The organism is Pseudomonas pudica, from assembly GCF_015680405.1.
In the GTDB taxonomy this organism is placed as follows: domain Bacteria; phylum Pseudomonadota; class Gammaproteobacteria; order Pseudomonadales; family Pseudomonadaceae; genus Aquipseudomonas; species Aquipseudomonas pudica.
Genome location: NZ_JADLJS010000008.1, coordinates 1 through 57,423 on the forward strand (window position 1 = coordinate 1; position 57,423 = coordinate 57,423).

49 protein-coding genes, 2 tRNA genes and 2 pseudogenes (1 of these 53 only partly in view) are annotated in these 57,423 nt (G+C 63.1%); 25 read left to right on the top strand and 28 right to left on the bottom strand.

Going from position 1 to position 57,423, the window contains the following annotated elements:
- Positions 1–215: 215 nt before the first annotated feature.
- From IRZ77_RS08340 to hemA, 6 genes are all read right to left on the bottom strand, one after another.
- Positions 216–734 carry an acyloxyacyl hydrolase gene (locus tag IRZ77_RS08340; protein ID WP_046616015.1) on the bottom strand — a complete coding sequence of 173 codons (519 nt, stop codon included), beginning with the start codon at positions 732–734 and terminating at the stop codon, positions 216–218.
- Positions 735–835: 101 nt separating this feature from the next.
- Entirely contained in the window at positions 836–1,633 is a 798-nt protein-coding gene (gene murI, locus IRZ77_RS08345; RefSeq protein WP_046616014.1) for a glutamate racemase, read from the bottom strand.
- Positions 1,626–2,381, bottom strand: coding sequence for a molybdopterin-synthase adenylyltransferase MoeB (locus IRZ77_RS08350; RefSeq protein ID WP_085601913.1), 756 nt, complete (start codon positions 2,379–2,381; stop codon positions 1,626–1,628). The genes murI and IRZ77_RS08350 overlap by 8 nt, the downstream gene beginning before the upstream one ends.
- Positions 2,375–3,205 carry a peptide chain release factor N(5)-glutamine methyltransferase gene (gene prmC / locus IRZ77_RS08355; RefSeq protein ID WP_108480143.1) on the bottom strand — a complete coding sequence of 277 codons (831 nt, stop codon included), beginning with the start codon at positions 3,203–3,205 and terminating at the stop codon, positions 2,375–2,377. The genes IRZ77_RS08350 and prmC overlap by 7 nt, the downstream gene beginning before the upstream one ends.
- Positions 3,205–4,287, bottom strand: a complete 1,083-nt coding sequence (gene prfA, locus IRZ77_RS08360) for a peptide chain release factor 1 (protein WP_013970909.1) — start codon at positions 4,285–4,287, stop codon at positions 3,205–3,207. Before prfA ends, prmC begins: the two co-directional genes overlap by 1 nt.
- Positions 4,284–5,561, bottom strand: a complete 1,278-nt coding sequence (gene hemA / locus IRZ77_RS08365; protein WP_085587332.1) for a glutamyl-tRNA reductase — start codon at positions 5,559–5,561, stop codon at positions 4,284–4,286. Before hemA ends, prfA begins: the two co-directional genes overlap by 4 nt.
- 376 nt (positions 5,562–5,937) lie before the next feature.
- Between hemA and IRZ77_RS08370 the strand changes: the two genes are divergently transcribed.
- The 12 genes and pseudogenes from IRZ77_RS08370 (at position 5,938) to IRZ77_RS08430 (ending at position 18,300) form a co-directional block, all read left to right on the top strand.
- Positions 5,938–7,659, top strand: a complete 1,722-nt coding sequence (locus IRZ77_RS08370) for a tetratricopeptide repeat protein (RefSeq protein ID WP_108480144.1) — start codon at positions 5,938–5,940, stop codon at positions 7,657–7,659.
- 4 nt (positions 7,660–7,663) lie between these two features.
- A complete protein-coding gene (gene lolB / locus IRZ77_RS08375; protein WP_046616010.1) occupies positions 7,664–8,281 on the top strand; it encodes a lipoprotein insertase outer membrane protein LolB in 618 nt (205 codons plus the stop codon).
- Positions 8,282–8,284: 3 nt separating this feature from the next.
- Positions 8,285–9,145, top strand: coding sequence for a 4-(cytidine 5'-diphospho)-2-C-methyl-D-erythritol kinase (gene ispE / locus IRZ77_RS08380; protein ID WP_085601909.1), 861 nt, complete (start codon positions 8,285–8,287; stop codon positions 9,143–9,145).
- Positions 9,146–9,165: 20 nt separating this feature from the next.
- Positions 9,166–9,240: transfer RNA gene (locus IRZ77_RS08385), tRNA-Gln, on the top strand.
- Positions 9,241–9,287: 47 nt separating this feature from the next.
- Positions 9,288–10,229, top strand: a complete 942-nt coding sequence (locus tag IRZ77_RS08390; RefSeq protein ID WP_003247410.1) for a ribose-phosphate pyrophosphokinase — start codon at positions 9,288–9,290, stop codon at positions 10,227–10,229.
- Between the two features lie 121 nt (positions 10,230–10,350).
- Complete coding sequence (locus IRZ77_RS08395) at positions 10,351–10,944, top strand: 50S ribosomal protein L25/general stress protein Ctc (RefSeq protein WP_013970896.1); 594 nt, start codon at positions 10,351–10,353, stop codon at positions 10,942–10,944.
- 79 nt (positions 10,945–11,023) lie between these two features.
- Positions 11,024–11,608: an aminoacyl-tRNA hydrolase gene (gene pth, locus IRZ77_RS08400; RefSeq protein WP_008099045.1), complete on the top strand. Its 585-nt coding sequence runs from the start codon at positions 11,024–11,026 to the stop codon at positions 11,606–11,608.
- Positions 11,609–11,632: 24 nt separating this feature from the next.
- Positions 11,633–12,733, top strand: a complete 1,101-nt coding sequence (ychF, locus tag IRZ77_RS08405; RefSeq protein WP_013970895.1) for a redox-regulated ATPase YchF — start codon at positions 11,633–11,635, stop codon at positions 12,731–12,733.
- 113 nt (positions 12,734–12,846) lie between these two features.
- Positions 12,847–14,478: an anti-phage dCTP deaminase gene (locus tag IRZ77_RS08410; RefSeq protein ID WP_196173237.1), complete on the top strand. Its 1,632-nt coding sequence runs from the start codon at positions 12,847–12,849 to the stop codon at positions 14,476–14,478.
- Complete coding sequence (locus IRZ77_RS08415) at positions 14,475–15,032, top strand: hypothetical protein (RefSeq protein WP_196173239.1); 558 nt, start codon at positions 14,475–14,477, stop codon at positions 15,030–15,032. Before IRZ77_RS08410 ends, IRZ77_RS08415 begins: the two co-directional genes overlap by 4 nt.
- Before the next feature lie 665 nt (positions 15,033–15,697).
- Positions 15,698–16,282: pseudogene (locus tag IRZ77_RS08425) on the top strand (DUF933 domain-containing protein); the annotation flags it as partial.
- A gap of 305 nt (positions 16,283–16,587) precedes the next feature.
- Complete coding sequence (locus tag IRZ77_RS08430; protein WP_046616008.1) at positions 16,588–18,300, top strand: SulP family inorganic anion transporter; 1,713 nt, start codon at positions 16,588–16,590, stop codon at positions 18,298–18,300.
- A gap of 118 nt (positions 18,301–18,418) precedes the next feature.
- Here the strand turns inward: IRZ77_RS08430 and IRZ77_RS08435 are convergent, their stop codons facing one another.
- The 14 genes from IRZ77_RS08435 to ehuR all read right to left on the bottom strand — a co-directional run bounded on the left by IRZ77_RS08435 (position 18,419) and on the right by ehuR (position 34,951).
- A complete protein-coding gene (locus IRZ77_RS08435) occupies positions 18,419–19,429 on the bottom strand; it encodes a DUF2955 domain-containing protein (RefSeq protein ID WP_108480145.1) in 1,011 nt (336 codons plus the stop codon).
- The gene (locus IRZ77_RS08440) at positions 19,419–20,516 is read right to left on the bottom strand and encodes an HlyD family secretion protein (protein ID WP_085601906.1); all 1,098 of its coding nucleotides are present in this window, start codon (positions 20,514–20,516) and stop codon (positions 19,419–19,421) included. Before IRZ77_RS08440 ends, IRZ77_RS08435 begins: the two co-directional genes overlap by 11 nt.
- Positions 20,513–22,033 (bottom strand): efflux transporter outer membrane subunit, encoded by a 1,521-nt coding sequence (locus tag IRZ77_RS08445; RefSeq protein ID WP_046616005.1) that lies wholly within the window; start codon positions 22,031–22,033, stop codon positions 20,513–20,515. The genes IRZ77_RS08440 and IRZ77_RS08445 overlap by 4 nt, the downstream gene beginning before the upstream one ends.
- A gap of 13 nt (positions 22,034–22,046) precedes the next feature.
- On the bottom strand, positions 22,047–23,144 hold the full coding sequence (locus IRZ77_RS08450; protein WP_046616004.1) for an AI-2E family transporter: 1,098 nt from the start codon (positions 23,142–23,144) through the stop codon (positions 22,047–22,049).
- A gap of 39 nt (positions 23,145–23,183) precedes the next feature.
- The gene (locus IRZ77_RS08455; RefSeq protein ID WP_108480146.1) at positions 23,184–24,380 is read right to left on the bottom strand and encodes a monovalent cation:proton antiporter-2 (CPA2) family protein; all 1,197 of its coding nucleotides are present in this window, start codon (positions 24,378–24,380) and stop codon (positions 23,184–23,186) included.
- A gap of 36 nt (positions 24,381–24,416) precedes the next feature.
- Positions 24,417–25,235: a polyphosphate kinase 2 gene (gene ppk2 / locus IRZ77_RS08460; RefSeq protein ID WP_046616002.1), complete on the bottom strand. Its 819-nt coding sequence runs from the start codon at positions 25,233–25,235 to the stop codon at positions 24,417–24,419.
- Between the two features lie 229 nt (positions 25,236–25,464).
- Positions 25,465–26,085: an isochorismate family cysteine hydrolase YcaC gene (ycaC, locus tag IRZ77_RS08465; RefSeq protein WP_010951959.1), complete on the bottom strand. Its 621-nt coding sequence runs from the start codon at positions 26,083–26,085 to the stop codon at positions 25,465–25,467.
- Positions 26,086–26,210: 125 nt separating this feature from the next.
- Complete coding sequence (locus tag IRZ77_RS08470; RefSeq protein WP_196173241.1) at positions 26,211–27,596, bottom strand: aspartate aminotransferase family protein; 1,386 nt, start codon at positions 27,594–27,596, stop codon at positions 26,211–26,213.
- 12 nt (positions 27,597–27,608) lie between these two features.
- A complete protein-coding gene (locus IRZ77_RS08475) occupies positions 27,609–29,075 on the bottom strand; it encodes an NAD-dependent succinate-semialdehyde dehydrogenase (protein WP_108480148.1) in 1,467 nt (488 codons plus the stop codon).
- 36 nt (positions 29,076–29,111) lie between these two features.
- Positions 29,112–30,131, bottom strand: coding sequence for a N(2)-acetyl-L-2,4-diaminobutanoate deacetylase DoeB (gene doeB / locus IRZ77_RS08480; RefSeq protein ID WP_046616759.1), 1,020 nt, complete (start codon positions 30,129–30,131; stop codon positions 29,112–29,114).
- A gap of 3 nt (positions 30,132–30,134) precedes the next feature.
- On the bottom strand, positions 30,135–31,325 hold the full coding sequence (gene doeA, locus IRZ77_RS08485; RefSeq protein WP_085601899.1) for an ectoine hydrolase DoeA: 1,191 nt from the start codon (positions 31,323–31,325) through the stop codon (positions 30,135–30,137).
- Positions 31,326–31,361: 36 nt separating this feature from the next.
- On the bottom strand, positions 31,362–32,354 hold the full coding sequence (gene eutC, locus IRZ77_RS08490; protein WP_196173244.1) for an ectoine utilization protein EutC: 993 nt from the start codon (positions 32,352–32,354) through the stop codon (positions 31,362–31,364).
- A gap of 31 nt (positions 32,355–32,385) precedes the next feature.
- On the bottom strand, positions 32,386–33,357 hold the full coding sequence (gene eutB, locus IRZ77_RS08495; RefSeq protein ID WP_196173246.1) for a hydroxyectoine utilization dehydratase EutB: 972 nt from the start codon (positions 33,355–33,357) through the stop codon (positions 32,386–32,388).
- Between the two features lie 199 nt (positions 33,358–33,556).
- Positions 33,557–34,951, bottom strand: coding sequence for a MocR-like ectoine utilization transcription factor EhuR (gene ehuR / locus IRZ77_RS08500; protein WP_196173339.1), 1,395 nt, complete (start codon positions 34,949–34,951; stop codon positions 33,557–33,559).
- Positions 34,952–35,190: 239 nt separating this feature from the next.
- Between ehuR and ehuB the strand changes: the two genes are divergently transcribed.
- The 4 genes from ehuB (at position 35,191) to ehuA (ending at position 38,280) form a co-directional block, all read left to right on the top strand.
- Entirely contained in the window at positions 35,191–36,045 is an 855-nt protein-coding gene (ehuB, locus tag IRZ77_RS08505) for an ectoine/hydroxyectoine ABC transporter substrate-binding protein EhuB (protein ID WP_196173248.1), read from the top strand.
- Positions 36,046–36,107: 62 nt separating this feature from the next.
- Positions 36,108–36,767, top strand: a complete 660-nt coding sequence (gene ehuC, locus IRZ77_RS08510) for an ectoine/hydroxyectoine ABC transporter permease subunit EhuC (protein WP_046616765.1) — start codon at positions 36,108–36,110, stop codon at positions 36,765–36,767.
- Positions 36,764–37,420, top strand: a complete 657-nt coding sequence (gene ehuD, locus IRZ77_RS08515; RefSeq protein ID WP_046616766.1) for an ectoine/hydroxyectoine ABC transporter permease subunit EhuD — start codon at positions 36,764–36,766, stop codon at positions 37,418–37,420. Before ehuC ends, ehuD begins: the two co-directional genes overlap by 4 nt.
- Before the next feature lie 65 nt (positions 37,421–37,485).
- Entirely contained in the window at positions 37,486–38,280 is a 795-nt protein-coding gene (gene ehuA / locus IRZ77_RS08520; RefSeq protein ID WP_178081818.1) for an ectoine/hydroxyectoine ABC transporter ATP-binding protein EhuA, read from the top strand.
- 15 nt (positions 38,281–38,295) lie between these two features.
- On the opposite strand, the gene IRZ77_RS08525 is transcribed toward ehuA, so the two are convergent.
- Positions 38,296–39,315, bottom strand: coding sequence for a transporter (locus IRZ77_RS08525; RefSeq protein ID WP_196173250.1), 1,020 nt, complete (start codon positions 39,313–39,315; stop codon positions 38,296–38,298).
- 406 nt (positions 39,316–39,721) lie between these two features.
- Here IRZ77_RS08525 and IRZ77_RS08530 point away from each other — a divergent pair, with 406 nt between their 5' ends.
- The 4 genes from IRZ77_RS08530 to IRZ77_RS08545 all read left to right on the top strand — a co-directional run bounded on the left by IRZ77_RS08530 (position 39,722) and on the right by IRZ77_RS08545 (position 44,640).
- Complete coding sequence (locus tag IRZ77_RS08530; protein ID WP_015268917.1) at positions 39,722–40,111, top strand: YybH family protein; 390 nt, start codon at positions 39,722–39,724, stop codon at positions 40,109–40,111.
- A 94-nt stretch (positions 40,112–40,205) separates the two neighbouring features.
- On the top strand, positions 40,206–41,705 hold the full coding sequence (locus IRZ77_RS08535) for a purine-cytosine permease family protein (protein WP_046616768.1): 1,500 nt from the start codon (positions 40,206–40,208) through the stop codon (positions 41,703–41,705).
- Positions 41,706–41,718: 13 nt separating this feature from the next.
- A complete protein-coding gene (locus tag IRZ77_RS08540) occupies positions 41,719–43,149 on the top strand; it encodes an aldehyde dehydrogenase family protein (RefSeq protein WP_046616769.1) in 1,431 nt (476 codons plus the stop codon).
- A 273-nt stretch (positions 43,150–43,422) separates the two neighbouring features.
- Positions 43,423–44,640, top strand: coding sequence for a DUF3422 domain-containing protein (locus tag IRZ77_RS08545; RefSeq protein WP_196173253.1), 1,218 nt, complete (start codon positions 43,423–43,425; stop codon positions 44,638–44,640).
- 110 nt (positions 44,641–44,750) lie between these two features.
- Here the strand turns inward: IRZ77_RS08545 and IRZ77_RS08550 are convergent, their stop codons facing one another.
- From IRZ77_RS08550 to IRZ77_RS08560, 3 genes are all read right to left on the bottom strand, one after another.
- A complete protein-coding gene (locus IRZ77_RS08550; protein ID WP_196173255.1) occupies positions 44,751–47,162 on the bottom strand; it encodes a DUF3772 domain-containing protein in 2,412 nt (803 codons plus the stop codon).
- Positions 47,163–47,218: 56 nt separating this feature from the next.
- Positions 47,219–48,277 (bottom strand): bifunctional DNA-binding transcriptional regulator/O6-methylguanine-DNA methyltransferase Ada, encoded by a 1,059-nt coding sequence (gene ada, locus IRZ77_RS08555; RefSeq protein ID WP_196173257.1) that lies wholly within the window; start codon positions 48,275–48,277, stop codon positions 47,219–47,221.
- 148 nt (positions 48,278–48,425) lie between these two features.
- Positions 48,426–49,052: a DNA-3-methyladenine glycosylase family protein gene (locus IRZ77_RS08560; RefSeq protein ID WP_196173259.1), complete on the bottom strand. Its 627-nt coding sequence runs from the start codon at positions 49,050–49,052 to the stop codon at positions 48,426–48,428.
- A 172-nt stretch (positions 49,053–49,224) separates the two neighbouring features.
- On the opposite strand from IRZ77_RS08560, the gene IRZ77_RS08565 reads away from it, so the two are divergent.
- From IRZ77_RS08565 to IRZ77_RS08575, 3 genes are all read left to right on the top strand, one after another.
- The gene (locus IRZ77_RS08565; RefSeq protein WP_046616809.1) at positions 49,225–49,740 is read left to right on the top strand and encodes a sigma-70 family RNA polymerase sigma factor; all 516 of its coding nucleotides are present in this window, start codon (positions 49,225–49,227) and stop codon (positions 49,738–49,740) included.
- Positions 49,727–50,683: a FecR domain-containing protein gene (locus tag IRZ77_RS08570; protein ID WP_196173261.1), complete on the top strand. Its 957-nt coding sequence runs from the start codon at positions 49,727–49,729 to the stop codon at positions 50,681–50,683. The genes IRZ77_RS08565 and IRZ77_RS08570 overlap by 14 nt, the downstream gene beginning before the upstream one ends.
- 96 nt (positions 50,684–50,779) lie before the next feature.
- The gene (locus IRZ77_RS08575; RefSeq protein ID WP_196173263.1) at positions 50,780–53,248 is read left to right on the top strand and encodes a TonB-dependent siderophore receptor; all 2,469 of its coding nucleotides are present in this window, start codon (positions 50,780–50,782) and stop codon (positions 53,246–53,248) included.
- 160 nt (positions 53,249–53,408) lie between these two features.
- Here the strand turns inward: IRZ77_RS08575 and IRZ77_RS08580 are convergent, their stop codons facing one another.
- The 3 genes from IRZ77_RS08580 to IRZ77_RS08590 form a co-directional block, all read right to left on the bottom strand.
- Entirely contained in the window at positions 53,409–54,566 is a 1,158-nt protein-coding gene (locus tag IRZ77_RS08580) for an MFS transporter (protein ID WP_196173265.1), read from the bottom strand.
- 83 nt (positions 54,567–54,649) lie between these two features.
- Positions 54,650–54,787, bottom strand: coding sequence for a hypothetical protein (locus tag IRZ77_RS08585; protein WP_173015086.1), 138 nt, complete (start codon positions 54,785–54,787; stop codon positions 54,650–54,652).
- Between the two features lie 226 nt (positions 54,788–55,013).
- Positions 55,014–56,228 carry an MFS transporter gene (locus IRZ77_RS08590; protein ID WP_196173267.1) on the bottom strand — a complete coding sequence of 405 codons (1,215 nt, stop codon included), beginning with the start codon at positions 56,226–56,228 and terminating at the stop codon, positions 55,014–55,016.
- Positions 56,229–56,428: 200 nt separating this feature from the next.
- Between IRZ77_RS08590 and IRZ77_RS08595 the strand changes: the two are divergent.
- Both IRZ77_RS08595 and IRZ77_RS08600 read left to right on the top strand, forming a co-directional pair.
- Positions 56,429–56,971 (top strand): annotated as a pseudogene (locus IRZ77_RS08595) (FecR family protein); the annotation flags it as partial.
- Between the two features lie 130 nt (positions 56,972–57,101).
- Positions 57,102–57,178: transfer RNA gene (locus IRZ77_RS08600), tRNA-Met, on the top strand.
- A gap of 83 nt (positions 57,179–57,261) precedes the next feature.
- Here the strand turns inward: IRZ77_RS08600 and IRZ77_RS08605 are convergent.
- A protein-coding gene (locus IRZ77_RS08605; RefSeq protein WP_046616788.1) for a LysE family translocator crosses the window boundary here: on the bottom strand, positions 57,262–57,423 show its end. Its footprint extends 453 nt past the window's final position; the window shows 162 of its 615 coding nt (coding positions 454–615); the start codon falls outside the window, past its right edge; it ends in the stop codon at positions 57,262–57,264.

Genomic DNA, 57,423 nt, shown 5'->3' on the forward strand with positions numbered 1-57,423 from the left:
CCGCATCAAGCTGAGGCTCAATGGCCTGAGCCCTGTCGAGTACAGGACCCAGGCGGCAGCTTAAACTGTCCAACTTTTTGGGGGCAGTCCAAGGTGACGAGGTAGCCTGAGTAACGGAGCAAGACAGTTGCTCCCCCAGGTACCTCATAGATCTCAAGCTATGTAAGCCCCCTGTGGGAGCGGATTCACCCGCGAAGAGGCCGGCACAGGAGAGCTCAGAGCGCCATGCGATAATGCAGGGTATAGCTCTCCACCCCATCGTTGGGCTGCTTGATGCCTGCGTTGGAATAGTGAATCGCCCGCACGCCAATCTCGTGGCCACCGGCAAAGCGCAATCCAAAGCCGATACGGTCCTCGAACTGGAATGCCGAACCCAATTCGTTGTCTTCCAACTCGGTGCTGGAAAACGCCGCCACGCCAATCCCCGCCTCGATGTATGGTTTCACCGATTCTCCGGCAAACTCGTAGACGAACACCGGCGCGAACGAGAGGCTATGGTTGCTCGCAGTCTCGTCACCATCCCAATAGGTGTAGGCCCCATCCCAGTACCCTGTCAGGCGACCGACGCTGGTTTGCCACCAGCTCGCGTCCCAATTCGATTGCAGCCCCAACCGGTAGACCATGGTCGAGTCCCCGGTCTGCCCCACCGAAAACGAAACGTCGGCAGCCTGCGCCGCCAGTGAGTGCCCCAGGGTGAAGACGGCAACCGCCGCCAAGCCGAGCAGCTTCTTCATGAGCAACATCCTTCTTTGCTGTTTTTGGTATCCGCCTCATGTCAGGCAAAGCGATAGAAAACGGCAGTGGTACGATAGTTCAGCTTATTTTCACGTTTTTTTCACAATGAAAAGCTATGCACACTGTCCGACTTATGCCACAGCAAAGGTAGGATCTTTCTAAGAGATTGCGGATCGGCACTGGTCCAGAAGCGGGTCTCCCGGGCCGGCCCATCGGCCAGCAGGTCATCCGCGCCCAGCAGCCGCTGCAGTTGGCGCGCCACTGCGGCACCGGTGTCGATGATGGCAACATCGGCTGGCACCATTTCGGCCAGTAACGGGCGCAGGAAGGGATAATGGGTGCATCCAAGGATCAGCGTGTCGCAGCCAGCGGCCAGCAACGGCTGCACATAACCTTGCAGCAACTGGCGCAGCGCCGGGCTGGTAAGGTCGCCGGTCTCGATCAGCTCGACCAGCCCCGGGCAAGGTTGGGTGATGACCTGCACGTCATTGGCAAAGCGGTCGAGCAAGGCGGCGAACTTGGCGCTCTGCAGGGTACCGGTGGTGGCCAGCACACCGACCACGCCCGAGCGCGTGGCGGCGGCAGCGGGTTTTACTGCCGGCTCCATGCCCACCAGCGGCCAGGTCGGGTACAACTCGCGCAGGTCGGCCACCGCCGCCACTGTAGCGGTATTGCAGGCCAGTACCATGGCCTTTGCGCCCTGTTCATGGAAGAACGCAGCAATGCGTCGGAGACGCTCACGGATATAGTCTGGCGACTTTTCGCCGTAAGGTATGTGGCCGCAATCGGCCACGTAAAGCAGCGTCTCGTTGGGCAGCAGGCGCTGAATCTCGGCGAGTACCGACAAGCCGCCGACCCCGGAGTCCATCACGCCGACCGGCGCCGAACGCTCAGCCATCGCGCTTGCCACAGACCGCACAGGCCGGGTCGCGCTTGACCCGCAGTTCGCGGATACGAGTGCCCAAAGCATCGATCAGCAGCAGGCGGCCAACCAGCGGCTCGCCGAACCCGGCCAGCAGCTTCATCGCCTCCAGCGCCTGCAGGCTGCCCACCAGGCCCACCAGCGGGCCGATCACGCCGGCTTCGCTGCAGGTCAGTTCGGCTTCGCTGCCATGGCCGTACAGGCAGTGGTAGCAAGGGCTGTAATCACGCCGTGGGTCGAATACTGACAACTGCCCTTCCAGGCGGATCGCCGCACCGCTGACCAGCGGCTTGCCAGCCGCGACACAGGCGGCGTTGACCGCCTCGCGGGTACCAAAATTGTCAGAGCAGTCCAGCACCAGGTCGACCGCTGCCACAGCGGCCGCCAGCGAGTCCTCGTCCAGAGCCTGGCGATGGGCAACCAGGCTGATTTCCGGGTTGATCGCCTGCAAGCGCTGCAAGGCCGAATCGACCTTGCTCATGCCGACGCTGGAACTGTCGTGGATCACCTGGCGTTGCAGGTTGGTCAGGTCGACGGTGTCGAAGTCGGCCAGGTGCAGCTCACCCACCCCGGCAGCGGCCAGGTACAAGGCGACTGGCGAGCCAAGGCCACCGAGCCCGACGATCAGCGCCTTGCTCTGCTTGAGCCGCAACTGGCCATCGATGTCGATCTGGGCCAGCAATACCTGCCGGCTGTACCGCAGCAGTTCCTGATCACTCAGCATGGCATGCGCCCCAGGGTAATGCGTTCATGGCCGCCCAGGTCCGTGCGGCTGGCAACCTCGATGAAGCCTTGTTCAGCCAGCAAGGCACGCACCGCCGCTGCCTGATCGTAGCCGTGTTCCAGCAGTAACCAGCCGCCCGGCACCAGGTGCTCCGGGGCCTGGGCAGCGATTACCCGCAGGTCGTCCAGGCCATCGGCACCGGCCACCAGCGCGCTGCTGGGTTCGAAACGTACATCACCGGCGACCAAGTGCGGGTCTGCGGCGGCGATGTAGGGCGGATTGCTGACAATCAGGTCGAAGCGCTCGCCGGCCAGGCTGTCGAACCAGTGGCTGAGCCGTACCTGGGCGTTCGCCAGGCCCAGGCGCTGGCGGTTGCGTTCGGCCAGGGCGGCGGCCTCCTCCACCCGGTCCACTGCAGTTACCTGCCAGGCCGGGCGATCGCTGGCCAGGGCCAGGGCAATCGCGCCGGTGCCGGTGCCCAGGTCAAGGATCTTGGCCGGTGTGGCAGGTTGCAGTTCAAGCGCGGCTTCGACCAGCAGCTCGGTATCCGGCCGCGGGATCAGGGTATGCGGCGCCACCTCCAGGTCGATCTTCCAGAAGCCCTGCAGCCCGAGAATGTAGGCGACCGGCTCGCCGCCACGGCGGCGCTGCAGGTAGCCGGCATAGGTCTCGGCATCTTCGCTGCTGACGATTCGCTCGGGCCAGGTGTGCAGGTAACTGCGCGACTTGCCGATGGCCGCGGCCAACAGCAGCTCGGCATCCAGCCGTTCGGTGGGCGATTCTGGCAACTGCGCGTTGCGCAGCAGGCTGGCGATGATGGTCATCAGTCCCCCAGGGCGGCCAGTTGATCGGCCTGGTATTCGGCCAGCAGCGGTTCGATCACCGCCTCCACGCCGCCGGCGAGGATATCGTCCAGCGAGTACAGGGTCAGGTTGATGCGGTGGTCGGTCACCCGGCCCTGTGGATAATTGTACGTACGGATACGCTCGGAACGGTCACCCGAGCCGACCAGCAGCTTGCGCTCGGTGGCGATGGCGTTCTGCGCGGCGCTGGTCTGCATGTCGTTGAGCTTGGCCGACAGCCAGGACATGGCGCGGGCACGGTTCTTGTGCTGCGAGCGCTCTTCCTGGCACTCGACCACGATACCGGTGGGCAAGTGGGTGATACGGATCGCCGAATCGGTCTTGTTGACGTGCTGGCCGCCAGCACCGGATGCGCGGTAGGTGTCCACGCGCAGGTCGGCCGGGTTGATCTCGATGGCCGCCTGTTCGTCCGGCTCGGGCAGTACTGCCACGGTGCACGCGGAGGTGTGGATACGGCCCTGGGATTCGGTCTCGGGCACGCGCTGTACGCGGTGCGCGCCGGACTCGAACTTGAGCTTGCCGTACACGCTCTCACCTTCGACGCGGGCGATGATTTCCTTGTAGCCGCCGTGCTCGCCTTCGTTCTCGGATAGAATTTCCAGGCGCCAGCCACGCTTTTCGGCGTAGCGCGAATACATGCGAAACAGGTCGCCGGAGAAGATTGCCGCCTCGTCGCCACCGGTGCCGGCACGGATTTCGAGGAACACGTTGCGGCCGTCGTTGGGGTCCTTGGGCAACAGCATGCGTTGCAGTTGCGACTCCAGCGTCAGCAGTTGTTCCTTGGCTTCACGCACTTCTTCCACGGCCATTTCACGCAGGTCCGGGTCACTATCCTTGAGCAGCGCCTGGGCACCTTCGAGGTCGTCCTGGACTTTGCGCCACTCTTTATAAGCAGCGTAGACCGGCTCGACTTCGGCGTACTCACGGGAATAGGCGCGAAAGCGCGTCTGGTCGGAAATGACCTCGGCATCACCGAGCAGTGCGGTGAGTTCTTCGAAGCGGTCCTGGAGGATTTCCAGTTTGTTCAGCAGCGACGCTTTCATTGCGGGGATTTGTCCGTCGAGCCCTCGTTGAGGGCAAAGAGTTCCTGGGCCATGGCCAGCGCATCGAGGCGGCCCTCGGCCGAGAGCCTTTTCAATTGCACGCTGGGCGCGTGCAGGAGTTTGTTGGTCAGCCCCCGGGCCAGTTGGGCCAGTACCTCTTCGGGGTTGCCGCCGTTGGCCAGCAGCCGCTGGGCCTTTTGCAGTTCTTCGTCGCGCAGGCGCTCGCTTTGCTGGCGATAGGCCTTGAGCACATCCACCGCGGCCAGCTCGCGCAGGCGCAGCATGAAGTCTTCAGCCCCCACCGACACCAGCTCTTCGGCGGCCTGGGCCGCGCCCTGGCGACTTTTGAGGTTTTCTGCCACCACATCGTGCAGGTCATCGACAGTGTACAGGTAGACGTCGTCCAGTTCGCCGACTTCGGTTTCTATATCGCGCGGTACGGCAATGTCGACCATGAAAATCGGCTTGTGCCGACGCTGCTTCAGCGCACTCTCGACCGCCCCCTTGCCAAGGATCGGCAACTGGCTGGCGGTGGAGCTGATGACGATGTCGCTGTTGGCCAGTTCCTGAGGGATGTCGGCCAGCAGAACGGCGTGCGCACCGAACTGCTCGGCCAGGATGCTGGCCCGCTCCAGGGTACGGTTGGCCACGACGATGCGGCGCACGCCCTGCTCATGCAGGTGGCGCGCGACCAGGGTGATGGTTTCACCGGCACCGATCAGCAGGGCCTGGCTGCGGCCCAGGTCGCTGAAGATCTGCTTGGCCAGGCTGACTGCGGCAAACGCCACCGACACCGGGTTTTCACCGATGGCCGTGTCGGTGCGCACCTGCTTGGCGGCGCTGAAAGTGGCCTGGAACAGGCGCCCGAGCAATGGGCCGACGGTGCCGGCCTCACGCGCCACAGCGTAGGCGGACTTCATCTGGCCGAGGATCTGCGGCTCGCCGAGCACAAGCGAGTCCAGGCCGGAGGCCACCCGCATCATGTGCTTCACCGCCTCGTGCTCTTCGTGCACGTAGGCGCTGGCGCGCAGCTCGTCCAGGCTGAGGCGGTGGTAGTCGGCGAGCCATTGCAGCACGACATCGGCGGACAGGTGGTCCTGCTCGATGTAGAGCTCGCTACGGTTGCAGGTCGACAGAATCGCCGCTTCGCGGCTGGATGTCAGTCGGCAGAGCTGCTGCAGGGCGTCTACCAGCTGCTCTGGGGTAAACGCCACGCGCTCGCGTACGTCTACCGAGGCAGTCTTATGGTTGATACCAAGTGCAAGAAAGGCCATGCAAGGTCGCTGGTTGTGACGGGAAGCCGATAATTGTCCTCTTTCGCAGGTTTCAGGACAACCACCGTTCGCTATTGCGCTGATAGTCGTGCGGCTATCGCCGGCTCCAGGCCAGCATCAGCGGCAACTTCAGCTCACACTCCCGCTTTTGATCTGGCTTTTGATCTTGATCTTGATCTTCGCGCGCTTAGAAGCAAGAGCAAGAGCAAGAGCAATAATTCTGTGTTTTCGGCGCCGTGGCAGGCTCTGCGGCGAACCGCGCGGGCACAGCGCGGTCTGCATAAGCGAAGCGCAGCTTCATACCTTCGCAGGTGGGTTTGCCCACGCGCTTGTGTCATCATGCTCCGACCGCCGGTGAGTCCTCTTAAAGCCTTCTATGAACAAACCATACGCATTGCTGCTTGCCTTCGCCCTGCTCCAGGGCTGCCAGAGCCTGGCCCCGCAAAAGGCCGAGCCTCCCGTCGCCGAGGCCGGCAAGAGCGAGGCGGAAAAGCCCGTGGTGTATGGCTCGTTCAAGCAGGACACGCTCTATAGCCTGCTGGTGGCGGAGCTGGCCGGCCAGCGCAACCGCTTCGACATCGCCTTGGCCAACTACACCGACCAGGCTGCGAAAACCCAGGACCCGGGGGTTTCCGAACGCGCCTACCGCATTGCCGAATACCTCGGTGCCGACGAACCGGCACTGGACAATGCCCTGGTCTGGGCCCGCAACGACCCGCAGAACCTCGACGCCCAGCGCGCCGCCGCCATCCAGCTTGCCCGTGCCGGCCGCTATGACGACTCCATGACATACATGGAAAAGGTACTGCAGGGCCAGGGCGACACCCATTTCGATTTCCTCGCCCTGTCCGCCGCCGAAACCGACCAGAGCACCCGCGACGGCCTGCTCCAAAGCTTCGAACGCCTGCTGGTGAAGTACCCGGACAACAACCAGCTGGTGTTCGGCAAGGCCCTGCTGCTGAACCAGGACGGCAAGGCCGAAGAAGCCTTGGAACTGCTCGAGTCGCACCCGCCACAAAACGGCGAAGTCGCCCCGATCCTGCTGCGCGCGCGCCTGCTGCAAGCCCTGAACCGTGGCCCGGAGGCCCTTCCACTGCTGCGCGGGGCGATTCGCGACAACCCGGACGACAAGCGCCTGCGTCTGACCTACGCCCGCACCCTGGTCGAACAGGACCGCATCGCCGATGCCAAGGGCGAGTTCCTCAGCCTGGTCCAGCAATACCCCGAGGACGACGAACTGCGCTATTCGCTGGCCTTGGTGTGCCTCGAAAACAAGGACTGGGATGAAGCCGAGGGCTACCTGCAGGAGCTGATCGAACGCGACAGCAACGTCGACGCCGCACACCTGAACCTGGGCCGCATCCGCGAGGAGCGCCACGACCCCGCAGGCGCCCTGCGTGAATACGCCCTGGTCGGCCCGGGCCCCGACTACCTGCCGGCACAACTGCGCCAGGCCGACATCCTGATCGCCAACGGCCGTGGTACCGAAGCCTCACGCCTGCTCGCCGATGCCCGCGAAGCCCAGCCGGACTACGCCATCCAGCTATTCCTGATCGAATCGGAAAGCTACAGCAACAACAACAAGGACGCCCAGGCCAGCCAGGTGCTGCAGCAAGCCATACAGCGCTACCCGGACGACCTCAACTTGCTGTACACCCGCGCCATGCTGGCCGAAAAGCGTGATGACCTGCCGCAGATGGAAAAAGACCTGCGTGCCATCATCGCCCGCGAACCGGAAAACGCCATGGCCCTGAACGCGCTCGGCTACACCCTGGCCGACCGCACCACCCGTTACAGCGAAGCCAGGGCGCTGATCGAAAAGGCCCATCAGCTGACTCCGGACGACCCGGCGGTGCTCGACAGCATGGGCTGGGTCAATTATCGCCTGGGCAAGCTCGACGAGGCTGAAACCTACCTGCGCAAGGCCTTTGCCAGCTTCCCCGACCACGAAGTAGCCGCCCATCTGGGCGAAGTGCTATGGGCCAACGGCAAGCGCCGCGAAGCCCGCCAGGTCTGGGCCAAGGGCTTCGAAGCCCAGGCCGACAGCCCCATCCTGCGCAAGACCATCCTGCGCCTGACCGGATCCGAGACTCTCTAACGCCATGTTCCTGCGCCATTGCATTACCTTCACACTGATCGCCCTGCTGGCCGGCTGCGCCGGCTTCGGTAGCCGCGAGGCCCTGCAAGGCCACGGCGACCCGCAGCAGTGGCGCGCCCATAAAGAGCAGCTGAGCAGCCTCGATGGCTGGCAGATCAACGGCAAGGTCGGTATCCGCGCCCCGCGCGACTCCGGCAGCGGCACACTGTTCTGGCTGCAACGCCAGGACTACTACGACATTCGCCTGGCCGGCCCGTTGGGCCGTGGCGCCGCACGCCTGACCGGCCGCCCCGGCGGCGTGGTACTGGAAGTGGCCAACCAGGGCCGCTACGAGGCCCCCAGCCCCGAAGCACTGCTGGAAGAACAGCTGGGCTGGCAGTTGCCGGTCTCGCACCTGGTCTGGTGGGTACGCGGCCTGCCCGCCCCCGACAGCAAGAGCAAGCTGACCCTGGACGGCGATAGCCGCCTGGCCAGCCTCGACCAGGATGGCTGGCAGGTGCAGTACCTGAGCTACACCGAACAGAACGGCTACTGGCTGCCCGAGCGGCTGAAGCTGCACGGCAAGGACCTCGACGTGACCCTGGTGGTCAAGGACTGGCAGCCGCGCCAGCTGGGGCACTGATACATGCAAACCCTTACCCTGCCCGCCCCGGCCAAGCTCAACCTGTGGCTGCACATCATCGGCCGCCGCGCGGACGGCTATCACGAGCTGGAAACCGTGTTCCAGTTTCTCGATCACGGCGACGAACTGAGCTTTGCCGTGCGTGACGACGGTGTGATCCGCCTGCATACCGAGGTCGAGGCGGTGCCGCACGACAGCAACCTGATCGTGCGTGCCGCGCGCAAGCTGCAGGAACAATCCGGCACGACGATGGGCGCCGACATCTGGCTGAGCAAGGTGCTACCCATGGGCGGCGGCATCGGCGGTGGCAGCTCGGATGCCGCCACTACCCTGTTGGCCCTCGCCCACCTGTGGCAACTGGACTGGGACGAAGACCGCCTGGCCACACTGGGCCTGAGCCTGGGCGCCGACGTACCGGTATTCGTGCGCGGCCACGCGGCGTTCGCCCAGGGCGTGGGTGAACAACTGACCCCGGTCGACCCGGACGAGCCGTGGTATGTCGTGCTGGTGCCGCAAGTGTCTGTCAGCACAGTAGAAATTTTTTCACATCCACAGTTGACACGTGATTCACTCCCCCTTAAGATGCGCCCCGTTCCCGAGGGAAACAGTCGAAATGACTGCCAACCGGTGGTAGAGCAGAGTTACCCGGAAGTTCGCAATGCGTTGAATTCACTGGGTAAATTCACTGAGGCTCGACTGACCGGTACTGGAAGTTGTGTGTTTGGGGCCTTCCCAAGCAAAGCCGAAGCTGATAAAGTTCTGGCCCTTCTTTCAGCGACCCAAACAGGGTTTGTGGCGAAAGGAAGCAACGTTTCGATGTTGCATCGCAAGCTGCAAAGTCTGGTCAAGAAGTCGAGCGCATAAGCGTTCGCAGCAACAGATACAGGGGCGTCGCCAAGCGGTAAGGCAGCAGGTTTTGATCCTGCCATGCGTTGGTTCGAATCCAGCCGCCCCTGCCATTTTCCTTATACTCATCCAGGTTACCCTCAGCCTTCAGGTACTGCGCGTGTCCAAGATGATGGTCTTTACGGGGAATGCCAACCCCGATCTGGCTCGGCGTGTCGTACGTCAGCTGCATATCCCTCTCGGTGACGTCTCTGTCGGTAAATTCTCCGACGGCGAGATCAGCACTGAGATCAATGAGAATGTCCGCGGTAAAGACGTCTTCATTATTCAGCCGACCTGCGCCCCGACCAACGATAACCTGATGGAACTGGTAGTGATGGCCGACGCCTTCCGCCGCTCCTCAGCATCCCGAATCACCGCCGTGATTCCTTACTTCGGATACGCCCGCCAGGACCGCCGTCCGCGTTCGGCACGTGTAGCCATCAGCGCCAAAGTCGTCGCTGACATGCTCACTGTCGTAGGTATCGACCGTGTACTCACCGTCGACCTGCACGCTGACCAGATCCAGGGTTTCTTCGATATCCCGGTCGACAACATCTACGGCTCGCCCGTACTGGTCGACGATATCGAGGACCAGCGTTTCGAGAACCTGATGATCGTCTCCCCGGACATCGGTGGTGTCGTGCGCGCACGTGCCGTCGCCAAGTCCCTGGGCGTCGACCTGGGTATCATCGACAAGCGCCGCGAGAAGGCTAACCACTCCGAGGTCATGCATATCATCGGCGACGTCGAAGGGCGCACCTGCATCCTGGTAGACGACATGGTCGACACCGCCGGCACCCTGTGCCACGCGGCCAAAGCCCTGAAAGAACACGGCGCTGCAAAGGTTTACGCCTACTGCACGCACCCTGTCCTGTCGGGCCGCGCGATCGAGAACATCGAGAAGTCGGTTCTGGACGAGCTGGTGGTGACCAACACCGTTCCGCTGTCCGCCGCTGCTCAAGCCTGTGACCGTATCCGCCAGCTGGATATCGCACCGGTTGTCGCTGAAGCGGTCCGCCGCATCAGCAACGAAGAATCGATCAGCGCGATGTTCCGCTAAGCGGAACACACGCTGACGAAAAGCGCCCCGCCCCAACACTGGTTGTTGGGGCGGGGCTTTTTTGCCATCCCCGTTGGCGCTGGTCGCAAACGCCCTCGGGGGGCTATTTTGGAGAAACAAAATGACCGAATTCACTCTGAACGCCCAAGCGCGTACTGACCTGGGGAAAGGTGCGAGCCGCCGCCTGCGTCACTCCGCGAACATCCCAGCCGTTGTCTACGGTGGTAACCAGGACGCCCAGTCCCTGACCATCCTGGCCAAGGAAATCACCAAACTGTTCGAAAACGAGGCTGCCTTCAGCCACGTTCTGGAACTGAACGTCGACGGCGCCAAGCAAAACGTCGTGGTCAAGGCTCTGCAGCGCCACCCGGCAAAAGGTTTCATCATGCACGCCGACTTCGTTCGCGTCGTTGCTGGCCAGAAACTGACCGCCAAGGTACCGGTTCACTTCATCAACGAAGAAGCCCCGGTCAAGAAAGGCGGCGAGATCTCCCACGTAGAAGCCGAGATCGAAGTTTCCTGCGAAGCCAAAGACCTGCCTGAGTTCATCGAAGTCGACCTGGCCAACGCTGAAATCGGCACCATCATCCACCTGTCGGACCTGAAAGCTCCGAAAGGCGTAGAGTTCGTAGCTCTGGCCCACGGTGATGACAAAGCTGTTGCCAACGTTCACGCTCCACGCGTTGCTCCAGAAGCAGAAGGCGCTGCCGAGTAATCCACTCGCACGCCGGCGTTGATCGGGTTACAGTGCCGCGCGCCCTGTAACCCACCAACTCCAAGGAAGAGCCCCTGACGTGACCGCCATCCAGTTGATCGTCGGCCTGGGTAACCCCGGCCCCGAATACGAACAGACCCGGCATAACGCAGGGGCTCTTTTCGTTGAACGCATTGCCAGCGCCCAGCGCGTCTCGTTGACCGCTGACCGCAAGTATTTCGGCCTGACGGCTAAGTTCAGCCATCAGGGCAACGACGTTCGTCTGCTCATCCCCACCACCTACATGAACCGTAGCGGCCAGTCCGTGGCGGCCTTGGCCAATTTCTTCCGCATCAAGCCGGAAGCGATCCTGGTGGCGCATGACGAACTCGACCTGCCCCCAGGCGTCGCCAAGCTCAAGCGCGGCGGTGGCCATGGTGGGCACAACGGCCTGCGCGACATCATCGCGCAGCTCGGCAACCAGAACGACTTCCACCGCCTGCGGCTTGGCATCGGCCACCCGGGCGACGCCAAACTGGTCTCCAACTTCGTCCTGGGCCGCGCGCCGCGCGCCGAGCAGGAGAAGCTCGACGCCAGCATCGATTTTGCCCTCGGCGTGCTGCCGGACGTGCTTGCCGGCGACTTCGCCAAGGCGATGCGCGAGCTGCACAGCCAGAAGGCCTGATTTCCTTTAGAGAGGGGAATACCCATGGGTTTCAATTGCGGCATCGTCGGCCTGCCCAACGTCGGCAAGTCCACCCTGTTCAACGCCCTGACCAAGTCTGGCATCGCGGCGGAGAACTTCCCCTTCTGCACCATCGAGCCTAACAGCGGCATCGTGCCGATGCCCGATGCGCGCTTGAATGCACTGGCTGAGATCGTCAAGCCAAACCGCATTTTGCCGACCACCATGGAGTTCGTGGACATCGCCGGCCTGGTGGCTGGTGCCTCGAAAGGCGAAGGCCTGGGCAACAAGTTCCTCGCCAACATCCGCGAGACCGACGCCATTGCCCACGTGGTGCGCTGCTTCGAAGACGAGAACGTGATCCACGTTTCCAACAGCGTCGACCCCAAGCGTGACATCGAGATCATCGACCTCGAACTGATCTTCGCTGACCTCGACAGCTGCGAGAAGCAGCTGCAGAAGGTTGCCCGCAACGCCAAGGGCGGCGACAAGGAAGCCCTGGCGCAGAAGGCCATCCTCGAGCAATTGATCCCGCATTTCACCGAAGGCAAGCCTGCGCGCAGCCTGATGAAGAACATGAGCGCCGAAGACAAGGCGGTCATCCGCGGCTTCCACCTGCTGACCAGCAAGCCGGTCATGTACATCGCCAACGTGGCCGAAGACGGCTTCGACAACAACCCGCACCTGGACGTGGTCAAGGCCATCGCCGAGGAAGAAGGCGCGGTGGTTGTGCCGGTGTGCAACAAGATCGAAGCGGAAATCGCCGAGCTGGAAGATGGCGAAGAGAAGGACATGTTCCTCGAGGCCCTGGGCCTGGAAGAGCCTGGCCTGAACCGCGTTATCCGCGCTGGTTACGAGCTGCTGAACCTGCAGACCTACTTCACTGCCGGCGTGCAGGAAGTACGCGCCTGGACCGTGCGCGTCGGTGCCACTGCACCACAAGCCGCTGGCGTGATCCACACCGACTTCGAAAAAGGCTTCATCCGCGCTGAAGTGGTGGCCTATGACGACTTCATCCAGTTCAAGGGTGAGAGCGGTGCCAAGGAAGCCGGTAAATGGCGTTTGGAAGGCAAGGACTACATCGTCAAGGACGGTGACGTGATGCACTTCCGCTTCAACGTCTGATACAAATTATTAATTATCGTAGCTGACATCTCTAGCTATGATTACTGCAATCAACAGAGAGCACCTGCTCTCTGTTTTTTTAACAAAATTTTGACGCCCGAAGGGAAATTGGCATGTCAGTTGCTAGAGAATTAAAAAAAGAAGCCTCAAATGACACAGGCACTGGCGCCAGTACAGTTCTTAAAGGACTTATATCGAAAGAGTTGATTTTTGGCGTCGTAGGGCCAGTAGGCTCAGGGACAAGCTGGGTCGCAGCGGCTCTTAGCGAGCAGCTTAAAAAGGGACATAAAGATTCTGAAGTATACACGATCAAGGCAAGTGAAGTCCTTGAGATGTGGGCTCTTGAGCAAGGAATGCCAATCGATAGAAGTTCTAGCCTCACCCGAGCGACCGCCCTCCAAGATATTGGAGATAAAATTCGCGAGGGGGATACCGCAGGTGTATCAGTACTTCTTATGTCAAGCATCCAACAAAAGCGTGATGCTTCTATTGCTTTATTGAAAGACAAAGCTGGCGACAACAAGACTAGAATCTATATCTTAGACTCTTTGAAGCACCCTGCTGAAGTAGCCCTATTGCGCAGCGTATATCAAGAGGCTTTTTGCTTGATCGGCGTGGTGTGTGAAAATGACAAACGAGAAGCTCGACTAACAGATAGAAAGTGCGTAGATTCGAAAGCTGACCTAGTAAGAGATTTCGTTAACCGGGACCAAGACTCCGGCCTAGATCACGGTCAAAAGGTCGCAGACACTTTCCATCTTTCAGATTTTTTTGTTGATAACACACCTGAGCGCTTCATTGATATAGACGGCCTGAAGGAAGAAAATCCGGACTGGGATGTCAACGAGCAACTTGGTCGCCTTATAGATATTCTCAGCCATCAAAAGATCGTTCGACCTTCTGCGAGTGAAACAGGAATGTTTCATGCGTATGGCGCTCAGATGACAAGCTCATGTTTATCTCGCCAAGTTGGTGCGGCGCTGACTGACCGTTTCGGCAATATTGTATCTACCGGTACAAACGAAGTTCCAAATGCTGGCGGTGGTGTCTATGGCGAAAATGACAATTTCCCGAACGGGTTCGAAAGAGAAGATCATCGATGCTCTGTTAGTAATAAATACTGCAGTAGCAATCGCGAGCAAGACGACATCATTCATGATCTAATCAACACCATCCCCGAGCTCGAGAAGACAGAGTTCCAAAAGTTAAAGAAACAGCTGAAAAGCACAAGAATTGGTAAGTTATTGGAATTTAGCCGGGCCGTCCATGCAGAAATGGATGCACTTCTTAGCGCAGGCCGAAAAGGTCATTCGACAGTTGGCGGAAAACTTTACGTCACTACGTTTCCATGCCACTACTGTGCTCGCCATATAGTCTCGGCAGGAATCGACGAGGTTCAATACATTGAACCATACCCCAAAAGCCTTGCTTTCAAACTTCATGGCGATGCAATCGCGCAGACCACGCAAGAATGGATCGCACCCAGCAACATAATTGCCAAACTATCGTCAATAACCAATACAAATGAAGAACTTGCTATTACACAAATAAAGGTACTTTTCAAGCCTTTCACGGGTGTAGCACCACGTATGTATCGTTTAGCATTTATGAAAAATCGCTCTTTGAAATCGAAAACTGGCGATATGGAAATCGGCGAACCCGACTGGGCATCTGGACTTCTTCGCGTGAGTTATCAGGAAGTTGAAAAACGACTGATTACAAATAGCAAACCGGAACAACCATGAAACACAGAAGCTTTTCCAGAAACCTCTACAAAGTGGCATCAAATGATGCCACTTACTATGCTAGCTTTCAGGGGAATGAAATGCATAGCAACGTAGAATTTCGCCCCATGGGTGACACTCTGGTTTTTTTGAAAGAATCTGAAATCTCGGACAAACAAGCCTTCGTTAAGCTTGCAGAAAAAATTAACCCATTATATCTAATAGACCTTAGATCAGTTCAACGCCTAGATGTCATAGCCGGATCCAGACCTAAAGCCTTCAAACTTTTTGACAACTTCAAAATTAAGTATCTAGATTTTTATGGCAGATCAAACTACAAAAGCGACGATTGCATTTCAATCGAAAATGCGCTCATATCTTATTTAGAGCAACTACTACCAGACCGTTGCGAGCGCGTCCGACCATTTGTGATAATCTTCGACGATGATACTTTACTCCAAACCATGAAGCAAAATCTTCCTGAAAGGCTTCACAATAGCAAGAAATGTATAAATGATTTCAAAATCGCAGAATACAAGTCTGGCTTTCTATCAATTCATCCTTCAATTGCATGAAATTTTCAACTTCATTACTGAAGCACTGCAATCATTAAACTATAACAGTTTTTTGACTGCACTGCTTCAGCATGCCCCCTCCTTCAGCCTTTGTACTTATATGCGCCATTCAACCAGGAATTGTTAGTTTATCTAACCGGCCTCGCGACTCAGCACCAGGTCAGCCAACGCCCTTCCCATCTGCACGTTATGCACACTGTTGACTAGCATCCCGAGCCCGGCTCGCCGGCATTGCCGCAGATGTATTCGTCGAGGGTATCTTCGATGCCACATAGCAACTGGATAACATAGAGCAGTGCCTCGGGCGAGGGCATGTCTTTGTTGATGGTGTAGAACGGATGGGATTTAACTTCACGGATGGATTGGGAACAAGCTTCTTCATGATGATTTCTCCGAGTTCAGTATGCGGAGCTTTCACCCTTTCCCTCTCACAGAATCAGGGTGGCAGCCGATCGCGGGGTGAGAGACCGGCGAACATCGGAATTCCGGCCAGGCCGAAGCCTGCCCACGAAAGGCTGCCATTAAACTGGCACGATGCACTGCCGGGCTCTCACACCCGGTCGTCTAACTGCGACGACCCGGGGAAATTAGCCCTGATGCACAAAGAAACGGCAGCGGCGTGCGTAGGATAATTCCCAAGCCATCTTGAGCTGAAGCATTTGGTCACCGAAGGCAAGCCTGCGCGCAGCCTGATGAAGAACATGAGCGCCGAAGACAAGGCGGTCATCCGCGGCTTCCACCTGCTGACCAGCAAGCCGGTCATGTACATCGCCAACGTGGCCGAAGACGGCTTCGACAACAACCCGCACCTGGACGTGGTCAAGGCCATCGCCGAGGAAGAAGGCGCGGTGGTTGTGCCGGTGTGCAACAAGATCGAAGCGGAAATCGCCGAGCTGGAAGATGGCGAAGAGAAGGACATGTTCCTCGAGGCCCTGGGCCTGGAAGAGCCTGGCCTGAACCGCGTTATCCGCGCTGGTTACGAGCTGCTGAACCTGCAGACCTACTTCACTGCCGGCGTGCAGGAAGTACGCGCCTGGACCGTGCGCGTCGGTGCCACTGCACCACAAGCCGCTGGCGTGATCCACACCGACTTCGAAAAAGGCTTCATCCGCGCTGAAGTGGTGGCCTATGACGACTTCATCCAGTTCAAGGGTGAGAGCGGTGCCAAGGAAGCCGGTAAATGGCGTTTGGAAGGCAAGGACTACATCGTCAAGGACGGTGACGTGATGCACTTCCGCTTCAACGTCTAAGCGCCAGACTGCAGTACCCGCAAACCCCTTGAGGCCAACGCCTCAAGGGGTTTTGTTTTTTCTGGCATCTGGCAAGCGGCACGCGCCCCCCTGTGGGAGCGGCTTTAGCCGCGAAGAATCCAACGCAGTGGATGGCACCGGCTGCGCCGGTGTTCGCGGGCATGCCCGCTCCTACAGGTACCGCGCATTTTCTGGACATCGCATCAAACCTGCAGGAGCGGCCTTGTGTCGCGATAGGGCCGCAAAGCGGCCCCGAAATTCAGCATCTAAGCTGTGATTCAGCACCCTCCCCTGGACGCACGCCCATGCCTGAAAAACCTCGCCTCGACTGGCAACGCTGGTTACCCGGCCTGGTCACCCTGCTTCATTACCAACCCGCCTGGCTGCCCAAAGACATCGCCGCAGGCCTGGTGCTCACCACCATGCTGGTGCCGGTGGGCATCGCCTATGCCGAAGCGTCTGGCGTACCCGGCATCTACGGCCTGTACGCCACCATCATCCCGCTGCTGGCCTATGCACTGTTCGGCCCCAGCCGCATCCTGGTGCTAGGCCCGGATTCGGCGCTGGCCGCGCCGATCCTGGCGGTGGTGGTGCAGTACGCCGCCAGCGACCCGCAACGGGCAATCGCCATCGCCAGCATGATGGCCCTGGTGGCCGGGGCGTTCTGCGTGATCGCCGGTTTGCTGCGCCTGGGCTTCATCACAGAGTTGCTGTCCAAGCCGATCCGCTATGGCTACATGAACGGCATCGCCCTCACGGTGCTGATCAGCCAGTTGCCCAAACTGTTCGGCCTGTCGGTCGACAGCCAGGGCCCGCTGCGAGATACCTGGAACCTGATCCAGGCCTTGCTCGCCGGCCAGGGCCATTGGCCAAGCTTCGTGGTCGGCGGCGGTAGCCTGGCGCTGATCCTGCTGCTCAAGCCGTTCAAGCGCCTGCCGGGCATTCTCATTGCTGTGGTGCTGGCCACGCTGGCGGTGAGCCTGCTGGGGCTCGACCAGCAAGGCGTTAAAGTACTCGGCGAACTGCCCCAGGGGCTGCCCAGCTTCGTGTTCCCCTGGGTCAGCGATATCGACCTGGTGGAGGTGCTGCTCGGCGGCATCGCGGTGGCACTGGTGTCGTTCGCCGATACCAGCGTGCTGTCACGTTCCTACGCCGCGCGCATGAAGACCCCGGTCAACCCCAACCAGGAAATGTTCGGCCTGGGCGTGGCCAACCTGGCCTCGGGGCTGTTCCAGGGCATCCCCATCAGCAGCAGCTCGTCACGCACCCCCGTGGCCGAAGCGGCCGGCTCGCAGACCCAGCTCACCGGCATCATCGGCGCGCTGGCGGTGACGCTGTTGCTGCTGGTGGCGCCCAACCTGATGCAACACCTGCCCAACAGCGCCCTGGCGGCGGTGGTGATTGCCGCAGCGTTGGGCCTGTTCGAGTTCGCCGACCTCAAGCGCATCTTCCGCATGCAGCAATGGGAGTTCTGGCTGTCGTTCACCTGCTTCGTCGGTGTGGCGGTATTCGGGGCCATTCCCGGTATCTGCATTGCCGTGGCGATATCGGTGATCGAGTTCCTGTGGGACGGCTGGCGGCCGCATCATGCAGTGCTGGGACGGGTGGATGGCACCCGCGGTTACCATGATGTGCAGCGTTATCCACAGGCCCGACGCATTCCGGGGCTGGTGCTGCTGCGTTGGGATGCGCCGCTGTTCTTTGCCAATGCCGAGCAGTTCCAGGGCACGGTGATGGCGGCGGTAGATGCATCGCCTACCCCGGTACAACGGCTGGTGATCGCGGCAGAGCCGGTGACCAGCATCGATATCACCTCGGCGGACATGCTCGCCGAACTGGACCGGGCACTGGAGGCGCGGGGGGTGGAGTTGCAGTTTGCCGAAATGAAGGACCCGGTAAAGGACAAGATGCGGCAGTTCGAGTTGTTCGAGCATATGGGAGAGTCGGCGTTTCATCCCACTGTTGGGGCAGCGGTTGATGCCTACCTGGAAGAGAGTGGGGTTGACTGGAAGCCCTAGGTTTTCCCTGCTGGCCTCTTCGCGGGCACGCCCGCCCCCACCGTACCAACCACACCTTTTAAGTTTGTCCCACCCCTGGGAGCGGGGGGGGGCCCGCGAAGAGGCCAGTACAGAAGAGCTAAACAGTCCGAACCCGCCGCCGATCAATCCATATGAGCATGGCGCTAGCGTACACCGACACCGCCAGAAACAGCGCCATGCGCACGGCAAAGGCGCGGTACACATCCTGCCCGCCCGCGCTGTCCTGCACCGACTGCCCCAGCAAGATCAGCATGGTCGTCAGGCAACTCACCCAATAAGCCGGGCTTTGCCTGGTATCAACCGCACGGTAGAGCCTGCGCCCCTGCCAAAGGACGAAAAGCAGCACCCACAGGAAAAACATCCACAGGTGCACGAACAGGCTCAACGCGCCCCACGTCAGTATTGCCAGCAACCCGGCCAGCAAGGTCGAGCCGATCAGCTCGCGGCTGGCATGCCGCGCGCGGGTCTCGCCGGCCTGCTGCCCCAGGCTCACTGCCTTCATGATCAGCGGCATGTACTGGTCCGGGGCAATCAGCGCCAGCAAAAAGGCCGGCATGACGATCAGCGTGGCACGCAAGGCGACCCAGCTCACCTGATCACTGTCGAGCAGAGGCGGTGCCGGTTGCGCCGGCGCATCAGCCGGCTCTGGAAACAGCACATGCGCTGCCGCGGTACCCAGCACCGCCAGCAGCATGCCTTTGGCCAGCGCTTCGACCACAGACAGTGCCAGGCTGAAGTCGCTGGTGCCGGCGGCAGCGATCATGGTCAGGCCGATCACCAGCAAATTGGCCAGCAGGCCGTTGCCCCCTTTCAGCGCATAACGCAAGGTCAGGAAGACCCCTACCCCTACCAGCAACACTCCACTCACCGGGGCATGGCGCAGCAGCGGAATCAGCAGCAACCCGCTGCCGCAAGCAAGCAGTACCAGCACCGCCAGAGCCGGTGCCGCACGCAGGGGCAAAGGCTGGCTGCGCATGGCCAGCAACAGCACCGCGAACACCGGCGCCAGAATCGGCACCGGCAGGCCGATGCCGAAACTCACCGCCAGGCACAGCGCCACGCCCCAGGCCAGGCGCAGGGCGCGCAGGCGGCGCAGCTCAATAGGCATACGACAGCCAGCTCATCAGCCACATGAACAGCCGGCCCAGCAGGTTCAATGGGTTGCCCTCGCTTGGCAGGGCCATGACTTCGGCCTGGCCGCCGACCCGCAATCCGCTCTTGTCCTGCAACTGGTCACGCTCCAGTTCGACGATCACCGGGAAGCGCTGCGCAGAGCGCAGCCACTCGCGGCTGTTCTGCACTGTCGGCAACGTGCCCGGCGGGGTACTCTGGCCCACGCTCACGCCGTAGCCGATGCTGCGAATGCGCCCCTTCAACACCGTGCCGGGCAGCGCATCGAGCACTACCAGCACCGGGGTTTCAGGGCGCAGCCGACCGAGGTTGTTCTCGGTCATGTCGGCACTTATCCACACGTCATGGATGGCGATCAGGGTCATCATCGGGCTGCCGGCGCCGACGTAGTGGCCAACGTCAGTGCGCAGGTCCGTGATCAGCCCGTTTGCATCGGCGCGTACAACGGTGCGCGCCAGGTCCAGCCGGGCTTTTTCCACATTGGCCGCCGCACTGCGCAGTTGGGCGTTGTCGTCCTGCGCCCCGCCCTGCTGCTCACGGGCCCGCTCCACTTCGGCACGGGCTGCCGCCACCTGGCTGATGGCCTGGTCGCGGCTGGCCTGGGCGCCCTCAAGGCGGCGCACCGAAACCGTGCCCGGGTCCTCATCGATCAGGCGCTTGAGCCGCTCGGCGTCCTGCCGCGCCTTGCGCTCGTTGGCCTGGGCCGCCACCAGCGCCGCCTGGGCCGAGTCGATGCCAGCGGTGTGGGCGCCGATCTGCCGGCGTACCGCGTCCAGGTCGGCTTCGGCGCGGGCCAGGGCGATGCGGTACTGTTCCTGGTCCAGTTCGAACAGCACATCGCCCTTGCGTACTTCCTGGTTGTTGCCTACCGCCACACGCTTCACCTGCCCGGCCACCTCGGCACTCACCGGCACCACGTAAGCCTGCAGGCGGGCCTGCTGGGTATAAGGCGTGAAACGGTCGGCCAGCAGGTACCACAGCAGGCTCACGGCAATCAGCAGCAGCACCCAGCGCATGCCGCGATCGGCGGCTGGCGGGGGGGGCGTCGGCATGGCGTCGCTCATTTCGTTTCACCTTGTGCATGTGCGCTGGGGGGTGGCTCGTCGAGCAGTTCGCCCCAGTCGGTGCGTTGCTGCATCTGCTTGCGGGTGGCCGGGTCGATCGGTGCGCGACTGGCGTCCCAGCCGCCGCCGAGCGCCTTGTACAACGTCACCAGGCTGCTGACGGCATTGCCCCGGCTGACCAGGTAGCCGTCCTGTTGCTGCAACAGCAGTTGCTGGGCGTCGAGCACGCGCTGGAAGTCGGCAAAGCCTTCGCGGTACTGCGAGCTGGCCAGGTTCAGCGAGCGCTGCGCGGCCTGCGAGGCCTGGTCGCGGATGCTTGCGCTCTGCAACGAACGCACCAGCCCGCTGGCGGCATCGTCGGCCTCGCGGGCGGCTTCGCGCACGCCCTGGTGATACAGCTCGATCAGCTGCTGCAAGCGGGCATCTTCCACGCGCACGGCGTTCTTGCGCCGGCCGTAGTCGAACGGGTTCCAGATCAGGCTGGGCCCGGCGGCGATGTCGAATGTGTCGGGCAGGTGATTGGCCGTGACGAAGCTCCAGCCGATGCTGCCCAGCAGGCTCAGCTGTGGATAAAGGTCGGCCTCGGCCACCCCGACCAGCGCCGACTGCGCCGCCACCGCCTGCTCGGCGGCGCGGATGTCCGGGCGACGCTGCAGCAGGCTGGCGGGCACGCCCTGCAGCACGGCACGGTCCGGCAACGGCAACTGGCCGTGGCCGGCATCCAGCTGTGGCAGCGGCCCGGGCGGCCGGCCCAATAGCGAGCACAGCACATTGCGCAGGGCATTGAGCTGGTTCTGGAACTCGGGGATGGTGGCCTGAGTAGCCAGGTACTGGGTGCGCGCCTGTTGCCAGTCGAGTTCGTCGTTTTCGCCATGACGGAACAGCCGCTCGGTTATCTCCAGGCTACGCGCCTGGCGGCGGGCGTTTTCTTCGGCGATATCCAGCCGCGCCTCGGCGGTGCGCAGGGCAAAGTAGGTGTCAGCCACCTGCGCACGCAACAGCAGCATGGCATCGGCGTAATTGGCCTGTGAGGCGAAGTAGGCGGCGTCGGCGCTTTCGATGGCGCGGCTGAAGCGCCCCCAGAAGTCGATTTCCCAGCCAATGTCGAAGCCCGCGCTGGATTGCCAGAACACCGAATCGCGGGCGGTGGACGTGCCGGACTGGTCCTGTTTCAGGTACAGGCTCTGGGCGCGCAGCTGCTGCAGCTGTGGATAACGCCCGGTCTGCACGATGGCCAACTGGGCGCGGGCTTCGGCAATGCGCAAGCCGGCCACGCGCAGGTTGCTGTTGTTGGCATCGGCCTCGGTGATCAAGGCGTCCAGGGCCGGGTCGGCGAACACGGCCCACCACTGGCGCAGGTCGGGCGCCGCGGCCTGCTGCCCGGCCTGCTCCAGCAGCGGGGTGTTCCAGGTGCTCAGCCACGGGTCTTGGGGCGGCTGGAAATCGGGACCGACCTGGGTACAGCCCACCAACGTGGCAGCCAGGCTCAGTGCACAACCACAGAGGCGTCCGGGCATGGCAGGCCCTGGCTCACGCCGACGGCTCGACGGGGTTTTCCGGCACCTGCAGCGCCACCCATTGCCAGAACAGCACATAAGTAACGCCAAGGATCACCGGGCCGAGGAACAGGCCGATGATGCCTTTGACCACCATGCCGCCCAGCGCCCCGATCAGCACCACCGGCATCGGCACGTCCACCCCGCGCCCCAGCAGCAGCGGCTTGAGCACGTTGTCGGCAAGCCCGGCGACGAAGGTATAGATGGCGAAGATGATGGTCGCCACGGTAAAACCTTCGACATTGAATACGTAGATTATCACCGGCACCGTGATCAACGTGGCCGGTGCCTGGGCAATCCCCAGCATGAGGATGACGATGGCCAGCATCCCGGCCCCCGGCACCCCTTTGATGACAAAGCCGACACCGATCAGCAGCATCTGGATGAATGCGATGCCGATCACACCCTGAGCCACCGCGCGAATGGTGGCGGTGCACAGTTTGGCCAGTGGCTTGCCGCGCTCCTCGCCCGACACCCGCATGGCTATACGCTGCGCCGCGATTTCGCCGCGGTCACCGAACGCCATGATAATGCCCGAGACGATGATCGCCGCAATGAACAACAGGAACGCGCCGCCTGCGCTGGCCGCCGCCCCCAGCACCGTGCGCCCGGCACCCTTGAGCTGGGGCATCCACTGGTTCAGCACGCCGGCCATGTTTTCCGAGGCTGCCAGCCACAGGGCATGCACCTTCGGCCCGATCAGCGGCCAGGCAGCCACCGAATCGGGAGGTGCCGGCACGGTCCAGGCCCCGCTCTTGAGCAGCGTCACCAGGCTGTCTACCGACTCGCCGATGGACATCACAACCAGGTAGATCGGCACCAGCAGCACGACCAGTACCAGCAGAACGACCAGCGTCGCCGAAAGCCCGTCCTTGAGCCCTGTGCGGCGCTGGATGCGGCAATATAACGGGTACAAGGTCACCGCCAGGATCACCGACCACAGCATCAGCTCCAGAAACGGCTGGAACGTCTGGAAGGCGAAAACCACCAGCGCAGCCACCAGGCCGGCTTTGATGAGCACATCGAGCAAGCCCCGCGACAGGCGGCTGTCCAGCTTGATACCCGGTTGCATGCTTCACCTCCGAACTCCAGGTGCGCCATGTGGCGCGATTCAGTGGCCCGCTTCAGGGGTTGCCCGCGAGGGGCTGTCGTCACGCAACTGCCGCGCCAGCGCCATCATTACCAATGGCACTACCGCCATCGACAAGGTGATGGCCAGCACCAGCAGGTCATGCACCTGCTGCGCCAGCACCTGATGGTCCAGCGCCAGCTTGAACACCACGAAGGCAAACTCGCCACCAGACGCCAGCACCACACCCAGGCACAACGCCTGGGCCTGGTTGAGCCCACCCGCCATGCGCCCCAGGCCATATAGCAGCGGCAACTTGATGACCACCAGCAGCAGGGTCAGCCCCAGCACCACCAAGGGCATACCGAACAGCAGGCGCAGGTCGGCGCTCATCCCCACGCCAACGAAGAACAGCCCCAGCAGCAAACCCTTAATGGGCTCGATCTGGGTTTCCAGTTCGTGGCGGAAAGGCGACTCGGCCATCAATACACCCGCCAGAAATGCCCCCAGCGCCATCGACACACCCACGTGCTCCATCACCCAGGCGGTGCCCAGCACCACCAGCAAGGCGGTAGCGGTCGACAGCTCGGGCAGGCCCGAACCGACTGTCCACTTGAAGACAGGAGTCAACAGGTAGCGGCCAAAGATGATCAGCACACCTATGCCAACCACCACCGCCAGCACCGGCCAGGCACCTTCGTCGGCGGTGCTGACATCACCGCCGAGCAGCGGCACCACGGCAATCAACGGGATCGCGGCAATGTCCTGGAACAGCAGGATCGCCACGGCCAGGCGGCCGTGTGGCTTGCCCAGGTCCTTGCGCTCGGCCAGTACCTGCAGGCCAAACGCGGTGGACGACAGCGCGAGGCCCAGGCCCAGCACGATGGCAGCCGGCTTCGACTGGCCGAACAGCCAGTACGCCAGCAGGCCAAGCACCACAGCGCTCAGGCCCACTTGTAGCGAGCCGACGCCAAACAGCGCCCGGCGCATGCTCCACAAACGCCGTGGCGACAGCTCCAGGCCGATGACGAACAGCAGCATCACCACACCCATCTCCGACAGGCGTGCCACGTTATCCGGGTTGTTCAGCAAGCCAAATACCGATGGCCCTATCAGGATGCCCGCCAGCAGATAGCCGGGCACCGCCCCCATTTTCAAACGCTGCGCCAGCGGTACAAGAAGCACCACGGCCAGCAGGAACACCACCGTCGCCTGCAACAGGCTGCCGTCATGTGGCATAGGCTCGCACCCTCGCTGCTCCCCCGCGGGGAAAGATCAGAAACGCTCTTCGACGACTTTGAATGGGTAGTTGACCGCCTTGTATTTGCCGATCTTGCCGCGCTTGGGCAATTTCACCTGCCCGTCGCTGGTGATGTCCTTGTAGGGGATGCGCGTCAGCAGATGGCTGATGATATTCAGCCGGGCACGGCGCTTGTCGTTGGAATGGGCCATGAACCACGGCGCCCAGGACGAATCGGAGGCGGCGAACATGTCGTCGCGGGCCCGGGTGTATTCATCCCAGCGGGTGTACGACTTGAGGTCCATCGGCGACAGCTTCCACAGCTTGCGGCCATCGTTGATGCGGTCCTGCAGGCGGCGGGTCTGCTCTTCGGCGCTGACCTCCAGCCAGTACTTGATGAGGATGATCCCCGACTCGACCATCATCTTTTCGAACAGCGGCACCACGGTGAGAAACTTGCTGCTCTGTTCTTCGCTGCAGAAGCCCATCACCCGCTCGACACCGGCGCGGTTGTACCAGCTGCGGTCGAAGATCACTACCTCGCCTGCGGCAGGCAGGTGGCCCAGGTAGCGTTGCACATACATCTGGGTCTTTTCCCGCTCGGTCGGTGCCGGCAGCGCCACCACGCGGAATACTCGCGGGCTGACGCGCTCGGTAATGGCCTTGATGGTACCGCCCTTGCCGGCGCCATCGCGGCCCTCGAAGACAATGCACACCTTCAGGCCCTTGGCCACCACCCACTCCTGCAGCTTCACCAGTTCCACATGCAGCTGCTTGAGTTCCTTCTCGTACGCCTTGCCGCCCAGTTTCTCCGGCTGGTCCTTGGGGTCTTTCTTCCTGGACGACTTCGACATGGCACTCTCCTGAGGGCGAATGAAGAGTCAGTATGGTCGATCCATGGCAGTTTGCCGCTTCGCTTGTGGATTTCGCTGGCTTGCTTCTATCTCATTGATTCTGCGGGTGCTTATGGGTGTTCCGGGGAGGGTGTGGGAGCGGGTTTACCCGCGAATACGTCATTGAAGCTACCGACGCATTCGCGGGTGAACCCGCTCCCACAGGGTATGCGATGCCTTCGTGGCCAGATTACTTGGCCAGTTTGTTGTAGCTGGTCATCAGGTTGCGGTAGTCCGGAATATGGTTGGAGAAAAGGGTTCCCAGCCCTTCGATATCGTTGCGCCAGTCACGATGCAGCTCGCAGGCCACGCCGAACCAGGTCATCAGTTGCGCCCCGGCGGCCTCCATGCGCCGCCAGGCCGAGTCACGAGTCAGTTCGTTGAAGGTGCCGGAGGCATCGGTGACGACGAATACCTCGAAGCCCTCCTCCAGCGCCGACAGTGCCGGGAAGGCCACGCACACTTCGGTCACCACGCCGGCGATCAGCAACTGCTTCTTGCCGGTGGCCTTGACGGCCTTGACGAAGTCCTCGTTGTCCCAGGCGTTGATGTTGCCAGGCCGGGCGATGTACGGGGCGTCGGGGAACTGCTCTTTCAGTTCGGGCACCAGCGGGCCGTTGGGGCCCGTCTCGAAACTGGTGGTGAGAATGGTCGGCAGCTTGAAGTACTTGGCCAGGTCCGACAGGGCCAGGACGTTGTTCTTGAAGCGGTCGGGGTCTATGTCCCTTACCAGCGAGAGCAGGCCGGTCTGGTGGTCGACCAGAAGCACGGCGGCGTTGTTCTTGTCCAGACGCTTGTATTGAAAGGCCATGACGGTTCTCCTTGCTTCAGCGGGTTGGGAATATCAGCGTAGGCAAGGATGAAAGGTGGATGGGACCGTCAGTCGGTTCGCCTGCCGAGGCCGGCGATGGGGCCGCATGGCGGCCCCTGCAATACTCAGCCGAGCACCTTGCCAGCCACCTCATCGACCGCCGCCTTGGTGATGGCGACGATCTTTTCGGCATCCTCCTGGTTCAGCACCAACGGCGGTGCAAAGCCGAGAATGTCACCATGCGGCATGGCCCGGGCGATCATCCCCCGCTCAAGGCACGCTGCCGACACCTGTGGCCCGACTTTCAACGCCGGGTCGAACGCCGTGCGCGCCTCGCGATCGGCCATGAACTCGACTGCGCAAAGCATGCCGTCACCCCTTACTTCACCCACCAGCGGGTGGCCTTCGAAGGTTTCGCGCATGCGCCGGTTCAGGTAAGCCCCCACCACTTCGGCGTTCTCGGTCAGGTTCTCGCGCTCGAGAATATCCAGGTTGGCCAGCGCCGCCGCCGCGCAGATCGGGTGCCCGGAGTAGGTCCAGCCGTGGCCCATGGGGCCGGCCTTCTGCGAGCCTTCTTCGATCACGTTCCACACCTTCTCGCCAACGATCACGGCCGACAGGGGCGCATAGGCGCTGGTCAGGCCCTTGGCCGTGGTGATCAGGTCCGGGCGAATGTCGTAGCGCTGGCTGCCCATCTTCGAGCCCAGGCGGCCGAAGGCGCACACCACTTCGTCGGCGATCAACAGCACGTCGTAGCGATCGAGCACGGCCTGGATAGCCTTCCAGTAGCCCTTGGGCGGCACGATGATGCCACCGGTGCCCATCAGCGGCTCGCCAATGAAAGCGGCGACGGTATCGGGCCCTTCGGCCAGGATCAGTTGCTCCAGTTCGTCGGCGCAATAGCGCACGAAGGCCTGCTCATCCATGCCGGCCGGTGCCTTGCGGTACCAGTGCGGGCAGACCGTATGCTTGACGCCTTCCACCGGCAGGTCGAAATGCTGATGGAAGCTGGGCAGGCCGGTAAGGCTGCCGGTCATGATGCCCGAGCCGTGATAGCCGCGGTCGCGAGAGATGATCTTCTTCTTGAGTGGGCGGCCGAGGATGTTGTTGTAGTAGCGCACCAGCTTGACCTGGGTCTCGTTGGCATCGGAACCCGACAGGCCGTAATAGACCTTTTTCATCCCGGCCGGCGCCCAGTCGATGATGCGGCTGGAAAGCTCGATGATCGCCTCGGTCGAGTGGCCGACGTAGGTGTGGTAATACGCCAGCTCCTTGGCCTGGCGATGGATGGCGTCAGCGACCTCGGTACGCCCGTAACCGATGTTCACGCAGTAAAGGCCGGCGAAGGCATCGATCAGTTCGCGGCCTTCATGGTCACGCAGGCGGATGCCCTCGGCACCGGTGATGATCCGGCCCTTGAGCGCGCCGCTGGCGTGGTCATGGGCGTGGGTCGAGGGGTGCATGAAGTGGGCGCGGTCCTGTTCGAACAGCTGGCTGAATTCTTGGCTCATGGCAAACACTCCTTAGAACTGACCGTGGTGGTGCAAGCAAACGTATTTGGTTTCGACGAAGGGTTCGAAGCCCTCGCTGCCGCCTTCGCGGCCCAGGCCCGAGGCCTTCATGCCGCCGAACGGGATAGGGTGGCCGGTGAACTTGACGCCGTTGATCGCCACCATGGCGTGGTCGAGCCGGCGCACCAGCGGGTGCACGACATCGAGGCGGTTGCCGACGATGTAGGCAGCCAGGCCGTATTCAGTGTCGTTGGCCATGGCGATGGCCTGCTCCAGCGTGTCGAATGGCATGACCCCGGCAATCGGCGCGAAGTTTTCTTCCTGGTAGATGCGCATCGCCGGCGTCACATCGGCGAGCACCGTCGGCTGGAAGAACCAGCCCCCCAGCGCATGGCCCTCGCCACCGACCAGGCGCCGGGCGCCACGCTGCAAGGCGTCCTCGACCCGCGCCTGGGTGGCATCAAAGGCGGCCTGGTGCATCAGCGGGCCGACCTCTGCGGCAGTCTCCTCGCCATCGACCATCGCCGGGCCAACCTTCAACGCCCGCACCGCTTCGGCAAAACGCGCCAGGAATGTTTCGTACAACGGCCGCTGCACCATGATCCGGTTGGCCGCGCAGCAGTCCTGGCCAGACGTCTGGAACTTGGCTGCCACGGCCACCCGCACGGCCAGCTCCAGGTCGGCATCGGCGCAGACGATGAACGGCGCATTGCCGCCCAGCTCCAGCGCCACTTTCTTCACATCCTGAGCCGCGGCTTGCAGCACCAGCTTGCCCACCCGGGTCGAGCCGGTGAAGCTGACCGCCCGCACGCGGCTGTCGCGCACCAGGGTTTCCATGGCCATTTGCGGCTCGCCGATCACCACGTTGAATACCCCCGGCGGGAAGCCGGCGTCCTCTGCCAGCTGGGCCAGGGCCAGCGCCGAGAACGGTGTTTCGTGGGCCGGCTTGACCACCACCGTGCAGCCGGCCGCCAATGCCGCAGCCGCCTTGCGGGTGATCATGGCGCTGGGGAAGTTCCATGGGGTGAGCAGCGCGCAGACCCCGACGGGCTCCTTCAGCGTACTCAGCTGGGCACCCGGAATATGGCTGGGGATGGTCTGCCCGTTGAGGCGCCGGGCCTCCTCGGCAAACCAGGGGATGAAGCTTGCCGCATAGGCGATTTCACCGCGTGCTTCGGCCAGCGGTTTGCCCTGCTCCTCGCTGAGAATGCGCGCCAGAGCCTCCTGGTGTTCGAGCATCAATTCGGCCCAACGCCGCAACAGCGCAGCGCGGCTGTCCAGGCTCTGCTGGCGCCAGGCCGGGAAAGCCCGCTGGGCGGCATCCACCGCGGCAACGATCTGCTCATGGTCGAGCAGAGGCACATGGCCGATGACCTGGCGGTTGGCCGGGTCATGCACGGCGATGCTGTTGCCGCTGTGGCTGTGCAGCCATTGGCCATCGACGTGGCACAGGCTGTTGAATGGGTAGTGGTGTGACATGACTGTTCTCCATACCTCGTTGTCGTGGCGCCAGGTTCAGGCCAATACGTCAGCGATTACCGCCAGGGTGTCGCCGCACTGCACCAGGCCGGGAAAGTGCCGGGCTGCGAGCAAGCCATTGCGTCGGGCGCGGTACTCGACCGGGGCGCTGCCGGTGCGGCGGATGTCATGGATACGGGCGATCACCTCACCCTGGCTGACCGTTTCGCCCAGGTCGCGGCACATCTCCAGCAATCCGTCGTGCTCGCTGGCGATGAAGCAATCGCCATCGGGCATGTCCAGCAGGGTTGTCTCGCCCTGCTCCAGTTCGCCGGCGAGGATGCCGGCGTGAATCAGCACATTGCGCACGCCGCGCTCCGCCAGGGCCACGCTTTTCGCCGTGGAGGTGCCACCACCGCCCAGTTCGGTGGTGATGAACACCTTGCCCTGCTCTTCTGCCGCGGTGTCGTACATCGCCTGCGCATCCAGCTCGAGCATGCGCATGCTGTAGGGCGCGGCGAAGGCCTGCATGCCAGCTTCACAACGGGCCTGCTGGGCCTTGTCGGGCAGCACATGGCATGCAGCGAAAGGCAGGAAGTCGAGGGTGCGACCACCGGAGTGGATGTCCAGGACGATATCGGCCAACGGCAGCAGGGTGCGGCGGAAATAGTCGGCGATCTTTTCCGTCACGCTGCCATCGGGCCGGCCAGGGAAGCTGCGGTTGAGGTTGCCCCGGTCGATCGGCGAGGTGCGGGTGCCCGCCTGGAACGCCGGTGTGTTCATGAACGGCACGATGATCACCCGCCCGCTTATCTGCCCCGCCTGCAGCTGCTGGGCCAGCTTGCTCAGCGCCACCGGGCCTTCGTATTCGTCACCGTGATTGCCACCAGTGAGCAAGGCTGTCGGGCCATTGCCGTTCCTGACCACCGTCAGCGGAATCATCACCGCACCCCAGGCCGAGTCGTCACGCGAGTACGGCAGCTTGAGGAAGCCGTGCTGCACGCCGTCCTGCTCGAAATCCAAGGTACAGGTGATGGGGTTGGCCACCGTGGCGGCGGCCTGTGCGATCGCATTCATGGGTCAATCCTTCACGAACAGCTGGCGCGGCACGTTGCACAGGGTCTCTACCCCGGTCTCGGTGATGAGGATGCTTTCGGTGATCTCCAGGCCCCAGTCGTCCATCCACAGCCCCGGCATGAAGTGGAAGGTCATGCCCGGTTGCAGCACGCTGGTGTCGCTCGGGCGCAGGCTCATGGTGCGCTCGCCCCAATCTGGTGGGTAGCTGATACCGATCGGGTAACCACAACGGCTGTCCTTGTGGATGCCGAACTTCTCCAGTACGCGGAAGAACGCCCTGGCGATGTCACCGGTGGTGTTACCCGGCCGCGCGGCATCAAGGCCGGCCGCGATACCTTCGACCACTGCCTTTTCGCCATCGAGAAAGTGTTGCGGCGGCTTGCCCAGGTACACGGTGCGCGACAGCGGGCAGTGGTAGCGCTTGTAGCAGCCGGCAATCTCGAAGAACGTGCCGGCGCCGCGGGTGAACGGTGAATCGTCCCAGGTCAGGTGCGGCGCGCTGGCATCCGCGCCGGTCGGCAACAACGGCACGATGGCCGGGTAGTCGCCGCCATGGCCATCGACACCGAGGATGCCGCTGCGGTAGATCTCGGCCACCAGCTCGTTCTTGCGCATGCCGGGCTCGATGCGTTCGAGGATGCACCCGTGCATCTGTTCGACGATGCGCGCGGCGATACGCATGTATTCGATTTCCTGCGGCGACTTGACGGCCCGCTGCCAGTTGACCAGCCCGGCGGCATCGCTGAAACGCGCCTGTGGCAGGTGCTTGCACAGCGCCTGGTAGGCCGCCGCGCTGAAGTAGTAGTTGTCCATCTCCACGCCGATGCTCAGGCCGCCCCAGCCCTTGGCCAGAATCACCTCCTGGCACAGGTAGTCCATCGGGTGACGCTCGCGTGACTGCACATAGATGTCCGGGTAGCCGACGATGTTGTCGTGCTGCATGAACACCGTACGCCGTGCACCATTGGCGTCCTGGCCGCGGCCAAACCAGATCGGCTCGCCATCGAGCGCCAGCAGCACGCACTGGTGCACGTAGAACGACCAGCCGTCATAGCCGGTGAGCCAGGCCATGTTAGAGGGATCGGTAACCAGCAAAAGCTCCAGGCCCTGTGCCTGCATGGCAGCGCGGGTCTTGGCCAGGCGCTGGGCGTACTCCTGCCGACCGAACGGCAGGTTGACCACTGTTTGTGACATGCGGATGCCCTTCTTGTGAGTGGGTTGCGAAAGCTGTCAGCTGTGAAACGCCAGGCCTTTGTCGGCGGCGATTGCGCGTTCGAAGGCAAGGTTGGCGATTGCGGTGTCCTGGGCCCCGGTGCCGGTCAGGTCGCACAGGGTGACCTCATCGGCCTGTACCCGGCCCGGGTGCAGCCCGGCGATGATCTGGCCCAGCTCGGAATGAACGGCCTGTTCGCTGACCGCGCCAGCGCGCAAGGCATGGTGCAGTTCGCCCAGCACGCGGGTCTGGCTCAGGCGGTCGGCGACATAGCGGTCGAGCCGGGCCAGGGCCGTGGGCGCGATCTCGTTCTTGTGCTCGGCATCCGAGCCCATGGCAGTGATGTGCAGCCCCGGTTGCAGGTGATGCGGCTGGATCAGCGGCTCGCGGCTGGGGGTGCAGGTGATGGCGATATCGACCGACTGCATGGCCTGGTCGACACTGTCGCAAGCCTGTACCTGCAGTTGCCCATCGCGCCCCAGGTCATCGCATAACGCTGCGGTTCTCTGCGCATCGCGCCCCCACACCTTGACCTGTTCGATCGGCCGCACCAGGCGCAGTGCCTGCAGCTGCAGGCGTGCCTGTTCGCCACTGCCGATCAAGGCCACGCTGCGGCTGTCCTGCCGCGACAGCCAGCGTGCAGCTACCGCACCGGCTGCAGCGGTGCGCACGGCGGTGAGGTAGCCATTGTCGAGGAGCAAGGCATCGAGCAGGCCAGTGCGGGCCGACAGCAGCATCATCATGCCGTTGAGGCTGGGCAGGCCAAGCTTGGGGTTGTCGAAAAAGCCAGGGCTGACCTTGATCGCGAAACGCTCCAGCCCTGGCAGGTAGGCGGTTTTCACGTCTACCTCGCCGTTGTGCTCGGGCACATCCAGGCGCAGGATCGGCGGCATCGCCACCTTTGCCGTGGCAAGCAGGGCAAAGGCCTGCTCGATGGCATCGATCGCGTTGCGATCGAGGGTGATGCAGCTACGCAGGTCGGCTTCGCTGAGCAAGGTGATGGCCGGCATTCGAATACCTCCAGTGAAGGAAACTTGAATTTCAGGCGTCGCCGCCGTTGATGACGCGCTGATGCTGTGCGCTGTCGACGTTGCGCCCGCTGACCACCACCACGACCGGGCCGCGGGCCGTCACAAGGCCGTCGAGCAGCGCGGCGATGCCGACTGCGCCGGCACCTTCGAGTACCAGCCGTTCGTGCTGATAGGCGTGGCGCATGCCGTTGGCGATCGACGCTTCCGGCAGCAGGTAGAGTTGGTCGAGCAGTCGCTGGGTCATGCTCAGGGTGTGCTGGTTGTCCAGGCCGATACCGCCGCCAAGCGAGTCGGCCAGGGTTGGCAGCTCCTCGACTTCGACCGGGCAACCGGCCTGCAGGCTGGCGTACATCGCCGCGCCACGCTGCATGCTGACGCCATGGGTGGTGAGCGCCGGCTTGATGCTTTTCATGGCCAACGCCACACCCGCGAACAGGCCACCACCGGAGAGCGGAATCAGCACCTGCTCCACCTCGGGCAACTGCTCGATGATTTCCAGGCCCAGTGTGCCCTGGCCAGCGATGACCTGGGGGTGATCGAAAGGTGGAATCAGCGTTGCGCCCTGTTGCTCGGCATGTTGTTGTGCGGCCTGCTGGGCATCGTCCTGGGAGTGGCCGACGATGCACACTTCGGCGCCCAGGTCGCGGATGGCCTGGACCTTGTTGGCTGGCACCAGTTGCGAAAGAAACACGGTTGCCTTCACCCCCAGTTGCGCAGCAGCGTGGGCCACCGCCCGGCCGTGATTGCCGGTGGAAGCCGTAACCACGCCGCATGCGCGTTGTTCTGCGCTCAGTGCCGCGATGGCATTGCTGGCACCGCGCAGCTTGAAGCTGCCGGTGGTCTGCAGGGCCTCGAGCTTCAGGTAGACCGGTGTGCCCAGGTGCCGTGACAGGCTGGGGGAAAGTTCCAGCGGAGTGCTGCGCACCAGGCCGTGGATACGCTGGCGGGCGAGGTAGAGATCGTGAAGCGAGAGCGCTGACATGACCGGGACCCAACAAGTGAGCTGATGTTGGGCGGAGTGTATGAGGCGAAAATTGTCGTGATGAATGTACTAGGGCAATTTGCCGGGGAATTTGTTTTTTCCTGCAGCGGCCTCTTCGCGGGCACGCCCGCTCCCACATGTTTGGCACAGCGATTCCTGTGGGAGCGGGCATGCCCGCGAAGAGGCCGCTGCAGGAGAGTTACAGTTCATGGATCTGCGGATACTGCCCGAACAACTCCCGCATATCGCCAAAGGCCTGCCGCAGCTTCGCCTCGGAACACTCGGCGCCCACGCACAAGCGCACGGCCCGTGGCCGCGGTGTACCGCGCACCAGGAACGGCTCCGGCGGCGTTACCGCAATCTGCCGGCGGCGCAGGGCACGCACCAGGCTGTCCACTTCCCACCGCTCGGGAATGTTCAGCCACGCCCCTAAGGCATGGGAGTGCTGACCACGCACATATTCCCCCAGGTAGTCACGCAACAACGCCTGACGCTCGCCCAGCAGAGTGCGCTGCAACGCCACCAGCTGCGCCGCGCGCCCGTCGTTGATCCAGCGCGATGCAATTTCCGCCACCGGGGGCGTGGCCATCCAGCTGTTGACCCGCAAGATGCTCTCGGTGCGTAGCGCCAGGCGCTTGGGCATGGCCAGGTAGCCCACGCGCAGGCCGGTAAGCACCGACTTGGTCATGCTGGTGCAGTAGAACGACAGCTCCGGCGCATAGGAGCTGAGCGGCCTGGCATGGCTGCCACCCAGCAGCGGCCCGTAAACGTCATCTTCGATGATATGCACGCCAAAGCGCCGGGCAATTTCGGCAATCTCCTGGCGCCGGCTGTCGGGCATCAGGCTGACGGTAGGGTTGTTGAGGTTGGGTGTGCACACCAGCGCGGTCACACGCTCGTTGCTGCAGATGTCCTCGAAATGCTCCGGGTTGATGCCCTCGCGGTCCATCTCCAGGCCTTTGAGGGTGAAACCGAGCACCTGTGAATTGCCGATCACGCCATGGTCGGTCAACCCCTCGCACAGCACCACATCATCCGGCCCGGCCAGCGAGGCCAGGGCCAGGAAGATAGCGTGGGCGGCACCATTGGTGACCAGCACATCGTCACGCTCGACCTGCATGCCCAGGCCGGCAAGCCAGCGCACCGCAGCCTCGCGGTGGCTCTCGAAACCGGCGATGGGCCGGTAGGCATGGATCCACGGCTGCTCCTCTTCAACGGCCAACTCGGCGCAAGTGTCGCGCCAGATGCGCTCGTGCACCTGGGTGTGAAGGATGCGGGTGATGGAGAAGTCGACCAGGGTACGCTCGGGCAGGTCGATGATGTCATCCGACACACGGTCGCTCATGCGCCGACTGACGAAACTGCCACGGCCGATCTCGCAACGTACCAGGCCTTGGCGCTCAAGTTCCTTGTAGGCATTGGTCACGGTCTGCACGCTGATGCCCAGGGCATCGGCTACCTGCCGCTGCGGTGGCAGGCGCTGGTCATGTACCAATACGCCGCGCTCGATTTCGCCGGTGACCGCCTGGACCAGAATCTTGTATTTGGACTCGCCGATGCGGGCGGTGTCCAGGGCTGCCTTCCAACTGTGCATCATGATGTTCGCTTCACTTGCCGGGGCCAGGGTCACAGCATCCCCCGTACAAGTGCTTCGGGCAATTGTCCTAGTGCAATGCCATCGCCGTTTCAGCTTTTGTATGCTCGCCCCAAGGTCGAACTCCCGCTGCCTGCCAGCCTCGAACAAAAGACCGACCTGCTATCGCTGTTTTGCTCCACTGCCTCCTAACACAGAGCCGTCGATGACGGTTTTTATAACAAACAGGAGCTTCATTGATGAGCCAGCCTTTCAACGTTCCACGCCCCTTCCATCGCCTGCTGATGGCCTGTGCCGCCTTCGGTGTGCTTGCCAGCGCCCAGGCTGCCAGCCTGGACGAAATCAAGGAAACCAGCCACATCCGCATCGGCTACGCCAACGAAACCCCGTTCGCCTTCACCGAGACCGATGGCCGGGTAACCGGGGAGTCACCGGAAATCGCCAAGATCATCTTCGAGAAGATGGGCATCAAGCAGGTCGATGGCGTGCTCACCGAGTGGGGTTCGTTGATCCCGGGCTTGCGCGCCGGGCGCTTCGATGTGATTGCCGCCGGCATGTACATCACCCCGGCACGCTGCAAGCAGGTGATCTTCACCGACCCGCAGTACGCCCTGCCCGACACCCTGCTGGTTGCACAGGGCAATCCGAAGAACCTGCACAGCTACGCCGACATCGCCAGGAGCCCGGACGTGAAACTGGCGATCATGGCGGGCACGGTCAACCTCGCCTATGCCCGCGAATCCGGCATCACGGATGCGCAGATCCTTCAGGTGCCGGACACCACCGCCCAGTTGCAGGCCGTGCGCGCCGGCCGCGCCGATGCTGCCGTGGGCACCCAGCTGACCATGAAGGGCCTGGCGAAAAAGGGTGGCGACAAGGTAGAGGCGATCAGCGACTTCACGGATGACCCGGCCCACACCGGCTACGGTGCCCTGGCCTTCCGCCCCGAGGACAAGGCCCTGCGCGACGCGGTCAACGCCGAGATGAAAAAGTGGCTGGGCAGTGAGGAGCATCTCAAGACCGTCGCGCCGTTCGGCTTCGACCGCAGCAACGTGACAGACAAGACCGCCGCCGAGCTCTGTGCCCAGCAGTGAATCGAGGTGGCATGGCGCTTGCCGTGCCATTCCCTGTGTAATCCGATTATTCAGGTCGAACCATGGGTGAATTGATACCGTTGTTACTGCAAGGCGCCTGGGTCACCATTCAGGTCACCTTCTTCGGCTCGCTGCTGGCCATCGTCGCCGCGATCCTCGCCGCCCTTGGCCGGCGTTCGTCATGGCGGCCATTGAGCTGGCTTTGCGTGGCCTACATCGAGCTGTTCCGCGGCACCTCGTTGCTGGTGCAGTTGTTCTGGTTGTTCTTCGTATTGCCGCTGCCACCGTTCAACCTCGAACTCAGCGCCTACACCGTGGCGATCGTCGGCCTCGGGCTGCATATCGGTGCCTACGGTGCCGAAGTGATGCGCGGGGCGATCAGCTCGGTGGCCAAAGGGCAGTACGAAGCCTGCACCGCGCTGAACATGCCCGCCACCATCCGCTTCCGGCGGATCATCCTGCCGCAGGCATTGCTGGCGGCCATCGCACCTGGCACCAACCTGCTGATCGAACTGCTGAAAAACACATCGCTGGTGTCGCTGATCACCCTGTCGGACCTTAGCTTCCGCGCCCGTCAGCTGGACCAGGCGACTTTCCAGACCTTGGAAATCTTCAGCCTCACCCTGCTGCTCTACTTCGTCCTGGCGCAGGTCATCAACTTCCTCATGCGTCGGGTCGAACGGCGCCTGAGCCGCGGTCGCCTGCGGGGGAGCCTGTCATGAATTTCTGGGACTGGAACTACGTCGCGCAAATCCTGCCCGACTTGCTGCAGGCGTCGCTGAAAACCCTGGGCATCACCGTGGTTGGCTTCCTGATCGCAGTGGTGCTGGGCCTGTTCCTGGCCATCGCCCGACGCAGCCGCCAGGCCTGGCTGTCATGGCCGGTGGCATTGCTGATCGAGTTCATCCGCAGTACGCCGCTGCTGATCCAGGTGTATTTCCTCTATTACGTGCTGCCCAACTACGGGGTCAACATGACCGCCATGCAGGCCGGCATCATCGGTATCGGCGTGCACTACGCCTGTTACCTGGCCGAGGTTTACCGCGGCGGCCTCGACTCGGTGGCGCGCAGCCAGTGGGAAGCGGTGGTCGCCCTCAACTTCGCGCCATGGACCGCCTACCGGGCAGTCATCCTGCCCCAGGCGATTCGGCCGATCCTGCCGCCGTTGGGCAACTACCTGATCGCCATGCTCAAGGACACCCCGGTGCTGTCGGCCATCACCGTGGTGGAAATCATGCAGCAGGCCAAGAATGTCGGCTCCGAAAGCTTCCGCTACCTCGAGCCGATCACCCTGGTCGGTCTGTTCTTCCTGGCCTTGAGCGTCGCTCTGGCCTACCTCGTTCGGCGCCTTGAAGTGCGCCTGGAGCTCCGCTGATGATCGCCCCTGTGACCCACTTCGCCAGTGCCACCGCCACGGCCACCCAGCCGCTGGACACCCACATGCCCACACCGGCCATTGCCCAACCGATCGTCAGTTTCAAGGACGTGACCAAACGCTACGGCAGCTTCACCGTACTCGACGGCCTCAACCTCGATGTCGCCCCTGGCGAAAAGGTGGCGATCATCGGCCCCAGTGGCTCGGGCAAGTCGACATTGCTGCGGGTACTGATGACACTTGAGGGCATCGACCAGGGCATGATCGAAGTCGATGGCGAATCGCTCACCCACATGCCTGGGCGCAACGGCACGCAGCTCATCGCCAACGAGCGACATGTACGCAAAGTGCGGGCGAAGATCGGCATGGTGTTCCAGAGTTTCAACCTGTTCCCGCACATGAGTGCCTTGCAGAACGTGATCGAGGCCCCGGTCCAGGTGTTGGGCGTGAAGCCGGCCGAGGCGCGTGAACGGGCTGCCGAGTTGCTGGAGATGGTTGGCCTGGGCAACAAGTTCGAGCACTACCCATCGCAATTGTCCGGTGGCCAGCAACAGCGCGTGGCGATTGCCCGGGCGCTGGCGATGCGGCCCAAGGTGATGCTGTTCGACGAAGTGACCTCGGCGCTGGACCCGGAACTGTGTGGCGAGGTGCTGAACGTGATCCGCCGGTTGGGCAGCGAGCACAACCTGACCATGCTGATGGTGACGCATCAGATGGGCTTTGCCCGGGAGTTCGCGGATCGGGTGTGCTTTTTCTACAAGGGGCAGATCCACGAACAGGGGACGCCGGCACAGATCTACGAAAACCCGCAACAGGAGCGGACCCGGGCGTTCCTGAGTGCAGTGCGGGAGGCGAACTGACCGGCGATCGTCGCGTCAGTACTCGCGCCGCTTGCGAAAAGCCCAGCGCCCCACCAGCACGGTGAAGGTCGCCACCAGGGCCACCAGTACCCAGAAACCATGGGGGTTTTCCGCCAGCGGCACACCCCCGACGTTCATGCCGAAGAAGCCGGCGATGATGTTGATGGGCAGGGCCAGCACAGTCACCACAGTCAGGGTGAACAGGGTGCGGTTGGTCTGTTCGTTGAGCTTGGCGGCGATTTCTTCCTGCAGCAGTTTGATCCGCTCACCGAGGGCGGTGAGGTCGCTGATCACCAGGGTGAACTCTTCTGTGGCCGCGCGCAGCTGGCGTATGTCCTGTTCCTGCAGCCAGTCGGGCGGCCGGTTCAGCAGCCGCAGCAGCGCCCCTGGCTCCAGCGCCAGCAGGCGCTGCAGGCGCACCAGCACCCGGCGCATGCTGCCCAGTTCGGCGCGGTTGTCGCTCAGACGCTGGGACAGCAACTGGTCTTCGATGCGGTCGACGCTGGTGGTGGTTTCACGCACGATCTGGGTCAGCACATCGCCCTGGTCGCGCAGCAGATGGACCAGCAACTCGATGGACGAATGAAAGCGCTCGCCACGCTTGACCGACGAGCGCAACTTGTCCACCGAATGCAACGGCTGCAACCGGGCGCTCACCAGCAGCTGGCTGCTGGCGCAGGCCCACAGCGTGGAAATGTCCGAGGTCACCAGGCCGAAGTTGAACACCACATCGTTGACCACCGCCAGCAGTGCCGCGTCGGCGTGTTCGAGACGGGTCGAGCGCGAACCTTCGCGCAGGGTTTCGAAGAAGGCTTCGGGCAGCTGCAGGTGGGTGCGCAACCAGCGTTCGCAGGCAGCGTGGGCCAGGTTCAGGTGCACCCACAGAAACTCGCCAGGTTCCAGCGGCTGGCCGAGCATGCGCAACAACTGCGCCGAATCAATTTCGCGCCCCGGCTGGCCAGGGCGGAAGGCGAAGGCGTAGAGCAGGCCGAACAGGTCGTGGTCCTGTGGCAGATGCAGCGCGGGATGGCCCATTCGAACTCGCAATGAGGCACGGGAGATGGCAGAAAGGTTGCTGAATATTCGTTGCAGTCAGATGACAGCTGGATAGCTGAAAGCCCTTTGGGCTGCGCTGTCGCGTAGAGACCCTGTGGGAGCGGCTTTAGCCGCGAAGAATCCAGCGTGGTGCGTGGCACCGGCTGCGCCGGTGTTCGCGGCTGAAGCCGCTCCCACAGGGGGCCCTGCTAATTCAATGCGTTATGTGCAGCCTTATGAGAACGGGCACGCCCGCTCCCACAGGGTGTGCGGCGCGAAACCTGAGAAAGCGCAGCCATCACTTCACAAATTCCTGAACTGATTATTTGCCCGCAGCGATTTTTCCCCTCGCAAACCGCCACCAGAATCGCTTCACCACAATCACAAGAACCGTGAGGCCACTCCCGTGGACCAGACACTCCAGGTACGGCAAGCCGCCGCCGACCTCGTTGCGGCGTTCGCCAGCAACGACACTGCTCGCTATTTCGCCTGCTTCAGCGAAGACGCCACCTTCCTTTTCCACACCCTGCCGCAACCGCTGCTGTCGCGCCATGCCTACGAGCAACTCTGGGCCCAGTGGCAGGCCGACGGGTTTGCCGTGCTCGCCTGCGAATCAGGCAATGCCCAGGTGAGCCTGCAAGGTGACGTGGCGATCTTCATGCATGATGTGGCCACGCACATCCGTATCGCCGGCGAAGAACACCAGTTGAGCGAGCGCGAAACCATTGTCTTCCGCCGCCACGGCGAACGGTGGCTGGCCTGCCACGAGCACCTGTCGGTCGTATCGCCGGCCTGATCATCCATTTACGCGGCCCTGCCGCCCTGCCATCGCACCCACAATAAGGCCCGCGTACTGCGCCGGCCCACAACAACCGCGCTGGAGCATCACCATGAGCCACTCGACCGGTATCGAGACCAACGGCGTCGAACAGATCCCCGACGATCAACGCGACGCCTCCCCGCTGGACCTGTTCCGCCTGATCTTCGGCGGCGCCAATACCTTCGCCACAGCCGTGCTGGGCAGCTTCCCGGTGCTGTTCGGGCTGTCGTTCCAGGCCGGTGTGTGGGCGATCCTGCTCGGCGTCGGCGTGGGTGCGCTGATCCTCGCGCCCATGGGCCTGTTCGGCGCGCTCAACGGCACCAACAACGCGGTGTCGTCGGGTGCGCACTTTGGCGTGCACGGTCGCATCGTCGGTTCGTTCCTGTCGCTGCTCACCGCAGTGGCATTCTTTTCGCTGTCGGTCTGGAGCTCGGGCGATGCCCTGGTCGGCGGCGCCAAGCGCCTGGCCGGCCTGCCGGAAACCGACCTTACCCTGGGCCTGGCTTACGGCCTGTTCGCGGTACTGGTGCTGGTGGTGTGCATCTTCGGCTTCCGCTTCATGCTGTGGGTCAACAAGATTGCCGTCTGGGCCTCGAGCCTGCTGTTCCTGCTGGGCATCGTTGCCTTTGCCGGGCCGTTCGATGCCGGTTACGCGGGTAGCGTCAACCTCGGCCAGGCGGGCTTCTGGGCGGCATTCGTCGGTGCGGCAATCCTGGCCATGAGCAACCCGGTGTCGTTCGGTGCGTTCCTCGGCGACTGGTCGCGCTACATCCCGCGTGAAACCCCAAAGGCTCGGATCATGCTGGCGGTGATCGCGGCCCAGGGCGCGACACTGATCCCGTTCCTGTTCGGCCTGTGCACCGCCACCCTGGTGGCCACCCAGGCGCCGGACTACATCGCTGCCAACAACTACGTCGGTGGCCTGCTGGCGGTGGCGCCAAGCTGGTTCTTCCTGCCGGTGTGCCTGATTGCGGTGATCGGCGGCATGTCCACCGGCACAACGGCGCTGTACGGCACCGGCCTGGACATGTCCAGCGTGTTCCCACGCCTGCTCAGCCGTGCCGGCGCCACGCTGCTGATCGGCGTGCTGGCGATCGGCTTCATCTTCGTCGGCCGCTTCACTTTCAACCTGGTGCAGAGCGTTTCGACCTTCGCCGTGCTGATCATCACCTGCACCAGCCCGTGGATGGTGATCATGATCCTTGGCCTGATCACTCGCCGCGGCTTCTACCATGCCGACGACCTGCAGGTATTCACCCGCGGCCAGCGTGGCGGCCACTACTGGTTCCTGCATGGCTGGAACTGGCGCGGCATGGGGGCGTGGATCCCCAGCGCGGCGGTGGGCCTGTGCTTCGTCAACCTGCCAGGGCAGTTCGTCGGCCCACTGGGCGACCTGGCCGGCGGCATCGACCTGAGCCTGCCGGTCACCCTGGGGCTGGCAGGTGTGCTGTACCTGCTGCTGCTCAACCTTTTCCCCGAACCTGCCGGCGTGTATGGCCCCCAAGGCCCGCGTTGGGTGCGTTGCAAAAGCACCGCGCACACCCCGGTAACCACCGCCGAAATGGCCTGACTGGAAACCGACCATGACCACTTCCCACTACATTGCCGGCCGCTGGGTCGAAGGCCAGGGCAGCGACTGCATCAGCGTCAATGACCCGGCCCTTGGGCAACCGTTTGCCGAACTGATGGCCGCCAGCGTCGGCCAGGTAGACCAGGCCGTGACCGCTGCCCGTGGCGCCCTGCACGCCTGGAAAAGCACCAGCGCCAGCGAACGCGCCGCCTACCTGCGCGGCTTTGCCGAACAACTCGGGCAGCGCCGTGAAGCGTTGATCACCTTGCAGATGCGCAACAATGGCAAGCCACGTCACGAGGCGGAAATCGACCTGGACGACGCCATCGCCACCTTCGGCTACTACGCCGAACTGGCCGAGCAACTGCCATCGAAGAACCGTGACGTGCCGTTGGCTGCACCGGGCTTCAGCGCTCGCACCCGCCTGGAACCGGTGGGCGTGGTCGGCCTGATCGTGCCGTGGAACTTCCCGCTGGTGACCAGCGCCTGGAAGCTCGCCCCGGCCCTGGCCGCCGGTTGCACCGTGGTGCTCAAGCCGTCGGAAGTCACCCCGCTGATCGAACAGGCCTACGGCCAGATCGCCGATGCCCTGGGGCTGCCGGCCGGGGTGTTGAACATCGTCAACGGCAAGGCCGAAACCGGCGCTGCACTGAGCAATCACAATGGCCTGGACAAGCTGTCGTTCACCGGCAGCAATAGTGTTGGCAGCCAGGTTATGCGCAGCGCTTCGGCGCAGTGCCGGCCGGTGACGCTGGAGCTGGGTGGCAAGTCGGCGATCGTGGTGTTCGATGATTGCGATGTGGGCCAGGCGGTGGAATGGATCGTCGCCGGCATCACCTGGAACGCCGGGCAGATGTGCTCGGCCACTTCGCGGCTGCTGGTGCAGGACGGCATTGCCGAGGCACTGCTGCCGCGCTTGCAGGAGGCACTGGAAAACCTGCGGGTCGGTAATCCGTTGACCGAGGAGGTCGACATGGGGCCGCTGACCAGCCAGGCGCAGTGGCTGAAAGTGGCCGGCTACTTTGCCACGGCGCGGGAAGAAGGCTTGCAGTGCCTGGCAGGTGGCAAGGCGCTGGACCGGGATGGCTGGTTCGTCAGCCCGACGCTGTATGCCGATGTGCCGAAAGACAGCCGCCTGTGGACCGAGGAAATCTTTGGCCCGGTGCTGTGCGCGCGTCGCTTTGCGACCGAGGAACAGGCGATTGCCGAGGCCAACGATAGCCGCTTCGGGCTGGTGGCGACGGTGTGCTCTGCCGATCTGGACCGTGCCGAGCGGGTAGCCGATGCGCTGGAGGTTGGCCATGTGTGGATCAACTCGGTGCAGGCAGTGTTCGTCGAGACCTCGTGGGGTGGCACCAAGGGTAGCGGGATCGGGCGTGAGCTGGGGCCTTGGGGGTTGTCGGCCTACCAATCGGTCAAGCATGTGACGCGCTGTCTGGGTTGAGATTTCCGGGGCCGCTTTGCGGCCCTTTCGCGACACAAGGCCGCTCCTACAAGAACCGCGTATGAGCCGGGCTTACCGGCCTCTTCGCGGGTAAACCCGCTCCCACAGGGATAGCGCAGGCCTGAAGGGCAGCACCGTACCTGTGGGAGCGGGCTTGCCCGCGGAGGCCGGTACAGGCGACACGAAACTCTGCGCCCGCGTGACTTTCCCCTCCCCGCGCAAAGTCCCACTTCCTGGTACCCCCCACAATCACAACACCAGGCCGGACCACCCATGCACCCTCAACGCACCGCCTTGCACAACGAACTGCACGCCCGCCCGTCGCTGTATTTCGACGGCCCGGCGCATGTCTTCCACCTGGCCTTGCTCGGCGGCGATGCTGCCTGTGCGGCACTGCTGCAACGCTGCTGCCCGGATGGCCTGGACACCGCAGCCGCCCAAGGCATCACCCGCCTGGATGGTCATCCGTTCAAGTGGGAACGGCACACCGAGTTCTTCACCCTGACCCTGGTGGTGCCTTGCACGGCCGCCGACACCGAGTGGCAAACGCTGCCGCCGGTGCTGGCCGAGGCTATCGCCCCGCAAGCGGCGCAGATGATCAACGCGGTGCAGGTGCTGGTCCGTGACGAACACGAACTGGACCTGCCCCACTACGGTTTCAAGGACCCGTGCGGCTCCTGCGTCGGCGGTGGCGATGCGGTGGTGTGGAGCGATTTTCGCCTGACCGAGGACGGCACCAACCGCTTCCTGTTCATCAACCGTCGCCTCAATGCCTACCGTCAGGGCCGCATGATCCGCCGTCTGCTGGAGATCGAGACCTACCGCATGATGGCCTCGCTGACCCTGACCACCGCCAAGGACCTGAGCCAGGAGCTGGATGCATTCGACAAGACCCTGGTCAGCCTCTCGGAGCGCAGTGCCGGGGTCGATGGCCATGATTCCAAAGGGTTGTTGGAGGCCATTGCCCACCTGTCACGCCAGGTGGTCAGCCGCACGGTGAAAACCCGCCACCGCTTCGGCGCCACGCAAGCCTATGCGCAACTGGTGTTCGAGCGCCTGGGCGAGCTGCGGGAAAGCCATGTGGGCGACTGCCAGCGCCTGGGGGTGTTCATCGAACGCCGGTTCAAACCGACCGTGCGCTACTGCGCGGCCACCGAGCAGCGCCTGGAGCAGTTGGCAAAGAATGTGGCCAACCTGGGCGACCTGTTGCAAGCACGGGTACAGGTGGAGATGGAAGAACAGAACGCCGAGATCCTGCGCAGCCTCAATGCCCGGGCCGATGCCCAAGTGAAGATTCAACGGGCGGTGGAGGGGCTGTCGATCATTGCCATCACCTACTACCTGCTGAACTTGTTCAAGCTGCTGTATGGCGGGCTGAATGTGCTGGGGTTGGGGCTGACGGCGCGGGATGGGCTGTTGGCCATGGCGCCGCCTGTGCTGTTGGTGTTGCTGGTGATCTTGCTGAGAATCAGGCAGGCCAAGCAGCATTGAGGCTGGGGCTGCTTTGCAGCCCAATCGCCGGCAAGCCAGCTCCCAAAGGTATTGCGTACGGCTTGAAGTCGACGTGGTCCTTGTGGGAGCTGGCTTGCCGGCGATCGGCTTCACACCGACTCGTCAGCCGGGCGAGCACCCTCCTGCAGCAACACCATGCTCTGCGGCGACGACAGGGCGATGCCCTCGTCACGCAGACGCCCAAGGATGGTGAACAACAGGTCACTGCGCGTGCCGGACACCTGCCGCGGCCCCGCCACGTATCCGCTCACACCAATCACCATCCCGCTGCTGGTCAGGTCCTTGAACGACACCGAAGTGGCCGGTGCATCCAGAATCGCCTCGTGCTCCTGGTACGCTGCCAGCAGCAATTCGCGCACACGGTTGGCGTCGGTCTCCAGCGGCAGCGTGAGCGTGATGCCGACCACACCCAAGGCATTGCCCATGGTCACGTTGCGCACGTTCTGCGAGATGAACTGCGAGTTGGGCACGATGACCGTAGAGCGGTCGGACATCTGGATCTCGGTGGCGCGCACATTGATACGGCGAATGTCACCCTCGACGCCAGCCAGGCTGACCCAGTCGCCCACCTTGACCGGCCGCTCGGTCAGCAGGATCAGACCGGAGATGAAGTTCTGCACGATCTGCTGCAGGCCGAAACCGATACCCACCGACAGGGCACTGACCACCCAGGTCAGGCTGGTGAGGTTGATGCGCAGGGTCGACATCACCAGCATGGCCAGGAAGATGAAGCCCAGGTAACCCACCAGAGTCACCAGCGAGGCACGCATGCCGGCGTCCATGTCGGTTTCCGGCAGCAGGCGATCGCTCAGCCAGCGCTTGACCACGCGGATGGCGAACAGGCCGCCGAGGAACATCACCACTGCCAACAGAATGTCCTGGGGGACAATGTTCATGTTGCCCAGCAGCTTGCCGCCGGTCTCGTCCCAATCACCCAGGCTCAGCAGCAGTTCGCTGGGGCTGGTGCCCGATGGCATCAGTGCCAGCAACAGCGCCAGGAACAGCACCACGGTGCGGCCAATGCCGGCCAGGATGGTGCTGGCCTGGGCCTGGTGACGTGGCGCCAGGCCCAGGGTCGAGGCCAGCGCCAGGCCGCCGGGCTGGCGGGGCGACAGCAGGGTTTCGCAGAGGTCACCAAAGAACGTGGTCAGCAGGTAGGCACAGGTAATCACCAGGCTGACCCACAGCAGCTTGGCGGTGAGGAAGTAGGCGAGTGTCAGGTAACCGGCGAGCAAGGCCAGCAGGATCATCGTAAGCCAGATCACCATCACGAACGGGATCAGCCCGGCCAGGCCTGTGGGGCGCTCCAGGTCATGCTTGCGCAGGGTGCGGCGGTAACGCAGCAGCGCACCGGCGAAGGTGAACGCCACTACCAGCGCGGTCAGGCCGTTGACCGCCACGGTCAGCGCCAGGCTGGCACCGATCACGCTGTTGATGCGCTCCATGGTCATCATGACCATCAGCGCCAACGCCAGCACCTTGGGGAACCAGCCCAGGGCGCTGGCCACTTCATCGTGAATAGGCGGCAGGCGCCAGGACGGGCGCTGCAGCATCAGCATGGCGCGGCCCAGGCCGGTGATGAAGGCGCTGAACACCACCAGCGCGAGCACATGATTGGCCAGGCTGGCGATATCGGCGCCCAACTCGGCGCTGCTCTCCAGCCCCCAACGCAGCAGCGAGACCGAGCCGGCGATGGTGCCCAAGGTTGCCAGGCTGACACCCAGCGCCAGCGCACTGCGGCGCAGGCGGCCTTCGGGCAGCCAGCTGACCATGGCGCCGGCGAGAAGGCGCTCGAGCACGCGGCGCACCAAGGTCCAGACCAGGATTGCCGCCACCAGGCTGGTAATGAACAACCAGCGATTTTCAGCACTGAAGGCACTACTGATGGCATCAGCCGTCTCACCACGCAGGTCACGCAGGCGTGCCACATCGTCCTGGGTGGGGCGAATGATGCTCTGCCAGAACGCCGGGCTCATCGGTGAGGCTGCGCGGCTGGTGATCTGCGAGTTGAACTGGCTGCGGCGCAGGTTGACGATTTGCGTGGACAGGTCGCGGGCCGACTGGGTCAGCTTGGTCGCCTGGTCCCGCTGAGCTACCAAGGCCTTTTTCTCGGCCTCAAGCTCCTTGCGCTGCTGGGTCAGTGTGGCGGCCTCGTCCTGCTGGACCGGGCCGATGACCTTGAGTTTGTCGTCGACTTTTTCCACATCCGTGGTGCGCAAAGCACTTAACGCATCGGCCTGGCGCTGGACCTGCATGGCGCCCAGGCGCAATTGCGAAAGCAGATCATCGTTGGCCTCGCTGGTGACACCCTGGCGGATCTGGTCCAGCCGATCGCTCAACTGCTCGATGCTGGCGTTTTCATCCAGCACGTTCGCTTCGGCAACCGCCAGATTGGACAAGGGCGTGGCCGGGGCCGACCAGGCCGGGCTGGCAATGGCCAGCATCAGGGCCAGGAAAACCATCAGGCCTGGGCAATAACGGGCAAGGCTGACACGCCTCATCGAATATTCCTCTTTACAATTCGATTTGGCGGGGGATTCTACGCGGCTTCACGCGATCAGGAGAGTGCCGTTTCTCGTTTGAGCAGTTGCTGTTTGCGCTCGACGCCCCAGCGGTAGCCGCTGATGTCGCCGTCGCGGCGAACCACCCGATGGCAAGGTATGGCTACGGCTATGTGGTTGGCCGCGCAGGCCATGGCCACGGCACGTACTGCCTTGGGCGCACCAATGCGCTCGGCGATGTCGGTGTAGCTGACCCGGCTGCCGGCCGGCACCTCGCGCAGGGCCTGCCACACCCGCTCCTGGAACGCAGTGCCTTGCACATCCAGTGGCAAGGCCAGGCCCAACGCCGGAGCTTCGACGAAGCCCACCACCTCGGCGACCAACCGTTCGTAGGCACTATCGCCGCCGACCAGGTGAGCCTTGGGGAACTGGTCCTGCAGGTCGCGCAGCAGGGCCTCGGGGTCGTCGCCCAGCAGGATCGCGCAAATGCCCTTCTCGCTCTGGGCGACCAGGATCGCGCCCAAGGAGCACTGGCCGAGGGCGAAGTGGATGGTTGCCCCGGCGCCGCCGGCACGGTATTGCCGCGGGCGCATGCCCAGGCGCTGGTCGGCGCTTTCGTAGAAACGGCTGTTGGAGTTGTAGCCGGCGTCATAGATGGCATCGGTGACAGAGCGTTGGCCATCTTCCAGGTGCTCGCGCAGGCGCCGGGCACGGGAAGCGGTGGCGTAAGCCTTGGGGGTGAGGCCGGTTTCGGCCTTGAACAGGCGATGCAGGTGGAAAGGGCTGACGGCCAGTTGCGCGCTGAGTTGATCTAGGCTGGGCGCGGGATCGCTGGCTTCGATCAGGCGGCAGGCGCGGGTCACCAGCTGGCTGTGGCGGGTGGCGCTGGCGTTGCTGGTGGCGGTGCAACGTTTGCAGGCGCGGTAGCCGGCGGCTTCGGCGGCGGCTGGGGTGTCGTAGAACTCGACGTTGGTTCGCTTGGCAAGGCGTGATTTGCAGCCGGGCTGGCAGTAGATCCCGGTGGTGCGCACGGCGTAGACGAAGTGGCCGCTGGCGGCGGTTTCGCGGGATTCTACGGCTTGCCAGCGTTGGTCGGGGGTGGTGTAGGGGTTCATTAGTAAATGTCCAGATTGGTTGTCGCCTGTGCCGGCCCTTTCGCGGGTGAACCCGCTCCCACAGGTACTGCATAGACCTTCCAGGCTGTGGAAATCCCTGTGGGAGCGGGTTTACCCGCGAAGAGGCCGGCACAGGCAGTGCAAAACTTCAGGCACGCCACAGGTACCAGGCCGCCACGGTGCGGTACGGTCGCCAGCCTCCGCCCAGCGAACGCATTTGCGCAGGCGTCGGCGCCTTGTCCAGCCCCTTCATCCGCCGATACCCCTCGCGCACGCCAAAATCGTCGACCGGCAGAACGTCCGAACGCGCCAGGCTGTAGATCAGCAGCATCTCCACCGTCCACCGCCCTACCCCACGCAATGCCACCAGTCGTTCGATCAACGCCTCGTCAGCCAGGGCCAGTGCCTCCTCCCGGCTCGGCACCAGGCCATCCAGCCGGCCTTGGGCAATACCCTGGATCGTCGCCATCTTGCTCGCGGAAAAACCGCAGGCGCGCATGATTTCCGGTGTAACTGCCAACAACTGCTCCGGCGTTGGGAACGCAGCTTCTGGAAACAGCGCCAGCAAGCGCCCAAGAATTGCCTCGGCAGCACGGGCATGCAGTTGCTGGTAGGCAATCGCCCGCACCAACACCTCATAAGGCTCCCGCCCCGGCGTGGCCTGGTGCAGGCATGGCCCGGTCGCTGCGATATGCCGCGACCAGTCCGGGTCGAGCGCCGCCAGGTATTCGGTGGCCTCGCGGTACGCGTCAGGCGAAAGGTCGGCCAGGATCATGGCACCTCCATCAAGTCGATTGCAGGTCCAGCTTAGCGCAGCCGTTCATCGGGCAAACGCCGGTTCTTGCGCGGCTAATTCCTGGCATGCCATTGCTCCGCGCTATCGTCCCCGCATAGAATTGAGAACCATTCACAATCGCATGTGTTCACAGGACCGGGCCTTCGCCAAGATGCAGATCAACGAAACGCTCAAGCCGACCGAGGTTGCTCTGCTCTACCAGGCCCACCACAGCTGGCTTAGCGGCTGGCTGCGCAGCCGGGTAGGTTGCAGCGAGCACGCCGCCGACCTGGCCCAGGATACCTTCGTGCGGCTGTTGCGGGCTCGCCAGCTGTCGCCGCTGAAGGAACCACGTGCCTACCTCAGCAGCATTGCCCGTGGCCTGATGATCGACCAGTTCCGCCGCCGCGCGCTGGAACGGGCCTACCAGGAAAGCCTGGCTCACCTGCCCGAAGCCGAAGTGCCAAGCGAAGAAGATCGACTGGTCATCCTTGATACCCTGGCGCGCCTCGATCGTGCCCTGCACCAGCTGAAACCGCGTGCCCGCCAGGCATTCCTGCTGGCTCAGCTCGACGGTTTGAGCATTGTGCAGGTTGCCCTGCGCCTGGGTGTGTCGCGAGCCACCGTCGAGCGGGACCTGGCCAAGGCTCTGGGCGTTTGCTACCGGTTGCGCTATGCCGACGCCTGATAGCGCGCCCACACAGGCGCACGTCGACCAGGCCATCGACTGGTTGGTGAAGTTGCGCTTCGACAGCCCAAGCCCGCATACCGAGCAGCAGTTCCAGCACTGGCTGGCCAGCCATCCGCACAACCCCTTGGCCTGGCAGCGGGTCAGCCACCTCAGTGACGAACTGGCAGGGCTGCCCAAGGGCCTGAGCCGGCGCACGCTGGATGGTAGCCAGCGCCATCGCATCAACCGCCGCGACCACCTCAAGCTGCTGGCCGTGCTGGCCGTGGGCGGCAGCCTGGGCTGGGCTGCGCGCGAACCGTTGGGCATACCCCAGCTGCTGGCCGACAGCAGCACTGCCACCGGCGAGCGTCGCCAGCTGCAAGGCAGCGATGGCAGCCGCATACAACTCAATACCGCCAGTGCCATCGACCTGCGTTACAGCGCCGAGCAGCGCCGGCTGCAACTGGTGCGTGGCGAGGTGAGTCTGGACAGCAACCCCAACGACAACCGCCCGTTTCGCATCGACACCCGCGTTGGCCAACTGGCCACCCTCGACGGCCAACTGCTGCTGCGCGAGAACGACCAGGGGCTGTTGCTGGCCGTACGCCGGGGCGACGCCACACTGTTCCCCACCTCGGCCTCGCCACGTCGGGTGCTGCCAGGCGAAACCTTGCAGGTGTGGGCCAGCGGCAGCTTCCAGGCGGTGACGCTGCACAGCGACCCCTGGGGCTGGACCGACGGCGTGCTCAGCGTGCAGCAGATGCCGCTGGGCGAGTTCATCGCCGAGCTGGCGCGCTACCGCCCGGGCCTGCTGCGCTGTGCCCCGGAAGTGGCAGCCCTGAAGGTGTCCGGTACCTACCAGCTGGCCGACACCGGGCAAATCCTGCAGCTGCTCACCCGCAGCCTGCCGGTGCGGGTCGTTTACCGCACGCGTTATTGGATAAGCATCGGTACGGCCTGAAAAATTTCCGAAAATAAATGAGGTGGAATCTCATTCTCGTCCGGCCTGAAGGAACAAAACCCGAAAAGTGGTCTTCACGACCTTCAGGAGCGCTTCATGATTGCCCCGTGTTCCCCTCGCAACGACAGGCTGCGCCGTGCCGTAAGCGCGGCCGTGTTCGGCCTTGGCCTGGCAGCTGGCGGTGCCTACCCGGCCATGGCTCAGGCTGCAATTGCCAGCCAGAGCCAGCAGACCGACTGGAACATCCCGGCCGGCCCACTGGCCCCGGCGCTGGATCAGTTGGCACGCCAGGGCGGCCTGAGCCTGTCGTTCGACGCGAACAGCCTGCAGGGCAAGACCACCCACGGTGTGCAGGGCCGGCATGACAGTGCGCGGGCGCTATCGATCCTGTTGCAGGGCAGCAACGTCCAGGTCCAACAGGAAAGCGCAACCAGCTTCCTGCTGATCCCGGCACTGGATGTGGGAAACGCCCTTGAGCTGGGCGCGACCAGCATTTCCAGCGACCGCCTGGGCGAAACCACCGAGCACACCGGCTCCTACACAACCGGCGAAGTGACCATCGGCAAGATGCCGCAAACCCTGCGCCATACCCCGCAATCGGTCAGCGTGATAACCCGCCAGCGCATCGACGACCAGAACATTACCAACCTGACCAACCTGTTGGAGCAGACACCCGGCGTGGTGGTCAACTACACCGACAGCGAGCGGGTGCAGTATTACTCGCGCGGCTTTGCCATCGACGCCATTCAGTACGACGGCGCCACCGTGGTGCAAAGCAGCGGCGGTGGTTCATTCATCCAGACCGACTCGGCGTTCATCGACCGCGCCGAAGTGCTGCGCGGAGCCACCGGCATGCTGCGTGGCGCCGGCAACCCGTCGGGCACGGTGAACCTGGTACGCAAGCGCCCGACCCATGACTTCCAGGCTACGGGCAGCGTGACCCTGGGTTCGTGGAATGCCCAACGCTATGTGGCCGATATCTCCGGCCCGTTGACCGAAACCGGCAACGTACGCGGGCGGGTAATCGCCGTGCATGACGACCGCGACCTGTTCCAGGACTCGCGCATGGAACGCAAAGAGGCGTTCGGCGGCTCGCTGGCCTTCGACCTGGACGACAGCACCACGCTGACCACCGGTGTCGAGTGGACCAAGCTCGACGCCACCGGCGCCTGGGGCAACCTGCCCGCCGACGCCAGCGGCGCCCCCCTGCCCTTCGGCCGCAGCACCTACCTGGGCGCCGACTGGAACCGCTGGGACCGCAGCAACCTGAACACCTTTGCCGAACTGGAACACCGCTTCGACAACGACTGGACCCTGAAGCTGATGGCTCTGCGTACCCACTTCGAGCTGGACGACCATGGTTTCAAGCAAACCTACATGGAGCGCGCACCGGCCAACCTGAACCCCACCGGCAACCCGTACCTGATGCGATACCAGGTTACCGAAGGCGACGGCGGCGAGAGCCTGCAGAACAACTTGAGCGCCACCCTCAACGGCCCGTTCGACCTGTTTGGCCGCACCCACGAGCTGATGGTCGGCGTCGAACGGATTCGCAACGATTCCTACGCGTCGGCCACCAACCGGGTAATTTCCGGGCTGTACGACATCCGCTACTGGGACCCGAAAACCAGCCTGCCCGAGCCGGACATCGACATCACCGCACACCCGGTGCGCACCCGTACCACCCAGCAAGCCGCACATGCCACCTGGCGCATTTCGCTGGCCGAACCGCTGACCGCGATCATCGGCGCGCGAGCCAACTGGTATGACTACGAGCAGGAAAACAACACCGGAGCCAACGGCAAGTTCAGCGTCGACGAGAAGATCGTGCCGTACGCGGCGCTGATCTACGACCTGACTGACAACTTCAGCGTATACGCCAGCTACACCGAGATATTCAGCCCGCAGACAGTGGTGGACAAGAACAACTCGGTGCTCGACCCGATCATCGGCGAAGCCTACGAAACGGGCATCAAAGGCGAGTTCTATGATGGCCGGTTGAACACCAGCCTGGCGTTTTTCCGTATCAACCAGGTGGGAACGCCGGTGGATGACATGTCCACGGAAATCGGCTGCAACGGCACCACCAGCCGCTGCAAGATCGCCTCGGGCAAGAGCCGCAGCGAGGGCATCGACCTGGAGATTTCCGGCGAAGTGCTGCCGGGCTGGCAGGTCACCGGTGGCTACACCTACAACACCACCGAGTACCTGAAGAACACGGCAGCCACCAATGGCAACGCGATCCGCACCACCGACCCGGAGCACATGCTGCGGCTGTTCACCAGCTACCGCCTGCCAGGCACACTGGATGCCTGGACCATTGGTGGCGGCGTGCAGGCGCAGAGCGACATCTATTCCGAAAGCGGCACGGCCAAGGCGACCCAGGCAGGGTATGCGGTGTACAACGGCATGCTCGGTTATCGCATCAACGACAACTACACAGTGCAACTGAACGCCAACAACATCTTCGACAAGAAGTACTACCGGCAGATCGGTACCACGGCGACGGGTTACTACTGGGGGGAGCCGCGCAATGTGTCGGTGACCTTGCGCGGGAGTTTCTGACGGGGCAACACGGTCGCCTTGTGGGAGCGGCCTTGTGTCGCGAAAGGGCCGCGAAGCGGCCCCAGGGTTTCAACTGCGCCGGACAGATTGCTGGGGCCGCTTTGCGGCCCTTTCGCGACACAAGGCCGCTCCCACAGGTATTGCGCAGCCCTGGAGGACCTCAGTCCGCCACCGCCCGCAAGCGCCCCGTGCGCCGGTACGACTGTCGGGCAAAGCACACGAACAACCCGGCCATCAGCGCCAGCGCGATGGGCAGACCATGCGGCGCCACATCCATCGCCGCACCGCTGACCAGCGGCCCGACCAGGCTACCCACACCCCAGAGCAAGCCCACGCTGGCGTTGGCGGTAACCAGGTCCTGCCCCTTGAAGCGCTGCCCGATCAGTACCAGCGCCAGGGTATAGATGCCCCCTGCCACGGCACCCAGCAGCACCAGCAGCGGCCACAGCAGCCAGGTCAGGTTCAGCAACCAGGGCAAGCCGATACCGATCGCCATCGCCAGCAACCCGCATACCAGGTGCAGCCCGGTGCGCTCCACCCGGTCGGCCAACCAGCCAAGCGGCAACTGGAACAACATGTCACCGGCAAACACCACCGTCACCATCAGCGCCGCCACGCCAACGGCGAAGCCATGGCTGGTGGCATACACCGGCAGCAGCGACAGCACCACGGCATCGAAGAACGAGAAGAACAGCACCGCCACGCACAACGCCGGCGCCACGCGGAAGAAGCCGGCCAGACCGAAGCTCTTTTCACCCTCTTCATGTTCCACATGGTCGTGGGGCACGGTCAGCACGATGCACAGCAGCGCCAGGGCATAGCAGACGGTGACCACACCGGTGATCCACGGGCTGTCCGCGCCCAGTACCGCCAGCATGGCCGGGCCGAGCACCTGGAAACCGGTGAAGCTGGTAGCGTAAAGGGCCATGATCTTGCCCCGGTTGTGCTCCGGACACAGTTCGTTGACCCACGACTCGCCGAGGATGATGGCGATACCCATGCCCAGCCCCAGGCCCAGGCGCAGCAGCGCCAGCAGCCACAGCGAGCCGAATGCCGACTCGAGCAAGGCAATGCTGAGCGTGCACAGGCTGAAGCACAGCAGGTAAATGGTGCGCCGGGTGAGGTGGCGACAGCAGGCGTCGACCAGGAACGCCGAGAGCATCATGCCCGCAGCGGGTATGGCCGAGATGATGCCGATTTCAAGAGTGCTCGCACCGGCTTCATGCAGGCGCAACGACACCAGTGGCAGGCTGGCCCCCAAACTGAAACCCACGACCGAAACGGCGAACAACAAGCCCGCCAGCAAACGCATGTTCATGTACCACTCCTTGCAAACCGAAAAGACGTGCAGACACAGGCGCGCACGCCAGGGCGGCGAGCGACGCGAAAGCGCAGATCAGTTCAGGCGAGGTGTGGCGAGAAGGTGAAGGCAAACAGCACGCTGCGGCGACGCTTGAGCACCGTGTCGCTCGGCCACGCGCGACGCAGGGCCTGGAAGGCAGGCTGGCGGGCGTTTGGCAGGGACTGGGGACGGCACATTGCTTTGACTACTACGCAGGTGGTTGAAGAAAGGGCGGACTCTAGGTCAAGGGTGGTCAAGTCGTCAAATTTCGGGGAGCAACCGCCTTGCATGGCCTCCAGACCTGCGCGGGCCGTTGTAGGAGCAGCCTTGTGCTGCGAAGAGGCCGGCAAGACAACAAATTGTCTTCGCCAGTAATGGCCGCTTCGCAGCACAAGGCTGCTCCTACAGGTTCTGTGCATGCTTTCAGCGCTTGCCGGTACTTGGCAAGAACACTGCCAACAACCCGAACAACGGCAGGAACGAACACACCTCGTACACATACTCGATGCCACGCAGGTCCGCCACATACCCCAGCAAGGCCGCACCGATGCCACCAAAGCCGAACATCAGCCCGAAGAAGATCCCTGCAATCATGCCTACGCTGCCCGGCACCAGCTCCTGCGCATACACCACGATCGCGGAAAATGCCGAAGCCAGGATAAAGCCGATCACCACGCTCAACACGGTGGTCCAGAACAGGTCGGCATACGGCAGCACCAGGGTGAACGGCGCCACGCCGAGGATCGAGAACCAGATCACCGCCTTGCGCCCGATGCGGTCACCGATCGGCCCGCCAAAGAAGGTACCTGCCGCCACCGCACCGAGGAACAGGAACAGGTGCAGCTGCGAGCTGGCCACCGACACCTCGAACTTCTCGATCAGGTAGAAGGTGAAGTAGCTGGTGAAGCTGGCCATGTAGAAGTACTTGGAGAACACCAGCAGGCCCAGCACGATCAGCGCCGCGACCACCCGCCCGCGGGAAATGCCGTGGGTCGCCTGCACTGCCTTGCGCGCCTTGGCCTGGTTGAGGTGCTCCTTGTACCAGCCACGCAGCATCAGGGTGACGCCGAGGAAGAACAGCGCAGCCAGGCCGAACCAGGCCACGTGGCTCTGGCCGAACGGAATGACAATGGCCGCTGCCAGCAGCGGGCCCAGCGCAGAGCCGGTGTTGCCGCCGACCTGGAAGGTCGACTGGGCCAGGCCGAAGCGCCCGCCCGAGGCCAGGCGCGCAATACGCGAGGTTTCCGGGTGGAAGGTCGACGAGCCGATCCCCACCAGTGCCGAGGCCAGCAGGATCATGGGGAAGCTGCCGACGAAGGCCAGCATCACGATACCCACCAAGGTACACAGGGTACCCAGCGGCAGCAGGTTCGGCGTCGGTCGGCGATCGGTGAAGAAGCCGACCCAAGGTTGCAGCAGCGAGGCGGTGATCTGGAACGTCAGGGTAATCATGCCGATCTGGGCGAAACTCAGGTCGTAGTTGGCCTTGAGCATCGGGTAGATCGCCGGCAGCACCGACTGGATCAGGTCATTGATCAGGTGCGCCAGGGCGCAGAAACCGATAATGCGCATCACCAGCGGGGTGGCTTGGCTTGCCGCCGCACTGGTGGGCGCCGTGGAGGCGCTACTGATAGCCATGTGCCTGAATCTCCGTCGGCAGTTTGGGATCCGATTATCGGAAAACAAATAGATACATAGCTACCTTTTTTCTCTCTCTGTCGCGACTCACTTGAAAATGGTTATCAATATAATTAGCATCCTTGGCCCATACCCCCGTCATCGTTGGGCGAAACGGCCCCTAACGCGAGCAGATCGAACCCATGAGCCCGACGCCCGCCGAGCAGTTGCAGCCTGCCCGCCCCCGCCCGCGGCAGATCAACACGCGCCACAGCCCATTGGGCAGATGGCTGGCACTGCTATTCCTGCTGGGGCTGGGCGCTGCAGCCTATCTGTACTGGCCGCTGATGCAGCGCCTGGGCAGCGAATTGCACACCGATGCAGGTGAGCGCCGCAGCATCCGCCTGGCCGACGGCACCACCCTGCACCTGGGCAGCGCCAGCGCGATTAACGCCGACCTGCGCGGCCGCACGCGCCAGCTGCAGCTGGTGCAGGGCCGGGTATACCTTGAAGTGATGCTCGACGGCCGAGCCATGGAAGTGACTGTGGGCGATGCGCGCGTCCAGGTGTTTGGTACCCGCCTGCAGGTCGCCCGCCATGCTGGTCATGACGAACTGGTGGTGCTCAACGGCAAAGCCATGGTCATCCAGCGCGGCGAACAGCGCATGGTGTCGGCGGGCGAGCGGGTAACCTTCGATGGCGCAAGTATCGGCCCGGTACTGAAAGCCGACCTCAAGGCCACCGATGGCTGGCGCATCGGGCAGTAGAAAGCCGGCGGCATGCCGTTGGACACGGCAGAACGCGGGCCTGGCCGCTAAGTTTTTGAAAGCGTGCAAATTTTTTTTGAAATGAGTGTTGACAGAGGGGCCGTTCAAGAGAATAATGCGCGCCATCGGCTACATAGCTCAGTTGGTTAGAGCATAGCATTCATAATGCTGGGGTCCGGGGTTCAAGTCCCTGTGTAGCCACCAAACAAGACGAAGGGCTTACCGCAAGGTAAGCCCTTTTTCTTTGCCTGCAAAAAATGCCCCCTACTGGACATGCAATCGCCACCTCAACGCATGCCGGTCACCGCCACAGCCAGGCCCAACCCGATCAGCGCCAGGCCGATTACCCTGTCCACCAGCCTCTGTCGCTCGATCATCGCCTTGCGCAATGCCGCGCTGGAGAAGAACACCGCCACCAGACTGAACCACAGCCAGTGGGCAACGGACAT

Bases quoted from the DNA above. Each gene is read 5' to 3' on its own strand.
- IRZ77_RS08340 (WP_046616015.1), bottom strand. From the start codon at position 734: ATGAAGAAGCTGCTCGGCTTGGCGGCGGTTGCCGTCTTCACCCTGGGG.
- murI (WP_046616014.1), bottom strand. From the start codon at position 1,633: ATGGCTGAGCGTTCGGCGCCGGTCGGCGTGATGGACTCCGGGGTCGGC.
- IRZ77_RS08350 (WP_085601913.1), bottom strand. From the start codon at position 2,381: ATGCTGAGTGATCAGGAACTGCTGCGGTACAGCCGGCAGGTATTGCTG.
- prmC (WP_108480143.1), bottom strand. From the start codon at position 3,205: ATGACCATCATCGCCAGCCTGCTGCGCAACGCGCAGTTGCCAGAATCG.
- prfA (WP_013970909.1), bottom strand. From the start codon at position 4,287: ATGAAAGCGTCGCTGCTGAACAAACTGGAAATCCTCCAGGACCGCTTC.
- hemA (WP_085587332.1), bottom strand. From the start codon at position 5,561: ATGGCCTTTCTTGCACTTGGTATCAACCATAAGACTGCCTCGGTAGAC.
- IRZ77_RS08370 (WP_108480144.1), top strand. From the start codon at position 5,938: ATGAACAAACCATACGCATTGCTGCTTGCCTTCGCCCTGCTCCAGGGC.
- lolB (WP_046616010.1), top strand. From the start codon at position 7,664: ATGTTCCTGCGCCATTGCATTACCTTCACACTGATCGCCCTGCTGGCC.
- ispE (WP_085601909.1), top strand. From the start codon at position 8,285: ATGCAAACCCTTACCCTGCCCGCCCCGGCCAAGCTCAACCTGTGGCTG.
- IRZ77_RS08395 (WP_013970896.1), top strand. From the start codon at position 10,351: ATGACCGAATTCACTCTGAACGCCCAAGCGCGTACTGACCTGGGGAAA.
- ychF (WP_013970895.1), top strand. From the start codon at position 11,633: ATGGGTTTCAATTGCGGCATCGTCGGCCTGCCCAACGTCGGCAAGTCC.
- IRZ77_RS08410 (WP_196173237.1), top strand. From the start codon at position 12,847: ATGTCAGTTGCTAGAGAATTAAAAAAAGAAGCCTCAAATGACACAGGC.
- IRZ77_RS08415 (WP_196173239.1), top strand. From the start codon at position 14,475: ATGAAACACAGAAGCTTTTCCAGAAACCTCTACAAAGTGGCATCAAAT.
- IRZ77_RS08430 (WP_046616008.1), top strand. From the start codon at position 16,588: ATGCCTGAAAAACCTCGCCTCGACTGGCAACGCTGGTTACCCGGCCTG.
- IRZ77_RS08435 (WP_108480145.1), bottom strand. From the start codon at position 19,429: ATGCCTATTGAGCTGCGCCGCCTGCGCGCCCTGCGCCTGGCCTGGGGC.
- IRZ77_RS08440 (WP_085601906.1), bottom strand. From the start codon at position 20,516: ATGAGCGACGCCATGCCGACGCCCCCCCCGCCAGCCGCCGATCGCGGC.
- IRZ77_RS08445 (WP_046616005.1), bottom strand. From the start codon at position 22,033: ATGCCCGGACGCCTCTGTGGTTGTGCACTGAGCCTGGCTGCCACGTTG.
- IRZ77_RS08450 (WP_046616004.1), bottom strand. From the start codon at position 23,144: ATGCAACCGGGTATCAAGCTGGACAGCCGCCTGTCGCGGGGCTTGCTC.
- IRZ77_RS08455 (WP_108480146.1), bottom strand. From the start codon at position 24,380: ATGCCACATGACGGCAGCCTGTTGCAGGCGACGGTGGTGTTCCTGCTG.
- ppk2 (WP_046616002.1), bottom strand. From the start codon at position 25,235: ATGTCGAAGTCGTCCAGGAAGAAAGACCCCAAGGACCAGCCGGAGAAA.
- ycaC (WP_010951959.1), bottom strand. From the start codon at position 26,085: ATGGCCTTTCAATACAAGCGTCTGGACAAGAACAACGCCGCCGTGCTT.
- IRZ77_RS08470 (WP_196173241.1), bottom strand. From the start codon at position 27,596: ATGAGCCAAGAATTCAGCCAGCTGTTCGAACAGGACCGCGCCCACTTC.
- IRZ77_RS08475 (WP_108480148.1), bottom strand. From the start codon at position 29,075: ATGTCACACCACTACCCATTCAACAGCCTGTGCCACGTCGATGGCCAA.
- doeB (WP_046616759.1), bottom strand. From the start codon at position 30,131: ATGAATGCGATCGCACAGGCCGCCGCCACGGTGGCCAACCCCATCACC.
- doeA (WP_085601899.1), bottom strand. From the start codon at position 31,325: ATGTCACAAACAGTGGTCAACCTGCCGTTCGGTCGGCAGGAGTACGCC.
- eutC (WP_196173244.1), bottom strand. From the start codon at position 32,354: ATGCCGGCCATCACCTTGCTCAGCGAAGCCGACCTGCGTAGCTGCATC.
- eutB (WP_196173246.1), bottom strand. From the start codon at position 33,357: ATGTCAGCGCTCTCGCTTCACGATCTCTACCTCGCCCGCCAGCGTATC.
- ehuR (WP_196173339.1), bottom strand. From the start codon at position 34,951: ATGCACAGTTGGAAGGCAGCCCTGGACACCGCCCGCATCGGCGAGTCC.
- ehuB (WP_196173248.1), top strand. From the start codon at position 35,191: ATGAGCCAGCCTTTCAACGTTCCACGCCCCTTCCATCGCCTGCTGATG.
- ehuC (WP_046616765.1), top strand. From the start codon at position 36,108: ATGGGTGAATTGATACCGTTGTTACTGCAAGGCGCCTGGGTCACCATT.
- ehuD (WP_046616766.1), top strand. From the start codon at position 36,764: ATGAATTTCTGGGACTGGAACTACGTCGCGCAAATCCTGCCCGACTTG.
- ehuA (WP_178081818.1), top strand. From the start codon at position 37,486: ATGCCCACACCGGCCATTGCCCAACCGATCGTCAGTTTCAAGGACGTG.
- IRZ77_RS08525 (WP_196173250.1), bottom strand. From the start codon at position 39,315: ATGGGCCATCCCGCGCTGCATCTGCCACAGGACCACGACCTGTTCGGC.
- IRZ77_RS08535 (WP_046616768.1), top strand. From the start codon at position 40,206: ATGAGCCACTCGACCGGTATCGAGACCAACGGCGTCGAACAGATCCCC.
- IRZ77_RS08540 (WP_046616769.1), top strand. From the start codon at position 41,719: ATGACCACTTCCCACTACATTGCCGGCCGCTGGGTCGAAGGCCAGGGC.
- IRZ77_RS08545 (WP_196173253.1), top strand. From the start codon at position 43,423: ATGCACCCTCAACGCACCGCCTTGCACAACGAACTGCACGCCCGCCCG.
- IRZ77_RS08550 (WP_196173255.1), bottom strand. From the start codon at position 47,162: ATGAGGCGTGTCAGCCTTGCCCGTTATTGCCCAGGCCTGATGGTTTTC.
- ada (WP_196173257.1), bottom strand. From the start codon at position 48,277: ATGAACCCCTACACCACCCCCGACCAACGCTGGCAAGCCGTAGAATCC.
- IRZ77_RS08560 (WP_196173259.1), bottom strand. From the start codon at position 49,052: ATGATCCTGGCCGACCTTTCGCCTGACGCGTACCGCGAGGCCACCGAA.
- IRZ77_RS08565 (WP_046616809.1), top strand. From the start codon at position 49,225: ATGCAGATCAACGAAACGCTCAAGCCGACCGAGGTTGCTCTGCTCTAC.
- IRZ77_RS08570 (WP_196173261.1), top strand. From the start codon at position 49,727: ATGCCGACGCCTGATAGCGCGCCCACACAGGCGCACGTCGACCAGGCC.
- IRZ77_RS08575 (WP_196173263.1), top strand. From the start codon at position 50,780: ATGATTGCCCCGTGTTCCCCTCGCAACGACAGGCTGCGCCGTGCCGTA.
- IRZ77_RS08580 (WP_196173265.1), bottom strand. From the start codon at position 54,566: ATGAACATGCGTTTGCTGGCGGGCTTGTTGTTCGCCGTTTCGGTCGTG.
- IRZ77_RS08585 (WP_173015086.1), bottom strand. From the start codon at position 54,787: ATGTGCCGTCCCCAGTCCCTGCCAAACGCCCGCCAGCCTGCCTTCCAG.
- IRZ77_RS08590 (WP_196173267.1), bottom strand. From the start codon at position 56,228: ATGGCTATCAGTAGCGCCTCCACGGCGCCCACCAGTGCGGCGGCAAGC.